Consider the following 53804-nt stretch of genomic DNA (forward strand, 5'->3'; position numbering starts at 1 on the left):
TTTGTTTGACCCTTTGGTTGTAAAGTTAAAATAAGAAAAACTGGTTGGCGAATAAATTTGATGTCTGAAGTCAAGATTTGACCCCTTTGCTTTCTTGGACCCCTTTGCTTTCTTGGACCCCTTTGGTTTCTTGACCCCTTTGGTTTCTTGACCCCTTTGGTTTCTTGACCCCTTTGGTTTCTTGACCCCTTTGGTTTCTTGACCCCTTTGGTTTCTTGACCCCTTTGGTTTCTGTAAACCCCCGTTACGGTTTGGTTAAAAATACCGCAAGGTAAAGTGGTTCTTTTGTTTCTTTTGGAGGAGAGTTTAGAAAGGGTATGTCTTTATATGAACAGCTGGCAGTAGTTACTCTGCAAATGATCCAAAAAAGCGGTTACTTTCACTAAAGGGTATTTTCGACCAGAATAAAGTGCATGCAAAACTAAATCCTCGGGCTCATCAGGCAAGTTAATTTTAACCAAATCGCCTTGCTCTAACTCCGTAAGGCAAGCGTTCAAGGGGAGTATTGCAAATCCTAATCCTTTTAGTGCTGCAGCTTTTGCCATTTGCCCGCTGTTTACCTTATAGCTGGATACGACACTAATAGCCCCTGCTTTTTTGAATCGCCAAGGCATTCCTTGTAATACAGATAAACTAGTAATACAGGGAGACTTACTCAGTTTATCTATTGATTCTGGAGTAGGGTACTTTTCAAGTAAACTGGGTGCAGCCACCACATAACTTGGCCAACGCAGCAACTCTTTAGCAACCCAGCCAGAATCTTCTAATGACCCACGACTAAAGCGCAGTACTAAATCAAACCCCTCAGGTAATCCTTCTGCAGGGTTGAGCTGAGTATCGCAACTCAGTTTGATTCTAGGGTGCTTGTGGCAAAAATCAGCTATAGCTTCAGCCATGAAAGGGAGATCAGGTGTAATTATTTTAAGATGCCCAGCTATCGAATCACCCACTTGGTGAACTTCTTTCAGCGCATCACCCATCGCCATAATAAGCGGAGATAAGCTATGATAAAGCTGCTCTCCTGCCGCTGTTGCTGTCATTTTACGAGTTGTGCGCTCTAATAATCGAATATTTAAGGCTTGCTCTAATAAAGCAACATGTCGGCTAATGTTAGAGGTTGGCAATTGGCGTTGCTCTGCTGCTCGCTTAAAACTTAGCTGCTCGTATACTTTTTGAAAGCTCAACAGCCATTGCATATCAATATTCTCTAGCACTATTACCTCACAATATGGGATTAACAAACCAACAGTAGCACATTTATCCCAATAAATGATTTTGAAATAATCATTGTGTCTTTCAACAATATGGAATAAGCAAATGAGTAAGGTTAATCATATAGCTATTTATTGGGGCCGGGGTTGCAGGTTTAGCATTCGCTATTTTTGCAAGAAAACAAGGCATAAAGGTGACCATATACGAAAGGAATAGTCATTTTTCCTCAATAGGCGCAGGGGTTACCCTGTGGCCAAACGCTATGTTTGTAATAAAGCAAATGGGTTTAATCAATAAGTTTAGCCAACTAGGTGGTCAGCCAAGCTTTATGCGCCAATTTAGCCGCGCTGATACACAACACGCTGAGTTTGATATTAAAGCACTTAATTCAACAAGCGGCTTTCCCACGATCACTATTTTGCGCCGAGATTTAATAAGTATTTTAGCTCGCGAGCTCAAAAGCCTGAGCGCGACAATTCATTTTAATCGCTCTATAAATACTGAGGATATTCATCAACTAAAAAAACAATTTGACCTAGTGATAGGCTGCGATGGGCGTATGCATTCAGCAGCTCGCGAACTTCTTTACCCCAATACTGTACTTCCCAAATATCAGGGCTTCATCAACATCATTGGCATTAGCAAAATGGACTTAGCTGCATTTAACCAAAGCATTCACGACTACCGCAACAAAACAGAACGATTTGGCATAGTGCCTGTGGCAAATAATTTTTGTTATTGGGCTGCTGCTTGGCCAAGTAAAATAGACAAAACCAAACAAATAGACGATTGGTATAATGAAATGCGTTTGCGCTTTAAAAACTGGCCTGAAAAAATCCAAACAGTATTTAATTACAGCGAACAAAACAGCATAAAGCAGCTATTTGTACATGATTTAGATCCACTTCCATATTGGCATAATGAAAATTTACTGATTATCGGTGACGCAGCCCACGCCCCATTACCTACATCTGGACAAGGCGCCAGCCAAGCACTTGAAGATGCATGGCATTTGTCTCAAATACTTAATAAAGGTGAGCAGCTCGAAACCGTTTTAAAGCGATTTTATGAAACGCGAATAAATAAAACCACAACCGCACAGCAAATTGGACGACAAGTGGCTAAGCAAATATTTACTCAGCAACCATCAAAAAACTCAGCAACGCCAGAAATCTCTGTTACTCAGCTTAGTCAGTTATATATGCAAGGGCTAAATGAGGTTTAGAAGTATAAAAAGTAAATATTAAAATAACATCAAGGAGGAACCTAAACTATTTGTAGGGTATAAACACCTAGCTGACAATAAAAGCTTATTATGGTCATCTTTTCAGCCTCAGCTTTTCATCTCAACACTGTAAACAGGCAGCGGTTTCGTTAAAAAATACCGCAAGGTAAATGCGGTATTTTTATATTATTGATTACTTAACTGCCCCCCTAGAACTGCTGCTTGGCTATAAGCATTATCGAGCGATAGTTGATGGCGTACATCGGCAAACTCTTGATATTCTGAGGCAATTTCATGAATGGTGCTCACGCCTAAATATTTACTCAACGTACGTAAGTGCGGCACTAAATGGCTCATATGCTCACGTATGCCACCTTGCTCAAAACCAAACTCACCGGTTGAGGTGATCACAACTAATATTTTACCGTCCAGCAAAGGCTGCAGTGGGAAATCCCCACGGGAAAGATCGAAATCAAAAGTTTGGTTTATACGTATCACTTGATCAAACCATGCTTTTAACTGTGCGGGCATACCGTAGTTATACATAGGCGAGGAAATCACAATAATATCGGCAGCGGCAATTTCAGCGATTAATGTGTCTGACAAGGCCAGTAACTGATGTTGCTCAGCGGTCTTTTTATCATCAGGTGTAAATACTGCGCCTATCCAGTCTTGGGTAATAAAAAACGGAGGATTCACACCAACATCACGATAAAAATACTCATCTATAGCTTGGCGCTTTGCAAAGCTATCAATAAAATGCTTAGCAATATTTTTAGAGATTGAATCGTGATCTGGGTTGTCGTTTTTAACAGCTCTTACGCTTGCATCAACGTGAAGTAGGGTAGTCATACTGTTTATCCTATTAGTAAATGTAGGTTAATCATCTTACTAACAGGCATATTTCACAAACGAGTAAACCTTAACTATAAATAAGTTATACTCATCTATAAGTTAATTCTATTTGGTGTGAATAATCCCCCATGCAAGTATCACTACAAGCACTCAAAGCCTTTGAAGCTGCGGCGCGTTTAGGCAGTTTTAAAGCCGCCGCGGATGAACTATCGCTCACGCCAACCGCGATTTCGCATCATATAAATAACCTTGAAAACCGTTTAAACGTCGATTTATTTTACCGCCAAGTTAGAAAAATCACTCTTACCCCCACAGGTGAATATTTAAGTGAAGCAACAAGCAACGGCTTTAACCTTATTAATCAAGCGCTAGCTACCGTACAAGCTAAAGGCACCGCCGTTAAAATAACCACTACGTCATCACTGGCCGCACTGCGTTTAATACCCGCATTACAGGAGCTATCAAAAAGTCAGCCCAACCTTGAAGTCGATATATCAACCAGTGAAGCCGTTGATAAGCAATTACACACCTTACCGATTCGCTTTGGCCAGCAGCGCAATATAAACGCAGATGATATTATTAAAACCGAACAATTTAACCTGTTTGGATCATACAAAGCCGCGAATATCCCATGGCAAAATGGCCCAGTTACGCTCTATACCACTAAATGGAAAAACAATGCGCTGAGTGAGCCTCCAATTAAACAATGGCTTACTCAAAACAACTTAGATCCTGCTTTATTTAGTATTAAAACATTTGACCAAGAGCTATTTGGTATTCAAGAAGCTATGGCAGACTCAGGACTGGTTTTTTGCTCAACCACGCTAGTACAACGATTATTAAATACCGAGTTACTTAAAAACTTTAATACCCACGTAGTTGAATCTGACTTTTGCTACTACATACCTAATAAGCAGCGCTTTCAAACCAGAGATACACGCATAGTTTTAGAGTGGGTAGAAGGGCTGTTGAGTTTATAAGTTCTGAGCAGCAATCAAAGTACGTAATAGCTAAAAGTAGGGTTTATTAGCCTACCTTTTCGGGATAGGCTTGTGAGCAGTCAAATTTGAGCAAAGACTGAACATTGAGATTGGATAAATATAATAGTTATATCAATTCGTCAAACAGCTCTTTGCGCGTATATACATGAAAATGAGCGCTGCGCGCATATACTTTACTTAAGATTTTAGAAAACTTAATAATAGTAATACTTTAGGTTATTTGCTAAAACTATATAAAGTAGGCAAATGAGCGTTAAATCGGCAGAAATATGCGCGATGAGCGCACTATTAAATTGTTATAGGAAAAGCCAGTTTCGGCGTTTTTCAAGGTACTACTGTCTAAAATATAAACATCGAAAAAATTGGAGAAAGCTGTGTTCATTTTAACGGAAGCGAAAATTAATAAATACAAGAGCTATACCAATGAACAAGTTGTGAAACTTGAGGATGAAGTAACTACTCTTGTTGGTAAGAACGAAAGCGGAAAGACTGCATTCCTTGAGGCGCTGGCAAAGTTCAATTACTTTACCGATGATGATGAGTTCAAGTTCGATGAAGTTAGAGACTATCCCAGAAATGAGCTGAAAAAGTATCAACGATCGGAAGAAGATGCGGTAGTAATAACTTGCACTTTCAAAATTGACGAAGAAACAATTGATGAAATCAATTCGGATTTAGGCAAAGACGTTCTCGCTACTGAACAATTCAAGGTTGAAGTCAAGTATAAATCTGGCCGAGTTTGGTATCATATAAAATCCAATGAAGAAAAATTTATTGAAAACTTACAAAGTAAACTAGGGTTTGAAAATGAGATTAAAGACTACTTGTTGAAACTAGGCACAGTGAAAGCGGTAGTAGACCATGATGCAGGAGAAGATGAAGAGCTAAAGAAAGTTATTTCTCATATTAACGAAAATATAGTCAAAGAAGCTTTTGATTGGGAAACGAACCTAATAGATGCCTATATAATAAAAAAATATTTGAATCCTCGTATTCCGAGGTTCTGGTACTTTGACGAGTACCATGAGCTTCCATCAAGAGTAAGCATAGAATCGATTCGAAAAAACGCACCAACTGGCGAGTTAACGAAACATCAACTGGAAACAGCAAAGGCGCTATTCGAGCTTGCTGTTATTGATATAGATGAGCTGGCAACTTCATCTAGCTTTGAGTCATTCATTGCTGAATTAGAAGCTACTTCTAACGAAATAACAGACACTATTTTTGAGTACTGGTCAACAAATAGTAATCTCGCAATAGAGTTCAAAATCGACTCTGTTACAAGACAAAATCAACAGCCAGAAAAAATCTTAGATATACGTGTCAGAAATAACAGGCACAGAATATCGTTGCCACTCAAGAACAGAAGTAAGGGTTTTAATTGGTTTTTTTCATTTATAGTCTGGTTCAGTAAAATTCAGGATGACAAAGATAATAACTTTATTCTTTTATTAGATGAGCCAGGTTTAAACCTGCATGCATCCGCTCAAGCTGACTTGTTACGTTTTATCAATGATCTTTCCGATGATTACCAGATAGTATACTCAACCCATTCGCCATTTATGGTTGAGTCAGATGCGTTACATAGAGTAAGAACTGTTTATGACTCTGATTCTGGCAGTATTATTTCAGATGCCATACAGGAAAAAGATCCTGATACGCTATTCCCGCTGCAAGCAGCACTTGGTTATGATATTGCGCAAAATCTATTTGTATCTAAAAACAATCTTCTTGTTGAAGGCCCATCCGATCTAAACTATTTGACGTTCATGTCTAGCTTATTGGAAAGTGATGGGCGCCAAGGATTACGGAATGATGTAACAATTGTTCCAGTAGGCGGTTTGGATAAAGTGGTTTCATTTATTTCTTTGCTTCGTGGTTCAAACCTGAAAATATCTTGCTTGTTGGATTCTTTCAATAATGCAAAAGGAGCCCAAAGGCTTGATGGCCTAATTCAATCGAAAATCATTAAAGATAAACATGTCAGGTTCTTTGATGAGTTCGCAGGTGATGACTACGAAAAAGCCGACATTGAAGACCTTTTTGAAAAGTCAGAGTATCTTCAGATATTTGGAAAGGCCTTGCCCGACTATGGAGTTATCTCTGTTGCCGATCTGGACGATAAGAAGCAAACTATTTTACTTCAGTTAAAAGCTGTTCTTGGTGGCAAGGATTTTAATCACTACAAGCCTTCGCAGACCTTGCTGGGCATGGGGTGTGCCGCAGACTTTTTCTCGAAAGAAACTTTAAGCCGTTTTGAGAAGATGTTCATTGAAGTCAATAAACTTTTTTAGGCTGATCTTGATACATGCAGAGAACAGAATCAGCCCTATAACAAAGCATTGCACCGGATTCGCTTCGCTCGCGCAGTGAATGCGGCGTTAGGGTACAAAAAAAGCCTGCGGTATATTGCAGGCTTTGTGTTTTATTCTTCTATCTCTTTCTTATCTTGTTTGGCTTTATTTAAACCAAACTCTAATTTTAGAAACCAAGCACTGAATGCTGCGGTAATACTAAAACTTATTTTCATAGTCAACGCCTCAAATGGAGTTAGTGACTATCAGGCTTCTAGGTGATTAAGTTTTGATATTTTTAATTTGATTAACTTTTTATATTTTAAGTTTTAGTATTTTTAATTTGATTAGCTTTTTATATTTTAAGTTTTAGTATTTTTAATTTGATTAGCTTTTTATATTTTAAGTTTTAGTATTTTTTAGTTTGGTTAGCTTTTTATATTTTAAGTTTTAGTATTTTTTAGTTTGATAGCTTTTTATATTTTAAGTTTTATGTACCTTTGCCTGACACCTCACGGTAAAACCGCTTAAAATTATTATAGGTTTATATTTTATTCGTTACAAGTGCAAAGTATCCTAACAATCGCTTCAACGTGGCAAATAGCGCTTGGCTTATCGCATTACGCCAAAGTATAGCCAAGCATTACTTGCTCGTTAAGCGGGCGTTGAGACTTTAGAGTTAATCTTTTTAAAGAAAAACAGCCCGTTTCATGGGTTCCAAATGTATTACCTGATGCCGTAAAAGTGCTTAGGGTCGATTACAGGAGCTAGTTTTTTTAACCGTTTTGGCTGTTGGACTTATTCTACAGCCTCGTTATGTTCTAGGAGGAACTTTGACAACAGTATCTAAAGAAAATGCAGAACATTATCAGTGGGGCGAGCAGTGCGATGGTTGGCATTTGGTAAAGTCTAAGAATCTCAGTGTAATCCAAGAACGAGTACCTCCAGGTTGTAGTGAGGCGCGTCATCTACATAAGGAATCAGAACAGTTTTTCTTTGTTTTATCTGGTTGTGCCACATTGGAAGTAAATGGTGAAACTTTTGAGCTAAAAGAGAATCATGGATTCCATGTGCCAAATAACACACCGCATCAGTTAAGTAATCGTTCTCAAACAGATCTGCATTTTGTCGTGACATCTGCTCCACCAAGTCACGGTGATCGCTTTGAAGTACGAGCATAACACTTAAGCGTGCGTTGCCATTCTCTGTAAATGGGGCACTTTCCACTTAATAGATGATACCTAGCGGTCAGTTAGGTTTGATTACTTTTGCTGGGTTTGTTGCACTCAACCCAACTAACTCAACGAACTTAAACCTTTCACCTAGCACCTTTTGCCTTTAACCTTGCTGTGTAAACCCCCGTTACATTTTGATTAAAAAAGCCACTCCTCAACATTTTTAAGACGTGGCTTTTTTCAGCAACTGTAACTAAAAATTAAGCGACATTCGCTGCTAATAACTCGTTACGTACTAGCTCTGCGCCTTTGCTTAGGGCGTTAAGTTTGCCGTTTGCGATGTCGCGGGGCAGGGGGGCCATGCCGCAGTTGGTGCAGGGGTAGAGTTTGTCGGCATCAACGTATTTAAGTGCTTCGCGTAGGGTGTTTGCCACCTCTTCGGGTGTTTCTATAGTATTGGTGGCTACATCGATTGCGCCCACCATTATTTTTTTACCGCGTACGAGTTCTAATAACTCTATAGGTACATGTGAGTTTTGGCATTCGAGCGAAATAATATCAATATTCGATTTTTGCAGCTTAGGGAATACCTCTTCGTATTGTCGCCACTCGGTGCCGAGGGTTTTCTTCCAATCGGTGTTGGCTTTAATGCCGTAGCCGTAGCAAATATGCACGGCGGTTTCGCATTTTAACCCTTCTATAGCTCGCTCTAGGCAGGCTATGCCCCAGTCGTTCACCTCGTCAAAAAACACGTTAAAAGCGGGTTCATCAAATTGAATTATATCAACCCCAGCGGCTTCTAGCTCTTTGGCTTCTTGGTTGAGTATTTTAGCAAATTCCCATGCTAGTTTTTCACGGCTTTTATAGTGATCGTCATACAGGGTGTCGATCATGGTCATTGGCCCAGGCAGTGCCCATTTAATTGGTTGGCTGGTTTGCTGGCGTAAAAACTTGGCGTCTTCAACAAATACCGATTTAGTACGAGACACAGGGCCAACCACTGTGGGTACGCTGGCGTCGTAACGGTCGCGAATTTTAACTGTTTTACGGTTTTCAAAATCAACGCCATATAAGTGTTCAATAAAGGTGGTTACAAAGTGCTGGCGAGTTTGTTCGCCATCGCTGACTATATCTACGCCTGCAGTTTGTTGCTCGTGCAGGGAAATACGCAGGGCGTCGTGTTTGCCATCAACCAGCTCACTGCCTTGTAATTTCCACGGTGACCATAAGGTTTCGGGCTCAGCAAGCCATGACGGTTTTGGCAAGCTGCCTGCTGATGATGTAGGTAATGGTTTTTTCATAATAAATGCTGCCTTTAATTTTGTTGTGTGATTAAGCGATACTTGCCGAGAACTGCTGCAGCACTGACTGATAAGGCTTAATAAAATGCTGCTCAGTAAATTTACCTTGCTCTACCGCTAATTGACCTCGCTCTGCGCGGTCATACACAATTTGCGTTAACGAATGGTCGTCATTTTTTAAATTCGGTTTATAACGGCTACCAGCGGCGGCGTTGGCGTTATAAATTTCTGGACGATAAATTTTTTGAAACGTTTCCATGGTGCTAATGGTGCTAATTAGTTCAAGGTTGCTGTAGTCGTTAAGTAGGTCACCAAAAAAGTAAAACGCTAACGGCGCAACGCTATTAGGTGGCATAAAGTAGCGCACTTGTAAGCCCATTTTTTTAAAGTATTGCTCTGTTAACGACGACTCATTAGGCTGATACTCTACGCCTAAAATAGGGTGTAAGTTTTCGGTTTGCTGATAGGTTTTGTTATCAGACACGCTTAAACAAATAACCGGTGGCTTTTTAAAGTGCTGTTTATAGGTATTTGAGTTTACAAAGCATTTAAACAACTTGCCGTGTAAGTCACCAAAGTTATCGGGAATGCTAAATTGCGGTTTGCTTTTGTTATGCTCAAGTAGTAACACGCTAAAGTCGTAGTCGCGCACATACGATGAAAAGTTATTACCCACCATGCCCTCAATTCGCTCGTTGGTTTGACGGTCAATAATATTGGTTTTTAATACCTCAATTGACGGAAATGCCTGGCCACTGCCTGCAATATCTAAATCAACCGAAATGATCTCGAGCTCAATCTCGTAACGATCCCCTTGTGGGTTATCCCAACTGGCCAGTGCATTAAAACGATTGTTGATCATTTTTAGGGTATTACGCAGGTTTTGTTGGCGGCTTTCACCCCTAGCTAAATTAGCGAAATTTGTCGTAATTCGTGTGTTATTTGACGGATGATAGTTTTCATCCAAGTTAGTGCTTTTAATAGTAAATGTAAGATCAGTGCTCATAGCCGTATCCTTTCAATTTGAGTTGTTACTGCTTTTATCAATGACACATTACTCGCTGTTAAAACCAAACTAACGGGATAACTGTAATGGTGCTTTGCAGAGTTAATAAATTTATACGCGCTATGTAGCATGAAGAAAAACGGTATTATTTCAGGTAAAACATGAGCCAGATTCACGCTTAAGTTAATTAACAGCACTGATTGATAAATGATAAGAGGCAAAATGCATTTTAGCCATCTGGATTTCTATTTTAAATAACAAGCCATGCGGTTTATTCATATAAAACCTGAATAATATTCAATACTTTTAGAACGTGCTTAGGGTTGGTGCTGGCAAGTCTGCTTAGTTATAAAACTTAATAAATTTAATGACTTAATCATCGCATGACCCGCGTTGAAAGTTTAATATAAAGCTAAACGACAAAGTTTTTACTTTGTTATAAATACCATTTTGTATTTAAAAATAGAGCTCTTAATTAAGCCAATTGATATGTACATGACGAATAGCGATAAGCTTACGTTGTTTGAGCGTGCTTTATAAATTCATCATAAATACTGTCTTTAATGAGCCTGTCGGGCGTAAAGGCATAATAATGCTGATAAACATTATTAATTGTACCAATGTAATTAACGTCGTAATGACGCTCTACTTCGGCTCTTACTAAAATTGGCGCGGGGAATATACCAAACCCTTGCTCGCCAAGCGATTTCATTAATGCGCTGTCATCAACATGGCCTGCTATTGTCATTTCAATCTGGTGTTCTTGTAGCCAATAATAAATAGCACGTGCGACGGGGCTTTCTTTTGCGGGGAGCACTAAAGGCTTGTTGTTTAAAGACTGCGGAAACTGCTTATGTAATTGCGAATGCCATGTTTCGTTACCAAAAAGAGCTATTTGGCTTTTACCTATTTCATGGCAAAACGCCTTAAAGGGCAAAGTGGTATCGAGTGGTTTATCGGCTAACACTAAATCGAGCTTATGAATCGCCATTTGTGCCAGCAGTTCATCTTGTTGGCCATCAATACAGTGTAAGTTGGTTATACGGTCGTTATTTATTAAAGGCGCTAGCCACTTCGACACCAGTGATTTGGGTAACACATCTGAAATACCCACCTTTAACGTTCGTGAATAGTGCGTGGTATCACCTTGCGTAGTTTCTAGCCATTCATGGGCAATAGCAAACATATCATTGGTGTATTGCTGGGTTACATGGCCAAACTCCGTTAACTGCAGGCCTCGCCCTTGGCGAACAAACAGTGGTTTTCCTAATCGTTGCTCTAAGTTAGTAATTTGCGAGCTGACCGTTTGCGGCGTTAAATTAAGTATTTTACTCGCCGCAGCAATACTGCCGTGCTTACTTACTTGCCAAAAATAATATAAGTGATTGTAGTTGATGTTGGTAATCATTCGAAAATACCTGTTTTAAAGTAAGAAATAATCAGCTTTTTCCTTTGGCACTAAGTTAGTAGATTACAGTCATGCCTGCAACATAGTTACTATTAAAAGGTGTCATTGCATGAAGCTAAAACTTACAGTTAAAAACAAGATAATTAACGCAAGTGAAAAGATGTCGCTTTTGAAGTTGATAAAAAGCCAATTGGCAAAACATGCTTTAAATATTCGTAAAGTAGAGATTCAGATAAATGATCTTTCGAGTGAGCGCCACGGCACTTTGCAGCAATGTAAAATTAATATTCTTTTGCCTGGGCTACCCAGTATTAATGTAAATACAAAGGGAAGAAGTATGCTGCAAGCAATAAAGCGGGCACTTAAAAATTTACAACACATTCTCGTTAATAAGTATCAACCTTCGCAACCAAGCTCTTAATATCGCACTTGTAGTAGCAAGGATGCTACTTTTTTAATGCCTCTCTAATTCCAAGCTATGTTTAGTTTTAAACGATTCAATTATTACCATTGAGCCTTTAGCGCATTGCTATTGAGCGAAGCCGCCTTTCCCTTGTTGGGTTTCGTTACACTCTACCTAACTTACCGGAACTAAAAATCTTTGACCTTGTTCCTTTGACCTCAGTTGTATACCCCCGCACCATTTTGATTAAAAATAGAGTGAAATTTCAGCCCCTAAATCCATAGAACTTAGATAAAAAAGTAACTCAAAGTCGTAACTAAGCACTAAATTTGGGTTTTGATTAATAAGCAAGTGTCTACCTAATGCCAAACAGATTTATTTACTTGAGAAAATTGAGGTGGATAGAAGATACTGTTAAGGTACTTTGAAATAAAAAAAAATGCCTAACTAACGGCTAAAACCTCCTCCACCTCATAGGACTTTATCTGCTTAATTAAAGTGTTGATGTTCAAGTTTAACTAATGAAGCGAAAATGGAAAATTTCACCAAACTATTAGCAGTTACACTTTATATATTTTCTTTGTCTGGCTGCACTTCAATTGGCAGTTACGTCATGTCAAACCCCGGTATCTATCTTTCTGAAGCACAGTTTATAAAAGCAAAACCTAGCGACATTGGCTTTAAAAAACAAAAATTTTGCTCTTTTAGTACCACTCAATGCATTACATATCTGACTGCTGAACCTTATCAGGCAGCCGAATTTTCGCAAGAGAGTTCTATTTATTACAACCTTCATGCAACTGGTAATAATGTAGAAAATACAATTTCACACAGAATGACACCAGATACATTTAATCGTTTTGAAGGCACTGCTTTATTACTTCATGGCTATGGGGGCAGTAAGGAAGCAATGATGGCTTCAGCTATCTATTTTAGAGCGCTTGGTATGAACGTTATTATTCCAGATCTTTTTGGCCATGGTGAGTCAACTGAAGCATTTGTATTTGCAACAAAAGAGCACGGCATTTTAAATGAACTGCTTGCTGAACCACTTTTAAATCAAACAAATAACCAGACTGTTGTAGTCGGCCATTCTATGGGAGCACTTACTGCAAGTAACTTATTATCATCAGAATATGTTGACGCTGCTATTTTACTTGCCCCAATGATGAGTTTTGAGGTTGCAGCTAAGGAGTACTTACCTTATAAATCGCCTTTGCTTAGTCATTTTTTTCATAGCGAGATTGATAATATTGTTAACCAAGCAATGTTTGAGGCAGGAGTAACCATTCAAGAAACAAATTTATTGCCTAAATTAACTGAGACTAAAAAGCCTGTATTGTTAATTAACTCAGATGTTGACTCTCTATCCCCCCCAGCTTACTTTTCATCTATACAAAATGAGTTAGTAAAAAAAATAACTTTTAATGCTCGCTCTCATTCAAGTTTAATGGTGTTTGATCGTGATGATGTTATCGAAATTGAAAACTGGCTAATAACATGGTGAGCCTTGGCTATTTTAGATGACATTGAGTGTATAAGTCATTTTTTATTATTGTCGGGTTTCGTTGCACTCTATCCAACCTACAGACTGTAAACCCCCGTTACACTTTGATTAAAAAAGCCACCCACTATTGTTAGTGCGTGGCTTTTTAGTCTCTAAACTAACTAATCAAGCTATTGATTTAGTAAGTGCTTTTCAAAAAAGTCAGCCATCATAGTATGGTAATGCAAGGTGGTGCCTTTGCCTTCACGTAGGCTGTGTGAGCGGTTAGGGTATGAGAAAAACTCAAACTGCTTGTTATGCTTTACAAGCTCGTCAATTAAGCGTTCTGAGCCTTGGTAATGCACGTTATCATCGCCTGTGCCGTGAATAAGCAATAGCTTACCGGTTAGGTTTTTAGCAAAGGTAATCGGCGAGGTGTTATCGTAACTCTCAGGATCGGTATTTGGGTTGCCCGCATAACGCTCTTGGTAAATGGTGTCGTATAAACGAATGTCTGGCACGGGTGCTGAAGCAATGCCTACTTTAAATTTATCACCATGGCGGAATAATAAGTTAAGGGTTGAACTACCGCCCCCAGAGTGTCCCCATACGCCAACGCGGTCTGTGTCTATTACATCCCAACGTTTTGCCATGGCATCTAGGGCGTCTACTTGGTCTTGTACGGTAATTGAGCCAATTTTTTTATAAATCGATTTGCGCCAATCGCGGCCTTTTGGTGCACGTGTGCCACGGTTATCAACCGATGCCACAATAAAACCTTTTTGCGTTAACAGTGATTTATATAAGTAGCTATTACCTTCCCAGCGGTCTTGCACGGTTGAGCCCCATGGTTCGCCGTATACGTAAAACACAATCGGATATTTTTTACTTTTATCCATGTTTTCTGGGAACATAATGTAGCCGTCAAGCTCAGTGCCATCTTGCGCGTTTACTTTAAAAAACGCATGCTTTGGTAAGCTTTGTTCAGCCAGTTTTTGTTTAAGCTTTGTATTTTCAACTAAGGTTTTTACATTACTGTGATCGCTCACTTTAATGATCTCTTTAGTCGGTGGCATACCAAACTTTGAGTAAGTATGCATTGCCCATGAGGCATCTTTTGACATGTAATAGCTGTTTGAACCTTCAAACTCAGCAGGTGTGACCCGTACCGGTTTGCTGCTGCCATCAAGCGGTGTGCTGTATAAATAACGTTGACCAGGATCGTTTGGCGAGGCAATAAAATACATTACGTTTTTGTCTTCATTGATGCTCAGCATATCAATAATGTCGTAATCGCCTGGGGTTAGGTCGATAATAGTTTTGCCATCGCGCGATACACGATAAAGATGACGCCAACCGTCGCGCTCACTGTGCCAAATAAAAAACTCACCGTCTTTTGACCAGTTTGCTTTATAAAACCATTCAATAAACGCATCGTCTTTGTCTTCTAAAATTTTGGTCAGTTGCTGCTTTTGCCAATCAAACAACCACACTTTGTTATGGCTTTGTGGACGGTTTAAATCTTGGATCATTAATTCATTACCGGTGCCCGCCCAACTAATACGCGGAATATAACGGTCGCGGTTATCGCCTTCAAGCTCAGCCCAGCGGGTTTGTTTATCACTAAGGCTTACCACACCAACACGCACGGCAGAGTTGGTTTCACCGGCCTTAGGATAAGGGAACTTTTTAAGGGTAGGGTACAGTTCGTCGGTGTTGTTGATCATAGTGAAAAATTTAACGTCACTGGTATCAAGCTGCCAATAGGCGATTGATTTGTTGTCGGGGCTCCAACGAAAACCATCGGCAATAGTGAATTCTTCTTCGTATACCCAATCAAAATTACCGTTAACAATAGTGGCGTTACCATCGGTTGTGAGCGCGGTTACATCGTTACTACCAACCGCTTGCATATAAATATTGTTATCACGTACGTAAGCCACTTTTGAGCTATCTGGCGAGAACTTAGCAAACATTAACTTAGTTGGCTCAACGTCTTTACCACCTAATTGCTGTAATTGGTTAGTCTCAAGGTTAAGTAACCAAAAATCCCCGCGGCTGCGCGAACGCCAAACTTGCTCGCTGTTGGTAAATACCATCAGCCATTTACCGTCTTTTGACCACTGGTAGCTTTCTATTGCAAATGGCTCGTCTGAGGCCTCTGGCAGTAGCTTTTCAAACTCAACCAGTACTTTACGGCCTGTGCCGTCAGCATTGTAAAATACAATGTCGTTACCTTTTACGCCGTGCTCTTTTTCGTCATCGGTGTTGCTGTCGTCTGCTTTTTCTTTTTCGCTTTCGCGCTCTTCAAGTACGGTGTAGCCGGTGCCATCATCTAGCCACTTAAAGTAAGTGCTACGCTGGGTTTTAAATTCTTTATCTTTATAAATTTGCGCGAGTGAAAGTGACGTGACTATTTCAGCAGAGGCCAAGGTAGATGGAGTATTTTGAGTCATAGAACAGCCAGATAAAGACAGCCCCGCTAATATAGAAAAAGCAAGTGCCGAGGTTTTAAGTAATGTCATGTGAATCCCTAAAGTGATATTTACTTACTGCTATTATTTTATGAGTTTTGCAATAAGTTGATTTAGCAATACATACTTGTATTAACCAACCTTAATTTAGCAAACTTTTTTGCTTTATATCAGTATGCTTATCGCATAATAGGTACATTTAAGCCGTATTATTTTTGCTAATCAGTAAACTTCTTTTTTTACAATAGGTTGTTAAAGGTGATTAAATACTTTTGTGCCAGGTGTACTGCATTTGTTTTGCTGTTAGCTCTGCAAGTTCAGGGCTTATATGCTCAGCCACTAAATGTAAGCTCATATCGATACCTGCCGAAATACCCGCGGAGGTTGTAAATTTATCATGCTTTACCCAGCGCTTATTACTCATTACATTGAGTAAAGGGAACAAAGCGGCTAGCTCGTTTATATCTTCCCAATGGGTTGTTACATTTTTACCATTTAATAGCTCTGCTTTTGCTAATAAAAATGCCCCGGTACAAACCGATGCTACTACCGGAGCTGACTGGGCTGTACGTTTTATCCAATCAATAACAGCGGCTTTAGTGAGCTCATTATTGTGAACACCGCCAACCACTAACAATAAATCAATGGCAGGATGATCAGCAAAACTGTAATGGGGGTTTACACTAAAGCCGCCTCGCGCATTGACCGGCTGAATATGTTGCGCGACTAAAAATATATTCCACTCGTTTTTAGCTAAACGTTGAGCAGTACTAAATACTTCAAATGGGCCTGAAAAGTCGAGTACTTCAGCATCATCATATATATAAATACCTATGTTCATTAACGTTCCTTCTATTTCAAACGTTTAAATTAGCATGTTTTACATAAAAAAAGCCCACTATTTAAGGGGAAAAAGCGGGCTTAGGGTAGTCATTTAAAGCTTTATGTATAGCTATTTTTTAGCGTTTAACTTAACAGCTTCAATTTTATAGCTGTATTTGTAGTCTAACCATGGGAGCTCATATTCGTACAAGGGTTTACTACCCCACGAATCCGTTCCACCTACACCACGCTGCTTGTAATCTATATTTACAAAAATGTACGGGGCTTTGGTTAAATCTGATGGGTGCATATTGCGCCGATTAACTTGTTCAGTACTCTTATCGTAGTCGTGCATATCGTAGAAAGATGCATTAAAGCCAATTAAAGGATCGCCAGAGAACTTAACACCAATTCCTTTATCATTATAAAACGTAACGTACCGTACATCCGTTTTGTGACCGTTTTCTTGCGGGCGAACATACGGTACACGTAAAGAGTCAACGTCAGACTGATATAAGCCAACAAAAGCCGATGACTTACGATCGTCGTAGTTTTCGTGAGGCCCTCGGCCATACCACTGTACGTTTTTAAAGTTCTCATTCACAACAAACTGCATACCTAATCTGGGTAAGGCTGAGTACGAATTATGAGGTGCAGCATAAAAGTAAACATCTACATCAACTACGCCATTGCCATTTATTGTGTAAGTTGTGAAGTACCGACTTTCAACGTTATTTAATGTGTGCTCTGTTTCGACTTTGTATTGTGTTGAGGATACTTTTTTACTACTAAAACTAGTCAGTGTTGTATTTGATCCCGCGTGTTGCCACACAGCAAACGAGTCACCATATCCCTTTTGTGGTAAATCATTATCGGTAGGCGCACGCCAAAAGTTAGGCTGCACAGGTTGGTCTACACTATTGGCTAGTAATGGCTTTCTAAAGACATTAATTTCATTCAATAAGCCTGTTTTTTTGTTAAACGTAAATTGAGCGTTTTTAGTAGAAAAAGCTAAAGAATTTTCAGAATCCTTTACTTTTAACGAGGCTGATTTTGTATTAATAGTCAGTGCAAAGCCTGTTAATGCTAGTTGTTCTGATGCAACTACATGACCCGTTGGCAATGTATTTTTAGCGTTTTTGAGAACGGCTTGTACATTTAAAAAATATTCAATGCCTGCTCCTAGTTTTGTTTTAATTGGCAAACTAACACGCTGAGATGTTTGTGGTTTGGCATTAATACCAAGGTTAGCACCTTGCTCGACTTCAACACCGTTGGCCATTAGCTGCCATGACAAAGTAAAGTCAGACAGGTCGGCAAAAAAATGTTTGTTAATTACGTTTATTTCGTAAGGAGCTTTGCTCGTTAACTCAAAGTCGATGTTTTGCTGTACCTGTTTAACTTCCAACAAATAAGGGTAAGGCGTTCTGTCGGCGTAAACTAACCCATTCGCAGCAAAGCTTTTTGCGCTTACCGCAAATGGTGGCTCTAAGTCGCCACCATATGCCCAAAAAAGCTCACCTTTACTGTTTTTCATGGTAAAAGTTTGATCGACCCAATCCCAAATAAAACCACCTTGTAACTGTGAGTATTTTTCAAAGGCCTGCCAATATTCTTCAAGGTTACCTAGCGAATTACCCATTGCGTGTTCGTATTCAATTAAGATCATGGGCCTTGATACGTCATGCTTCGTTTTCGCATAGCGAACAGCCGAATGAATTGGCGCATACATTTGGCCGTATACGTCGGTGTGGCGTCTTAACTGTGCTTGTTCAGATACGACTGGAAATCCTGGGGCTTGACGCTTTAGCCAGTCGTACGACGCCTCTAAATTAATACCATCGCCCGATTCATTACCCAGTGAGCGCATAACAACCGATGGGTTATTTTTAGAACGGTGATACATGTTTGAAATGCGATCTATGTATGCATTTTGCCAGCTAAGCTTATTTACCAAGTGTGCCGAGGGGTCGTACTTACCTTGGTTTGCAGCTCCCATTCCATGTGACTCAATGTTAGCTTCATCCATAACGTATAAGCCATATTTGTCTGCAAGATGATATATGTATGGATCTTGCGGGTAATGAGCCATACGTACTGCATTAATATTAAAGGCTTTCATTAATGCTACGTCTTTTTCCATAGACTCTTTAGAAACCACGTGCCCTGTTACAGGGTCGTGCTCGTGCCTATTTACACCTTTAAATAAAACCGGTTTGCCGTTAACTAAAATATTGCCATTTTTTAGCTCACTGCTTCTAAAACCTATTGATTTTCCGATCCACTCAACCACCTGTTCATTACTATTGCGTAAGCCTATTTTTAATTTATAAAGATTAGGAACTTCAGCACTCCAGGGCAGTACATCATTGACTTTAAACACTGCTTTAACTTGCGTACTTTGTTGCTCTTTTATTTTAGGAACTGACAACGTTTTAGTACTAATTATCCGATCGTTTGCGTCTAGCAGTGAAACGAGCAAGTCAAAGTTAGCGTGGGTTTGCTTAGTGTGGTTTTGTACTGTTGTGGTTAGCGTTAGCTCGCCGTTTGTGTAATTATCTATCAAAGTGGTATTGGCTTCAAAATCACTTATACGCACTTTTGGCGCAGCATATAAATATACATCGCGCTCAATGCCACTCATACGCCACATATCTTGGCATTCAAAGTAAGACCCTGTTGAATAACGGTAAACTTGTAGTGCTAGGGTATTTTCGCCTTTAGAAACGTATGGCGTAATATCAAATTCAGCGGCAGTTTTAGAGTCTTCTGAATAACCAACTTGCTGACCATTTACATAAATATAAAACGCCGACTTTACCGCCCCAAAATGAATAAGGATTTGTTTGTTATTCCAGCTTTCGTCAATGTTAATTATTTTTCGGTATGAGCCAACAGGATTATAGTAACGCGGTAGCTCAATTTGCTCAGTATTAGGTATTAAACAGTAGTGAGAGTGATAAAAAGGAGAACCGTAACCATTTAGCTCCCAATTGGCAGGGACAGCTATTTCATCCCAGCTTGCGTCATTGTAGGTTACTTTTTCAAATCCATCTGGTTTTCTACTAGGAGAGTCAACCCAGTTAAACTTCCACTGCCCATTTAGTAATTTATAGTTATCTAGCTGCCAAGGCTCCATTGTAAATGCGTTTTGCTCGGTTGCTGTAGGGTAATAGAACGCGCGGGGTGGGAGTTTATTGACTCTAAATATACTTGGATCTTGCCATGCCTGCGCTGCTTGCTGTTCTGTTGCAAGGCCTGGCAAGCTAATTATTAATAAATGAAGTCCCCAAAAGCATAGAAGCTTTTTTAGATAACCTTTAAGCCGCATTCTGTTTTCCTTTCATTAGTTATTATCATATAAATATGCTAATTAAACTTTAGCGTATTTTTAACAATTAATAAACTTAATTAATAGAGACAACAACGGCGGTTATAAGGACTATTTTTCAATAAAACGTTTTTTATAGCGCTTTGTTAATTTTATGGCTCTAATTTGGTCGCCAATTAAAGTAAATACCGCTGATGCATTTATTTTTGCAGGTTTGCCTTGACCCATGCGGCGAATTTGCCTTTTTACTAATACCATAGTGGCTAGGCCTGCTAGGGTTTTGTCTTTTAGAGTAACAACAGGTAGTGATGCAATAAAATTTGGCTTTGTTTGCCAAATTTTGGCCAGAGAAGGGTAATATGCACATGCAGTTGCCATCCCTACAAGCGCCACTCCTGAGCTAACAACCGCACTTGCTACACCTAAGCGGCTTATACCACCCGTAGTCATAATAGGAATGCTTGATTGCTCGCTAATTGCTTTGGCAAATTCTAAAAAATACGCCTCACGAGCGAGTGTGCGTTCATCGGCCGTTTTACCTTGCATGGCAGGTGCTTCGTAACTACCGCCCGAAAGCTCAACAAAATCTATATTTAAGTTACTTAACAGGGTTACCACAGCTTGGGCGTCGCTAGGTTCAAATCCACCGCGCTGAAAATCAGCAGAATTTAGTTTAACCGATACCGAAAAGTTACTTGCGCAACTAGCCTTAATTTTTTGAGTTATTTCGGTTAATAAACGCGCTCGATTTTCAAGGCTACCACCGTATTTATCATCACGCTTGTTGGTTAAAGGCGATAAAAACTGGGCTAATAAGTAACCATGAGCCGCATGTATTTGCACGCCGTCGAACCCTGCCTTTTGTACTTGTAATGCCGTATTTGTAAATCGCTCAACAACATCATTAATTTCGTTGTGTGTCATTGCTTTAGGTTGGCCAAATAGATGAGAGTGTTTTCCCATGTTTAGTGGCACGTTAGAGGCTGACAGCACTTTCCCACCCATTTTTTTAAATACTTGGCGGCCTGGGTGGTTAATTTGCATAATAACTTTACATTCATTTTGCTTTGATAATCGCGCAAGCTCAGCAAACGATGTAATATCAGTGTGCTGCTCAAGCGCCAGGCCACCTGGGCCTGTCATAGCTAAGTGATCAACCATAACGTTACCGGTGATCACTAAACCAACCCCGCCTTGTGCCCATGCGCTGTAACAATTTTTAAGTACTTGCGATGGTGTAAGATCGGCTTCAGCTAGGTTTTCTTCCATGGCCGCTTTTACTAGCCTATTTTTTAAAACTAAACCGCTAGGTAAAGTAATAGGTGAAAAGACGACACCTTGTTGATTTTCTGGCATGTTACAAACCAATTAAATTGACATTATCGCCACTATAACTTTAAAGTTAGCTTTAAGGTCAAGGCAGTATTTATAAATTAATTAACCTGAACTATGGTTAAGAGACTTACTAATATATTGCATAAAGGTGATATTAAAATTGATTTTTTCTAGCCAGAGATTTTCAATGAAAACAGGGCGAATTTACGCATCAATAGCTGGCCTATTGCAAGTAAATTCAACGCAGTTAGCGTTGAAAATAGCTGCTAGATATAGGTTTATTATCCAGAGTTCAGGTTAAATAGGACCACTATGAAAATAAGTGAACTTGCAAAACTCGTTGGCGTTGCCCCTAGTACAATTCGTTATTACGAAAGTAAAGGTTTGTTACCGAAAAGCAGCCGCAATAGTAATGGCTACAGGCAATACGAACATTCAAGCATTGAGCAAATAAAAATGATTAAGTTTGCACAAAGTTTAGGGTTTTCGTTAGAGGAAATACCGACGTTAAAAACACCAGAAAACGACCTAGATCACACGGTTGTTATTGAGCGCTTGCAACTAAAGCAAAACGAAGCGAATACACTGATAACTCAGCTGCAAAAAAAATCGCAGCGCATTGGTAGCTTAATTACGCAATTAAATTCAAGCTGGTCAAATGGACAATGTTTAACACAGAAACAAATGAGTGATTTATTGAATGAGGGCCAGTTTTAACGGTTAGCCGTTTTTATTATTAAGTAGAAATACCCAAGCAAAAAACATCATAAACACAAAGTCGTTTATACCGTAAATACTGTAAAAAATACCTGCGAATAAATCTTTATCATATACATTACTTAGCTTGTTGTTTGCTAACCATAATAACCAAGTCACAACATAAACCAGTTTTTCAATAACAAACGCGCCGGCAAGCCACTTTATATTTGAGGTAATAAAAGCGCTAGCTAAATATGCTAAGCCCCATATAACGATCATTAACAAGCCAAAGTTAGACATAACAACAGGGTCTAGTTCATTTATTACAGGATTTGTAAAAAATCGAGAGAAAAGTAAAACACCGCCTATATTCATGCCTGCAGCCATAATAAAACCAAATTTGATTAGTTTATTTTTTGTCATGTTTTCTGCCTATCCGGTTTGTTAATTAAAGTAGATAACTCAATCATGTACTTTGTTAGTTAAGTTCAAGTAGCATCGCCGTTTTTAAAATACCATGTGCCGGCAACCATTGTTTATATTCAGAAAAGCCATGTTTTTTATATAAATTAATTGCTGGCGTATTTGCGACAGCAGTTTCTACTACCGCTTTGTTATACGTATGCGATTTAAGCGCATGAGCAATTAACTTACCCGCTATTCCTTTTTTAAAGTAGCTTGGATGCACAGTTAAACTTTCGATACTTAAGCACTTATTTTTTACTTTAATTTCTATAACTCCAGCTAGGGTACTTTCACAATAAAAACCATAAAATAATGCGTTGCTGCGCACAATATCGTGCTGCATTCTGCTAAGAGGTGGAAAATGTGAAGCCTTTATTAAAAGGGCCTCTACTTTATAAGCACTCTGAAAAACGTTATAAATTTTCTCGGCTACAGAAGGAACTGCATTTTTTAGTTGTACGACCATTTTAATGTCACTTATATTTTTGGATATTGCAGCTATTTGAAAAAATGAATTATTAATTGGTATATTCAATTAGCTCTTCAACGTATAAATACCCTTTTTGGCGTTGAGTTAACTTAATGAATGTTTTTAATTTAGGTGCATATAAGTGAATATCTTGTGTGTCGGCTGAGTAGCCTCTTGAGTTAGTAATTTTACCTGTGTACTCAATGGTATAAGCTTTATATGTGCCAGCTTCTACTGTTTCATCTTTATATGAGATAACTTTAGCGTTTTGAATTGTTGAGCCCTTAGTGCCATCTTCGCTTTCCCAGTGCTCTTCAAACACCCATGTTTTACCCACATATAACGGCCAATAATAACGCGCCGTTGTGCTGTTATTAGGCTTTGTTAATACCTTTAAAGAGGTAATTCCTTTACCCGTTAACATACCTAGAGTGCCACTTTTGCTGACTATTTGCTTAGTGTCCGTGCCCTGTTCACGTATTTCATTGCTAGGTGTTACCCCTTTATATTTCCATACCCACTTTTCACCTTCACTATAGTCAGCTTGAATTGGTTGATACGTTTTTTCATTTGAGGCGTTTGTAAAAAAGCTTGATAAGCTTAAAGCAAAAATAATAAATTTAGCGTTCATTTACGTTATTCCTTTTTATTGCGTTTTACTTTTGTGTTTAAGCCTAGTAATTGAGGGTACTGCTCGATTAAAGCAAAGTTTGATAAATAGCGCTTACAGTTTATAAGCGCTATCACCAATCAAACCAGTAGGGCTAGTCTAACTCTAGCTGTGCTCGCTCTACGCTCTCGTTAGGCAACTCTTTTTGAACAGATACACCAAGCTCTTTAAATTCAGCGGCTTGTTTAATTAAGTTACCTTTGCCTCGGTAAAGCTGCGAAAAAGCCTTGTCGTAGCTTTCTTTTGCTCGGTCTAGCTGTTTACCAACCCCTTCCATACTCAGTAAAAAGCCGTTTAATTTGTTGTAAAAACGTTCGGCACGGTTTGCAAGCTCTTTTGAATATTTGGTTTGCTCTTCAAAACGCCAAAGCTGTTTTACAATATTTAAACTCGTTAACAGCGTTGTAGGTGTGGCAACCAGTATATTTTTTTCTATCGCTTGTTGGTAAATATCGCTTTGATATTTAAGCGCTTCTACAAACGCAGACTCTATTGGTACAAACATAATCACAACTTCTGGCGAGTTGAGCCCTGGCAAACGGTCGTATGATTTGCTTGCTAGCTCGTTAATACGCGCTGTAACTGCATTTACATGCTCTTTAATAGCTTGATTAGCATCCAGTTCATTTTCAGCATTTACATAACGGGTGTAGGCATTAAGGGATGTTTTTGCGTCAATCACTAAATGACGACCTTGTGGTAAGTACACAACAACATCGGGACGTAAGCGGCCGTCTTCGGTATTAAACGACACTTCACGCTTGTAATCAGTACCGGCGCGAAGGCCTGCGCTATCGAGTACGTTTTCAAGCATTAGCTCTCCCCAGTTACCTTGGGTTTTCTTTTGCCCTTGCAGCGCATTGCTTAGTTTATCAGCTTGCTCGGTGATGGATTGGCTTTTGGCTTGTAAGTGTAAAAGCTCTGTTTTTAACTGAGCTCGTTGTTTTAAATCTTCAACATGAATCGACTCCATTTTATCTCTAAAGCCTTTTAACTCGCCTTGAACAGGTTTTAACAGTTGTTCAATACTTTCTTGGTTGGTCACTTTAAAGCTTTGGGTTTTTTCATCGAGTATTTTATTGGCTAAGTTTTCAAACTCTTTTTTAAGCACGTTTTTACTTTGCTCTATTTGCGCTAGCTGCTCAGTAAAGTTTTGCTGCTTTTGCTCTAGCGTGGTTCGCATATTATTGAGCTCTATGTCTCGATTATTATATTGCGCACGTAGCTGAGTTAATTCGGTTTCGGCTTTTTGCCAAAACTGATTATATTGCATGCTTTGTTTTTCTTGCTCACTGCAACGCGTTTTAAAATGCTGCGCCTCGTCACGCTGTTCTTGATGGCTATGTTCAAGCAGCTCGTGTTCATCTTGTAAGGCGCTAAGCTGCTCTTCTTTGTTATCGAACTGACTTTGTAATAAAGAAAGTTGCTGTTGCTGCTCGTTAATTGTTTTTTTTAATTTTTTGCGAGGCAAAACGGCAATAACACTATAAAGCACAATACCTGCAGTAAACCCTGCTGCAGTGCTTACCCAATCAATTTGGGTGAGTATTTGAGTAATCATAAAATAAACTTATAAAATTTATAGACATGCCATCATAACGAATAAGTTTGGACAGAAGTAGGGGGTAGTAAATAACAGCCATAAAAAAAGCCAGTTCAAAGTGAACTGGCTCAACCATTACTAAATAAGTAACACAACAGGGGGAATCAACATGAAAACTTGTATTAACTGCAATTAATCAACAAGCATAATAGTAGACGCTCTGTTTTGAATTAAGTTCATAAAAAGATCAAATTATTCTAAATAAACTGATCTTTGGCTCATAAACCATTAAATGCTAAAAATTAGCCATAAAAAAAGCCAGTTCAACGTGAACTGGCTCAACCATTACTAAATAAGTAACACAACAGGGGGAATCAACATGAAAGCTTGTATTAACTGCAATTAATCAACAAGCATAATAGTAGACGCTCTGTTTTGAATTAAGTTCATAAAAAGATCGAATTAATTTAAATAATACCAATCCGCTTATTTAGTGATCTATTTTGAGGATAGGTAAACGTGTTGATAGCTTGGCAAAAAACTAGTTATTTAGTTGTTCTCGGCCATTACTCCTGCATTGCTCTACCTTCTGCACCCATGCAGTCGTAAATAAGAATTTTTTAACGCAGATAGCGACACTTTTGGCCCCACAAAATGATTAAGCATTATTGCGGATTGGTATAACTTCAGCCCCAGCTAATGGGCAACTAAAAAGAAGCATAAAAAAAGCCAGTTCAAAATGAACTGGCTTAATCATTACTAAAAGTTAGTAACTAAATAGGAAATCAACATGAAAACTTGTGTTAACTGCAATTAATCAACAAGCATAATAGTAGACGCCCTAGATTTGAATAAGTTCAAAAAAGATCGCACTAATTTTAAAATAAATTAACTTTTTATAAGTGACAACATTTGTTGCTCATCAAACTGTGTAAAACTCATTGATTTATCAGTAAATAGGGCATCAACAAGTGCTTGTTTGTCCTCTTGCATTTTAAAAACTTTTTGTTCAATTGAATGACTCATTATCAACTTATAAACAAAAACAGGATTTGTTTGCCCAATACGGTAGGCTCGATCGGTGGCTTGCTTTTCTACCGCAGGGTTCCACCATGGATCGAAATGAATAACGGTATCTGCTTGTGTTAAATTAAGCCCAGTACCACCTGCTTTTAAGCTAATTAAAAATACAGACGTTTTCCCACTGGTAAACTCATCAATGACTTTATCGCGATGGCGAGTTTGGCCTGTTAATAAACTAAAGTTAATGTTTAGCTCATTCAATTGTTTAGCAATTAAATCTAACGCGGACGTAAATTGGCTAAATATAATTACTTTACGCCCTAGGCTCAACATTAAAGGGAGGTGAGTAGACAACCATTCTAATTTTGCAGAGCCTGCTTGTGTATCGGGCTCAATAAGCTTTGGATGGCAACAAATTTGCCTAAGCTTTAGTAAAGCCTCTAAAAAGGCAAGTTTACTTTTTTGAACGCCTTGCTCAGCAAATAGATCAATTAGCTTTTCTTCAAGTGCACGTGTTATTCCTTGATACATTTCTTTTTGTTTAGGCTCAAACTCAAATTCTTTAGTAATTTCTGTTTTTTGCGGTAGTTCTTGCGCAACTTGTGCTTTAGTTCGACGCATAATAAACGGCATTATGAGTGCTTTTAATTGCTCGGCACGTTCCATATCGGCTTCGCGTTCAATAGGCGTTTGAAAATGTTGTTTAAAATGAGCTTGAGAGCCTAATAAAGAGGGCATAGCAAAGTCGAGTAAAGACTTAAGCTCAAGTAAGTTGTTTTCAATTGGGGTACCGCTTAAGCACAATTTAAAATCAGCATTAAGCCTTTTTACTAATCGTGATACCTGAGCAGAATCGTTTTTAATATATTGCGCTTCATCAAGAATTATATTTTCAAAATAAAGCGGCGAATAATAAGCTATGTCGCGCTTTAATAAAGGGTAAGTTGTAAGTATACATTGTGCTTGTGCTAGGTGCTTTAATGGCTCGTTGCGATTAGCGCCAAATATGGTTATTACCTTAAGACCTTTAGTAAATTTTATTATTTCGTTTTGCCAGTTACTCACTAAGCTAGTTGGACACACAATGAGTGTAGGGCCAGCTTGTGGGCGATTATACGTACTTGTTAAAAACGCAATGACTTGCAGTGTTTTACCCAACCCCATATCGTCAGCTAAAATGCCACCAAGTTTATGACGTTTTAAAAAACTTAGCCAATCAACACCTTGCTGTTGATACTCTCTAAGTTCAACCGACTCATTTAAGCCATGCAGCGATACACTCGGCATAGCTTTACCGGTATTGTTAAGCTCCTCAAGGTAGCGCTCGAGTGAATCGTCGTGAAGCTCAACGTTGATTGCAGTATGTTTTACAAGTTCTGGCAAGTACGAAAGCGGTATATTAAATTCATCACGCGTTTTTACAAATTCAAAACGTTGCTTAAAATCAGTCAGCAAATTTATAGCTGACTTATTAATAACACCAAACTGTCGGCCAACAGGGTAGTAATGAAACAACTGACTTTGTCGATTTAACGATTGATAAAGTGGATCTTCGTCACTAAAAAGGTGCGAAAGCTTACTATTGTTAATGAGCACTTTACAGTGCATTTGATGCCCTGCAGCTCTATTAGCAATAAGTGATACTTCACTTTGTGGATTGGCGATATCCATCTTACCAATAGTGACTTTCCAACCATGCTCTTTAAAGCTCGGAAATACCTCGTAAGTTAACCAATGCAGATGAATAGCCGATTGCTTGTTGAAAGTAAACTCACTTTGTAAACCCCCTTTACAAAACTCAAAACCTAAATTAACAAGCTCATTGGTTATTGTGTTTTCAAACGCGCTATTAATTAAATTATTTGGCGCTTTACCTGCAGGGTAATTTTTATTTTTATACCTAAAGGATAAGGACAGCCTTAAACCAGCATCTCCCATAGATACTTTAATTACTGCGTTACTCGCTGTTTGCGGTAAAACAGATTGCGTATTGGTAGGGTGAGGGATAACTCCCGCACCAAAGTTATCTGCAAGCTGCTTATAAATACGATCAAAATTAGCGCTGTGTATTGCAGGCATGGTTTGTAAATGCGCTATTTCATCGCCACTTAACGGTGTACGTATGCGGCCAACTTTTAGATGGTCAAGATCAATATATGTGGGCGGTGTGGTTTTGAGCACCGCCCAATTTTTACTTTGTTCTAAGTTAACAACTAATTTTGTAAGCTCTTTTTCTTGTTGCCAATTAAAACTAAGTGATTGACCACTTTGAGGTTTAATTGCAACACGAGAGCGATGTAAAAATAAGCGCTCGGTAGCAATTAACTGCTGTAACGCACTAAATCCCCATTGACCTTTTAGCTCGAGGCTACCGACTGCATTTTGTGAGCGAATCCAGCTGTAAAGCCTAAAGTCACTTTCAAGTAAATCATTTGGCGTTATAAAGCTATTTAATTGCTGGTCGGTTAGGTTACGCCCTAACGTATAATTTTGGTTTTTATCATAATTAGCAATTTTGGGAGATATAAATACTTTATTATTTTCAACACTTAATATAAAAAGTAACACTTGGGATGGGGTTGTTAATTCGGTACTTTTAAGTGTACTTAATTCGCTGAACCAATCATTTATAAAGTAGTCTTCGCCATACTCACCAGAGTGCTCTATTTTGAGCTTTAGTAAAATGGCTGCGAGGTGTAGGCATTTTGTTTTGATATTACAGGTGCAATGGGTATCAACAGAATAACCCGCTGGTAATTTACTGATCTCAACTCGCTGGTTATACGAAGCACCGGTATCACTTTGAACAGTTGAGTCTACCACCGAAAAATCACTGTTATGTTCTAACCAAGTAATTTTACCATTTTTATAATATTCTTTTCCTTTTGCCAACACGTTTGGCTTAAACAGTTTATTTATAAAGCGTTCGGAAAGAGGAAACTGGGTAGCCTGCTCATTTTTAATTTCTTCAAAAATAGCGAGTAAATCATTTTTTGATAGGTTAGCAGACATGTCACTCAAAGGATTAATTTTTAAAAATAATTTTCCCAGTATATGCCTTATAAGCGCTGAGCTAAAGCACTATTCACAGTAATGTAAACTGGTTGGAGCTGATAGCTTGGTAAAAATTCGGTTTGTGGTACTAAATAGCCCAATAATAAAAAAATAAACAATAACCCACAAATAACGTACAAAATATAAACACCTTTTTACACAGCATGGGGGCTTTACAGATCATAATTTTACTAAGGGATAAACGGATAACTCACAGAATGGTGCTGAAGTGGTAAATAGTTAGTAAAAAAATGATCTCAGCGACGCTATTTAGGTAAAGCAGCTAAATAAACGCTATTTTAGATCAAATTTTTACTAACTGAGCAGGCTGGTAGATCATGATTTTACTAACTTATAGGACCTAGCAGATCATTTTTTTACTAACTAATTAAATGCACTAAGTAACTTAGTTAACTGCTCTAAACGCTTGTCTGTCATAACTTTATTGTTAATTTTAATTGATACATCGCCACTTTTTAAGTTTCGCTGCAACATTACATACTCGTTTTCGAGTACAGCTTCTTTTTTTGAAGCCGCTTGAGGTTCTGTAGTCAATAACTTAGTGATAGCCATAGCACGCTTGTCGTCACTTGTAATGGCGTTTACTTCAGTATTGCCAGCTACATCAGCTATCAGTCGGTTAAAGCTCTCTGCGTTACGCTCCTTGGCAGTAATAAGCTTTTTAGCGACTTCTCGACCAACGTGATTAGCGGTTGGATACAAAGCAATAACAGAAGACGGTATTTGCTCATACGCTTTTATTGCGTCTGCAATTGCGGTGTGAGATACACCTTCAATTGCAGCAATTTCGCGGTACGATCCTTTTTTACCTTGTTCGAGCAGCTCGTTTTTGGTTTGTTGGTAAGCTTGGCCTAATTCCCACAGGCTTGGTGCTATGTATTGATCGGACGATACAGCTAAAATTTTAGCATCTTGCTCTGTGAAATCGCTTGAACTTAAAACAAGATAATCTGCATTACCTAAAATACACGCCATTCGACGGCGCGAACCAGCAAGTACCAAACTTGAATCATCTTGCTCCCAAAGCAGAGCAGGATGCTGGTTTCGTCCATCCTCACGAATAGCAGGAAGGATATCCGAGACCGATTTTTCATTTAATAACGACTGGACACGACGATTTTTACCATAAACATTAGTCGTTTTTTGAATATCAGCATGCGAAATTACTTTACAAACAAGGGTAATCTGGCGCGAAGAGTCACTCGGTGCAGGCATTTTAATAACATCGCCAGCATTCGCTTGCTCTAAAAGCGCATCAAGGCTGCTATTCCCTACAGCCGTTGCAAACGGGTCTAAGCGGGTGTCGTTTTTACGTTTTTTAGCCATTGTTATTTAACATCCTTACTTAGGGGTATTTAGTTTTGATTGGGTAGATTGCCAGTTAGATCGGATCAGCATTTCAAGTTCATCAACAACATCTTTAATATTTTCTTGAGCACGCATAAGTGATTCGCGGCTTGCTAGACTGTCTGACGCTTTTTGATCAAATATGGTGTTGAAAGAAGACGAACTAGCCGTAATTGCAGAGCTATGGTTAATTGGATAACTCATAACTTGACGACCAAAAGCGCTACGTACATCTTTAACAATGTCACGCTGTGAGTGGTTACCTTTAACGTAGTTCGTTACTAGAAATTGCATAAAGTCCCAACCTTCATGGCCAAGAGCTGCAACAGTATGATAAATCTCACCTAAACGTTTTAAATATTTATTATTAGCATCAAAATCGACCGCTTCTGGGTGAACGGGAATTAACATTGCTGTTGATGCCATTAATGCATTGTAAAACATAAAGTTAAGAGTGGGTGCTGTGTCTATTAGTAATATATCGAATTCGTCTTTTACAGGAGCAATGACCTTTTCGAGTAATTTATGATAATGACGAGTCTCTTCATAATTAGAGGTGTCTTTGAGTAAAGTTGCAGTTTCGTGTTCAAAGTAAAAATCATCCATACCAGAAGGTAAGACACGAATGTTTGGTATATGCGTTGGTAAAAATGAACTTGAAACGAATTCTGGCCAGGTTTCACCGTCATCTAAATCAATACAATCGCGCATTAAGTCGCCGACAGTAATGGGATCATGCTCACTCGATGGGAAAAAGCTAGACGAAGAGCCCTGAGGATCGAGATCTATAATACCAATGCGGTAACGCTTAATATTTGTAGTGGCTAATGCCGCTGCAATATTAACCATACTAGTTGTTTTGCCGCATCCTCCTTTGAGCGAATTAATAACAATAACCTGTAGTTTATCGCTATTAGCTCGGTGATCAGGCTTTATATCCATTATATCTGCCATTGCAAATATATTAACCAAGGTGTAAGCGTAATGCCCGTTAGCACCACGTTTGATGTTCAAATCGTCAAAGTCACCATTGTCATGACGACGTTTTAATGTACGATTGTTACATCCTAATAAATCAGCGGCTGCTTTTTGGGTGTATGTTCTTAATTCTTTTTCTTCTGATTTAAGATGAGCGCGATAATGTTGAATACGTCCTTCTAGTGACTTTTCAGCAACTTCAGCTGTTGCTTTTAAAAGTCGATAGGTATCTAGCGCATTATTATTAATTGACATACTTTCCTTCCTCAAAGTTAGGTAATTAGTATAATGTCCATTCAAATACCTGTAAACAACTATTTATGGCGACATGTGTTTTAAAAAGAAGACATCATATAATAATTTTACACCTTTAATATTGCTTAGTATAAATAAAGAAGTATAAAGGTGGTTAAATATATAAGGTAATAAAGGTTAAGGGCGGAAAATAAGCGTGTAAATACATGATAAATATAAATAAATGTTAAAAAAGTAGATCAGTATTATACGTGGTTAAGATCAGATCTTTAATAACTTACAGATCAGCATTTGATTAACTGCTAAATATATTTTGTAGTTATACACAGCTTACCCTTAAAGTTATAAACAAATACGGTACTTAAGATCATGCTTTTACTAAGTAAATTAGAAAGTTATACACCGTTCAGTTAAGTAAATGCAGTAATTAATTGGTATAGATCTGATCTGTAGTAAGTACAGATCAGATCTATGCTAACTGACAATGCTCTTATACACAGGCTGGTATATTAAATACAAAATTTGTCGTGCTTTGCCCGCTAAATTTAGCATACTAGTGGACAAATTTTTAACTGAGTTAGTAAAAATGAGATTTGAAACACCTTTGTTAGTATAATGATGATCTTAAATTAAAGAAAAACGCGACTACTTAGTATAAAACTGATCTGAGTTGATTAATTAAAGGCAGATCACTTTTATACTAACTTAAACATTTAACTTTTTTTGTTTTATGTGTTGTTATTAGATGTCGCAATAATAAATGGAAATAAGAACAATGAGCCGAAAGGTCAACATCTCGGTAGATAACTTGCCTGATACATTAAGAGGCCAAATTCACGGGGTGGAAAGTGCAATTGATAACGAAAGTTTAGCACTATTTACAGATAACAAAGACGTTCGCATTTCTATTGAAAATGCAGCACATGGTTTACGTGCTTATTCTAATACATTTAATCATTACGATTTATGGGGACGTTTTGTTCGATCGGGTCATAAAAAACTTCCATTAGAAGAAGCGCCTAAAAAAACAATTATTACGCGTAAGATATCAGAAAAAGTAGATGGTATCTTATATGACGGCGAAATAAAAATAACACCGGCAGTTGTTAGTACTCGTAAAGACGGTGAAGATATTGAATACCTAGTCTGGCCATCAGATAGAGAAGAAAAAGTAGAACGTGCTCTTATCCGTTTAGCCTCCAAAGGTAAAATAGTAAAAATAAATTTTAAGTCCGGTATTCAATATGCCGTTGTTTTTTCTATGAACGAGTTAGCACAAGAACTTAAAGCGGTTGGTCAGTCTATGCCATATCCTGCTATTAAAGAATCGCTTGAAGCACTTCAAGGCTCAAAACTCTCGTTTAAATATTCTGCAACAGATACTAAAAATTCAGACATTGATGATTCGTTCTACGAATCAAATATGAATTTTTTATCTTCTTTACATTTTAGCGGGAAAAAGGGGCAGGGAGGCAATGTTAAATGCGTTGCGTGTTTAAATGCTTTTGTTCATAACATGATCGATAACCTTGAATATAAAGGTTATTATTTTAATAGTGCCCAAGAATTAAAGCGGGGATTATCACGCTGGATGATGTTACGTTTATACCACCTTTGGCGCTATGCGGCACCTGGCAAAACGTATCATTTCAGATTGCTTTCTATTATGGAAAAATATGGTTCGATATACTCAACCGACAACATTACAGAAAACAAATTAAAAGCATTACGTCGTGATATGACAACGACTATGAAAGACCTTATTGAAAAGGGGGCTATCTCTGAATACAGTATTACCAATGTAAAAGACGATAAAACAGGCAATATTATAGATTACACCTATGAAATGCACCCGTCAGATCAATTTTGTGATGAAATACTTACATTGAACAAGCATAATAAACGTATTGAAATTCAAGGCGGTAAACGCATCGTTGAAAACGCCGTTTTAATTGATGAAGATAAAATAGAAGAAATAGTCGAAAAATAGTTAATAATTTATTTTTGCTATTACACATACTAAAAGGCCGCTTAATGTGGCCTTTTTAACATAATTAATTTGTTACCTGTTCAAGGTAAAGTCTATCTACTAGGAAATCATACTCTCGTTTTCGAGGGTGACTAGCTGGCTTTTCGTAATCTGGTAAGGTACCAATTTTAACATCGGGCTCGGGGTTTATTAATATAAATGGTAATGCAGCACTAACGTGGTAACGATTTTGTGCAGTGTATCTGATATTAACTTGCGGGCTTACTCGAGTAGGGCGTCTTATTCTTAGTTTTTCCTTTTCACCTAAACTTGCTATTCTCATTTGTTCTTGAGCGACCAGAGATTGCCATTTTTGTTGGTCGATCATTCTTGGGTTTGTATAACCTGCAGATTTACTTAACATCTCGAGAGCCATTTTTTTAGTGAGGGTTTTGGTTGCGTGTTTGTGCATCCATGTAAATCTAACAGAAAAAGGTGATTCACTTTCACTGTGTATTTTTCTGTATGCGGCTAGGGTAATTAAATTTGGTACAGCATTATGAACAGCTTCAAAACGAGCGTCGTTGTTATCAATACTCAGAATACATTCTTTAAATGCTGCTTTAGCTGTATTTACCTGAGCAATCCTATTAGCAAGCGCCTGTTTATCAGCGTTTTTTATAATTAATAAACCAGGGTGTCTTTTAAGTACTCGACTACTTAATCCTGACTTTGTATATATATCAGTAAATGAATTAAAAATAGCTCGTTGAGCATCATCTCCCGTTATCTTTGAAACGGATATACTTTGAGGCACATTATCTTCCTCGCTAGCACTCACATCAGGCAACTTATAATATTCAGCTTTTGAATATTCACACTGCTTGAGTTCACCAATCAATAATGAGGTTAACTCGCTCATTAAATCAAACTGACTTCTTATTTTAATTTTTGAGACCACAACACACCAAGAACACATCTTACATTTATGAATAAGAATACTAACCTTGTCCTTTGATTGCAATAGTGTATACATCCACTGATGCTGAGAATAAATTTTAATAGCTTATAGTATGATGTGTTCTTTAATGTTCTGTACATAGGTGACTCTTTTACATAAGATTATTAACCTTAGGGGGTCGTACCTAAACCTTGAGTATGCTTCGGTAGCACAATAATTTACAAACGCAATACTAGCGCCAACAATTACTTAACTTCCACTGTAAAGTTAAGAGTACAATGAGCGGTAATTAAGTATGATGTGTTCCTATGTATATTGCTAATAATATCCCTTACTATGCTAACACTTCTTGTACACTATAAATCTAATGTTTTTATTTGTAATTTATTGATATTAAGCGTTTATATTACAAACTTGATGAAGTTTATTTTTCATATAAATGCAAAAATAAAGTGATTAATGTTTGTTTATAACTACCCCATAACAAAATAATTAGTAAATAGTGAATTTAGTGCTTGAATAGAGGTACTTGCATACGTTAATTTCACTACATCAGGTAAAGCAGGAATGAGGATAGAATATGCAATCGTGGAACCCAAATAGCTGGAGAGAACTGCCAATACTGCAGCAACCACAGTACCCAGATCAAGAAGTATTAAAGTCTGTTGAAGGCCAATTAAAAACAGCACCACCGTTAGTTTTTGCAGAAGAAACGCGTAGCCTATTTAAACAGCTTGAAGATGTATGTGAAGGCCGCGCATTTTTACTTCAAGGTGGAGACTGCGCAGAGTCGTTTAGTGATTTTAACGCAGCCAATATTCGAGATACGTTTAAAACAATTTTACAAATGGCAGTGGTTTTAACTTATGGCGGAAAGTGCCCAGTAGTTAAAATAGCGCGTATGGCTGGACAATATGCCAAACCACGTTCTGCAGATTTAGAAACTATTGATGGTGTTTCACTACCATCATACCGTGGCGACATCATTAACAACATTGACTTCACAGCTGAAGCGCGCATACCAGATCCACAGCGTTTGATGACGGCATACCATCATAGTGCTGCTACGTTGAATTTATTGCGTGCATTTGCACAGGGTGGTCTAGCTGATTTACATCAGGTCAATCGCTGGAACATGGGGTTTGTAGCTGCCAATCCACAAAAACAAAAATACCAACAGTTAGCTGACAAGATTCAAGATGCACTAGAATTTATGGAAGTATGTGGTATTAATTCAACTATTGCTCCTAGCCTTAAAGAGACTGACCTTTATACATCACACGAAGCATTGTTACTGGGCTACGAAGAAGCACTAACACGACGTGATCACTTATCGGGCGATTGGTATGACTGTTCAGCGCACTTTGTTTGGATTGGTGAACGCACACGTCAATTAGATCACGCACACATTGAGTTTTTTAAAGGCATTAAAAACCCTATTGGTGTAAAAGTTGGCCCAGGTATGGACCCAGATGAATTAATACGTTTAATTGATGCATTAAATCCAGATAACATCCCAGGTCGGTTAACATTAATTACTCGCATGGGTGCAGATATACTGCCAGAAAAATTACCAGCACTAGTACGTAAAGTTCAACAGGAAGGGCGTAAGGTAATTTGGAGCTCAGATCCTATGCATGGCAATACTGAAAAAGCGACCTCTGGTTACAAAACTCGCAACTTTGACAATATAATGCGTGAGATTAGCCAGTTTTTCTCTGTTCACAAAGCAGAAGGTTCATACGCAGGTGGTGTTCACTTAGAAATGACAGGTCAACATGTTACTGAATGTACTGGCGGAGCATATGGTTTATCAGACGACGATTTAGCGCAGCGTTACAAAACACAATGTGACCCTCGTCTTAATGCAGACCAAGTACTAGAGTTAGGCTTTTTAGTTGCTGATTTATTAAAAGACGCACGTAAATAAAACGCACTCATATAAAAAGCCGCTTAATAGCGGCTTTTTTTATTATTTTAATTATAAATAAGTTAGTACTTACGACGCTCTAAGTCGGTATCCATTAGTATTTTTGCAGATATTTCTTCAACTGAATGATGGGTTGAATTAAAGTACGCAATTTTATGACGTTTATAGAGCATTTCAACTTCACGTACTTCAATACGGCACTGCCTGATAGAAGCATATTTAGAATTGGCCATTCGTCTGTGTCTAATTGCAGCGAGCCTTTCTGGGTCAATAGTTAAACCAAATAATTTATGTTTGTAAGGCACTAAGCATTTAGGTAAACCTTCGCTTTCTAAATCTTCTTCAGTGATAGGGTAGTTGGCTGCTTTAATGCCATATTGTAAAGCTAAGTACAAACTAGTTGGTGTTTTACCACTTCGGCTCACACCAATTAAAATAATATCAGCCTCAGAAAAGTTTTTAATATTGCCTCCATCGTCATTCATTAAAGCGTAGTTCACCGCGTCTATTCTAAAGTCATAACTTTTCTCGTGTATAGAATGTGTCCGGTGCATTTTTGGTACAGGTGCTACCTGTAGTTCTTTTTCAATTTTTTCGCTGTAAGTGGTCAAAAAATCATACGGAATAGCATCTGCTGATTTTATAATTTCGCTCAAACTGTGATTTACAAATGTAAAAAATACAAAGGGTTTTTCACCTGTTTTTGCAGCCGTTGCATTAATTAACGCTTTAATTTCGAGTGCTTTTTCTTCTGTTTCTACGAAAGGAATAGTTTTGTGATTAAAATCGATTGGAAACAAAGATAACGTTGCATGCCCAAACACTTCTGATGTAATTGCTGTTCCATCAGATATATAAAATGCAGTTCTCATAATTAACCTTTTTGTTACTTTTAATCCCTAAAATGGGTTACTCACGGTTTACGCGAGGACTGTTGCCAGTGTAGAATGAAGGTGGCCTTTATAAAAGGTTTTCTTTCTTAACTCTCACAGTTTCAACTACAATTTGTTTTTTGGAGAAAGACCCGTGCAAGAATACGTTCTCTGGTATCAAGAGCTTGGTATGCAAGATGTTCCTCGAGTAGGTGGTAAAAATGCCTCTCTTGGTGAAATGATCTCTAACCTAGCTAACGCTGGTGTACAAGTACCGGGTGGTTTCGCAACAACCGCCGATGCTTTTAATGAGTTTTTAGACCAATCTGGACTCAATGCCAAAATTCATGACATCTTAGATACACTCGATGTTGATGATGTAAATACACTCGCTAAAGTAGGTGCCGATATCCGCCAGTGGATAATCGATACACCATTCCAACCAAATTTAGACCAAGCCATTCGCGATGCATATAGCCAACTTCATGGCGACGCTTCAGCAGATGTATCATTTGCAGTTCGTTCATCTGCAACCGCTGAAGATATGCCCGATGCATCTTTCGCAGGCCAACAGGAAACATTTTTAAATGTAGTTGGTATCGATTCCGTTATGGTTGCAATTAAACACGTTTTTGCATCATTATTTAACGACCGCGCAATTTCGTATCGTGTTCACCAAGGTTACGATCATCGTGGTGTTGCTTTATCAGCTGGTATCCAGCGTATGGTACGCTCAGATAAATCAGCATCTGGCGTTATGTTTAGTATCGATACTGAATCTGGCTTTGAAGATGTTGTGTTTGTTACTTCAAGCTACGGTTTAGGTGAAATGGTTGTACAAGGTGCTGTTAACCCAGACGAATTTTATGTACATAAACCAACATTATTAAAAGAGAAGCCTTCTGTAGTTCGTCGTAATATTGGTTCTAAAGCCATTCAAATGATTTACTCAGACGACAAAGCACACGGCAAACAAGTAGAAATAGTGGATGTTAATCCAGAACTTTCTAATAAATTTTCAATTACAGACGAAGAAGTACAAGACCTTGCCAAGCAAGCTGTAATAATTGAAAAGCATTACGGCCGTCCGATGGACATCGAATGGGCAAAAGACGGTAACGACGGCAAACTATATATAGTGCAAGCTCGTCCAGAAACGGTTCGTTCAAACGAAGACACCAACGTAATGGAACGTTTTCAATTAAACGGTTCAAGCAACATTGTTGTAGAAGGGCGCGCAATCGGCCATAAAATTGGTAGCGGTGTTGTACGTGTACTCGACTCGATTGACGAAATGGATCAAGTACAGGTTGGTGATATTTTAGTTACCGACATGACCGACCCAGACTGGGAGCCGATCATGAAACGTGCAGCAGCGATTGTAACTAATCGTGGTGGCCGTACATGTCACGCAGCAATCATAGCCCGTGAGCTTGGTATTCCTGCCGTGGTAGGTTGTGGTAATGCAACCGACCTAATTAAAGCAGGGCAGGAAGTAACTGTATCATGCGCCGAAGGCGATACGGGTTTCATTTACGAAGGTATTTTAGACTTTGAAGTGCTCACTTCACGTGTTGACGAAATGCCAGACCTACCAATGAAAGTGATGATGAACGTAGGTAACCCAGACCGCGCATTCGACTTTGCACGTTTACCACATTCAGGTGTTGGTCTTGCCCGTGTTGAGTTTATTATTAACCGTATGATTGGTGTGCATCCAAAAGCGTTATTAAATTTTGATGCACAAACAGATGCCCTTAAAGCTGAAATAACCGACATGATTGCCGGTTACGATTCACCTGTCGAATTTTACATTTCAAAACTCGTTGAAGGTATTTCGACATTAGGTTGTGCGTTTGCACCAGAGCGTGTAATTGTTCGTATGTCCGATTTTAAATCAAACGAATATGCTAACTTAGTGGGTGGCCAACAATACGAGCCAGAAGAAGAAAACCCAATGATAGGTTTTCGTGGTGCAGCACGTTACATATCTGAAGACTTCCGCGACTGTTTTGCACTAGAGTGTGAAGCTATTAAGCGTGTACGTAATACCATGGACATGACTAACATTGAAATCATGATTCCATTCGTACGCACACTTGAAGAAGGTAAGCGCGTAATCGAATTACTAGAAGAGCATGGCCTTAAACGTGGCGAAAATGGTCTTAAAGTAATTATGATGTGTGAACTTCCGTCAAATGCATTGCTTGCTGAAGAGTTTTTAGAACACTTTGATGGCTTTTCAATCGGCTCTAACGATTTAACACAGTTAACTCTAGGTTTAGACCGAGATTCAGGTCTAATTGCTCATTTATTTGACGAGCGAGACCCTGCAATCAAAAAGCTGCTTTCTATGGCAATTCAAACAGCCAAAGCAAAAGGAAAGTATGTAGGTATTTGTGGTCAAGGCCCTTCAGATCATGAAGACTTTGCTGCATGGTTGGTAGACCAAGGCATAGACTCTGTATCATTAAACCCAGATACAGTAATCGAAACTTGGTTATATTTAGCTAAAAAATTAGCTAAATAACCGTGTAACTATGTAAAAGCCAGCATTTTTTGCTGGCTTTTTTGTTGCTTAATTTAACTTGTTTTAATAGCGTGCTAATTTCTTATCTAAATACTGACACGATTTACTCAGTGCTTTTTGGCAAAGCGACAAATAATACCGCGCTTTTGGATAGTAAAACGAATAACACAATAAACCAGCCATAAAAAATATAAGTGATGGACCAGGTACAACCGCAAATATTAATCCTAATAAAATAAATAACGCACCCATGATCTGTAATACAATTTTTTTCATATAAATGACCTCTCGTGTAGTTAACTTGATTATAATTACAGCAGCGCTCAAATCGACAAAAAGAGTGTTACAAACTGTAAATTCTTCAATTTCTATTAGCAATCAGCATGATATAATTAACCAAATGTCTAAAAGTATGCCGTTATGATCGCAACAATTACTCAGCAAGATGCCGCGTCAGACCTTGTCGCAAATTACCTAAATACATTACAAAAGCAAGGCTTTACGGGCGATACCGATGCAAGTTATGCAACACGTATTACTGCGTCAACCGACAATAGTATTTACCAACAATTGCCTCAAGGTGTTATTTTTCCCAAAAACGAAAAAGACATTCAACTTGCTTTGCAAACCGCATCACGAGACCCTTTTTTATCATTAACGTTTGGACCTCGCGGTGGTGGCACTGGCACTAATGGCCAGTCTTTAACACCTGGTATTGTTGTTGACTTATCCCGTTATATGCGTGAAATTCTCGAAATTAACGTAGAAGAAGGGTGGGTTCGGGTTCAAACCGGCGTAATAAAAGATCAGTTAAACGACTTTTTAAGACCTTATGGGTTTTTCTTTTCTCCCGATTTATCGACCAGTAATCGTGCAACCATAGGCGGTATGATAAGCACCGATGCATCAGGTCAAGGTTCACTTGTTTACGGTAAAACAAGCGATCATGTATTAGGCCTTACAACCTATTTAGTAGACGGTACACCAATGAGTACCGCTCCAATAAATGTCGAAAAAGCAAAAATTATTGCAGAGCAAGACACTTTAGTCGGCTCTATATACAAAACCGTACTTAATATTGCCATTGATGAACGTGATGCTATTTTAACTAAATTTCCACGTTTAAATCGTTTTTTAACCGGCTATGACCTAGAACATATACTAAGTGATGACTTACTTACTTTTGATATGAGCCGCTTAATAACCGGTGCTGAAGGTTCACTTGGGATTGTTACTGAGGCAAAATTAAACCTAACCCCCATAGTCGAATTTAAAACATTAATAAATATTAAATACGACAGCTTTGACTCAGCACTTCGTCACTCTCCCTTTTTGGTTGATGCTCGTGCTACATCGGTAGAAACCGTTGATAGCAAAGTATTAAACCTTGCACGTGAAGATATTGTTTGGAATTTAGTATCGGACTTAATTACCGACGTTCCACATAAAGACATGCAAGGACTCAATATGGTTGAGTTTAATGCTGTTGCCGCCGACGACATAAAAGATAAAGTAGACTCCCTTTGTAAATTACTTGACGACTGTGTAGCTAATCAAACAAATGGAGTCATTGGCTATCAGCTTACCAGTAACAAAAGCGACATTTTAAAAATTTATGCAATGCGTAAAAAGTCGGTTGGTTTGCTTGGTAATGTAAAAGGCAGTCAAAAACCATTAGCTTTTGCAGAAGACACTGCCGTACCACCAGAAAACTTAGCCGATTACATTGTTGAGTTTAGAGCTTTACTCGACAGTCATAATCTACAGTACGGTATGTTTGGTCATGTAGATGCTGGCGTTTTACACGTTAGACCCGCACTCGATATGTGCGATCCAGAACAAGAAAAACTACTACGTATAATTTCAGACGAAGTAGTTAAACTCACTGCAAAGTACGGCGGCTTAATGTGGGGCGAACATGGTAAAGGCTACCGTAGTGAATATGGACCGGCGTTTTTTGGCGAACATTTATTTACTCAACTACGAAAAATTAAAACAGCGTTCGACCCATATAATCGAATAAACCCAGGTAAAATATGCACCCCAATCGATAGTGAAGACTCACTAGTCAGCGTCGATGGGCAAAAAAGATCGTGGTTTGATAAACAAATTTCAATCGATGTAAAAACCAGTTTTAATAACGCGATGACGTGTAACGGTAATGGTATTTGTTTTAACTACGATGAAAATTCGCCAATGTGTCCGTCTTATAAAGTGACAGGCGATCGTCGGAATTCACCAAAAGGACGAGCGAGTTTAATGCGCGAATGGCTGCGTTTGCAAGAATCTAAAAACATAGATTTGCTTGGTGTAGAAAAAGAATTAAACAAAGGCGAAGTCATTACTTGGTGGGAACGATTTGTACATAGCCGCGAGAAAAAGAAAGGTCTTTACGATTTTTCTCACGAAGTAAAAGCGTCTATGGATGAATGTTTAGCCTGTAAAGCTTGCACAACAGCTTGCCCTATAAAAGTTGATGTTCCTACTTTTCGTGCTCGATTTTTAAATTACTACCACAGTTACTATGCACGTCCACTTAAGGATTACTTAGTGGGTAACATAGAAAGTAGCGCGCCACTGATGGCCAAGTTTGGGAAAATAATTAACCCAGTTGTAAATACAACGTTTGTTAGCAGCTTAATTAAAAAAACAGTTGGCTATGTTGATACACCCCAACTGAGCATTCCGGCACTTTCAAAACGAATTAACAAAGCACAGCAATTTAGCTTTGAGCTTTTAACTAACTTAAATGCCCAGCAACAAAGCGAATACGTTTTAATAGTACAAGATCCATTTACTAGTTTTTATGAAGCTGAATTAGTAGAAAGCTTTATTACTTTAATAACTCAACTTGGCAAAAAACCAATGTTGTTACCGTTTAAACCCAATGGTAAACCACAACATGTAAAAGGGTTTTTGCACGAATTTAAAATAACCGCCAAAAACGCAGCTGAATTTTTAAATAAATTAAATGATATAAATGCGCCATTAGTAGGATTAGATGCGTCGTTGGTTATGTGTTACCGTGATGAATATAATACAATTTTAGAAAATAACCGCGGTGATTTTAATGTGCAACTTGCCCACGAATGGTTAGAAAATCAATCGTTTAAAGGCTTAAGTGCAAACAAAAATAATGAAACCGAATTTACATTATTGACCCATTGTACTGAAACCACATCACTGCCAAAGGCAGCCAATGTTTGGCAAACTATATTCTCCGATATTGGGCTAACATTAAACACAACCAATACAGGTTGTTGCGGCATGGCGGGAACTTACGGGCACGAAGCCCAAAACCAAGATAACTCTCGTGCATTATACGAAATGAGTTGGAAGCCGATTGTAGATAAAACTAAATCAGAACAACTCTTGTCAACCGGGTTTTCATGTCGTAGCCAAGTAAAGCGCTATGAGAAATTTAAACCTAAACACCCAATTGAATTATTAGCACACGTGCTCAAATAATTTAATCAAATAAAAAGGCAGCAATAATTTTATCGCTGCCTTTTTATTTAAATTTTTTATATTTTTATTTTGATGTTTTTTTAAAACTCTCCGCGATTGGTTTTGTACTAATGCCGTGAATAAACACACTAAAAAATATTGTGGTCATAGCAATACTCGCAATTTGAAATTTATTTTCTATTTGCGTATCAATCACCATCAAAGTAAATACTATCGATGCAAGTCCCCGTGGCCCAAACCATGCAAAAGTAAATCGTTCTTTTAGATTTAAAGATGTAAATTGCAGCGATAACATAACCGGAATAATTCTGATTAGCGTAGTACTTAACAACGCATAAACTATAATTTCAAAATTCATTTTTGGAAAAACTAAATACGCACATGCATACCCAAATAAACACCAAATCATCAGCGACGTAAAATCAGCAATATGTTCTGAATCCTCAATTAACTCAGAACTAACTGCTTTAGTTGAAAACTTATCAAACAATAAACCCGCAACAAATACAGCTATAAATCCACTACCATGAAAATACTGTGTTATAGAAAATACAGCCATTGCAAAACCTAACAATAAAAATGGGCTAGTGTTTTGTGCAAAGTAATGTCGTTTCATTGCAAAGTTTAAAGCGGGAATAAAAATACTAATACTAACTGCAGCAACAAACAGTGCTAATCCAAGTTCTCGAGAAAATACACTAACAACATCAGAAGCGGTAATAGCTGACTCAGGGTTTTTAGCTAACAAAATAAATATTAAAAATACTGGAACACATAACCCATCATTTAATCCACTTTCGGTATTAATACCCTCGCGAATTTTTTCAGGAACTTCTGTGCTTGCTAATAATCCTTTGCTTAATGCCGCATCGGTTGGTGTTAATATAATTGCGATTAATGCAGATTGAATTAATGAAAGTTCGGAAAAAATAAACAAGCTAACACTTATCCCCAACAATAATGTTAAGGGGAGGGCAATAAATAACAATAAGCCTGGATATTGAAAACTATGCCTTAGTACGCTCAACTTAGATTTTGCCGCATCCGAAAATAAAAATATACTTAAGGTTAACTCTATAAACGGAAGTAATAAATCTACACCAGCTTTTAATTCACCGTCGTTATTAGGCAATACGTTAGCTAAAACAATGCCGCCCATTACAAAAAACATTGGGCCGGTGACTTCTGTTTTTTCTAACTGTCTAAATGTTAATGAATAAATTAAAAATAATGCACCTATAAAGGCGATAATTAAATAGGTCATTAAATTTTCCTTTTAACGCCAGACTTTGCTCGTTCTTTAATATTAGTTTGAATATAAATTTGATCTGTTGTCGCAATTTTTGCGTGGCCCAAATCTTCAGATAAATGCTTTAGCGGCCGCGTTTGCGCATCATGTGTTGCACCAGTATGGCGAAGCCAATGTGCAGTAGCAGCTTCAAGTTGTTCAGCATCATCTTTAAAACCATCATCTAATAATGATTGTTGAGCCAATTCAAAACTTTGTTGTACTAAACGCCTAATTTGCCTAACAGTCATGCCACCTTGGCCTCTAATTTTATGGACTAAAGGTTCGGATTCGTCAACGCGGGGAAGGGCGGGTAACCCTCTGTATAATCTATAACGTTTTAAATATTCAACAAAATCATCGCTTAACGTAACATCTCGTAATTTATTGCCCTTACCCATAATACGTAAAAACCAAAAGCCGTCATTGTCTTGCCAAAAATGCGACATAACTGGCGACCACTGCGGGCGCTCCGACAATTCAGAAATTCGTAAATATAAACCTTTTAAACAAGCTAAGGTAAATAAATTACGTTCTAAATCTGGTTTTTTCTCGCATAAATCGCGAGTAACCCCAAACACATATTCCCACTGTATATCGCTTAAGGTGTCTGGGATCTGAATTTGAGATTGCACAACTAAATACGGGCTATTTTTTTTCACAACAGGAACAAAATTGGCAAAGGTTTTTTCTTCTAATAATGAAAATTTATAAAAAACATTGAGTGCAGTAAACATAGCCGATAATGTTTGCTGACTTGCCGTTGATTCTTTTAACATAAAAGGGCGCCAATTTTGGTTTAATCGGCGGATACCTTGCTCATCTTTATAGCGCCATTGCACTGATGTTGATGCCCATTTTTTATCAGGCTCAACCATAAAATCTACATAAGCTTCTATGTCTTCACGTTTTAAATCGAACACTGATTTTTCGGCAATTAACCATGACCATAAATAAAAACGTTCAAGTTCGTTTCTAAAACGACTGTATGTTGCCTCTGATTTTCGGCCATACACATATAAAAATTGGTATAAAAATTTAAGATCAGATTCTGATTCAGTTACAGTCAAGCTAACTTGCTGTATAAAGGTAGCTAGTTCTGGGTATTCTGAATTAAGAGTGCCATCATCAAGATGAGCAATTTGATACCTTAATTGTTTTAACGTATCGACTAACGCAACAAGCATAGTATATAAATATTCAATTAAATAAGTTAGTTACAGAATAACCTTTAAGTCCGATACTGTCTAGTATTGGACATAGTAATTAAATACTTATTTTAGACTATGCTTAAATTGCCATGCCAAATCTTATTAAGGAAAAATTATGAAACAACTTAGTATATTATTTTTACTTACACTCTCGTTGGCACTTACAGGTTGTGCGACTACCGGTAGTGCATCACCAAGCGAAAAACGGTCTTTAGTACAAAGTATGAAAAGCAACACGCTTAGTAAACTTTATACTAAAAAGCCTGATGTTAAAACGCAAATAGCAAATTCAGCAGGCTATGCAGTTTTTGATAACGCGAATGTTAACGTTATTCTTGCTAGTTTTGGTGGTGGTTATGGCGTAGTAAAAAATAACTTAACCGGTAAATCTACTTACATGAACATGGGTGAAGCTGGTTTAGGGTTAGGTTTAGGTGTTAAAGATTTTAACGTAGTTATGGTTTTTCATACCCAAGCAGCAGTAAATAGATTCATTGAACACGGTTGGGCTTTTGGCGGAAACGCAGATGCAGCAGCAAAATACGAAGATAAAGGTGGAGCATTGGTAGCCGAAGCCATTGCAGACCAAGTTACTGTATATTCTGTAACCGAAAATGGCCTTGCACTACAAGCTGTACTAAAAGGCACTAAATTTTGGGTAGATTCTGAGCTAAATTAACTATTAATAACTCTCCTAAAAGCGGGCTGGTTTGAATAATCACGCTCGCTTTATTACTTACCATTTAATTTAACATAACGTAATTTATGGGTTGTCAGTTGTCAGTTGTCAGTTGTCAGTTGTCAGTTGTCAGTTGTCAGTTGTCAGTTGTCAGTTGTCAGTTGTCAGTTGTCAGTTGTCAGTTGTCAGTTGTCAGTTGTCAAAAAACAAGATTATCAGATTTGTTTGAAATCAAACTTAGTAGTCGCTAAATTTTTATCAAACGCTTCAGCCAACTTTTCAGTTTTACTAAACACGGTGTTCCAATATTTAATACGCGTGTCGGCATCGAGGTCGGTAAAGTCGTTTCTGTCTGGGATTTTTCCGTAAGGTAAACCGGCTATAAATTTTTTTGATGGGGTGATCATCACCACGTTGTCGTAATTAAGTGGCGACACTTTACGTTTTAAATTTTTATCAAACCACCCTGCTTTTGGCTCGCTATTAAAATGCGGATATAAAATTAAGCCTGGGTTATTAATTTTTAAATCAAAATGGTAGTCAATTATTCCGCCATCGCGATACATACCTTGTGGCGAGCCTGCAATATTTTTTATGCCTTGCATTACAAGTGGTATAGAGCCCGATGCAAGTAAGGCGTCTCTTAAATTAGTTTGGCTAAGTGCTATGTTTTGCGTTTTAAAATTATAACTGTCGGTTATTGATAAGTTACTGTTTGGCGCGCCAAAAATAAATCGCTCGTACTGCGAGCCTAATAATTTTCGGTTAAAACGGTTGAGCATATAACTTTTTGATAAACCCAGTAGCTGTATTAATTTATTTTCGCTGGCAATAAAGCCATTCGATTTAGCCACTATAAAATGCGCTTTAAAAACGGGGTTATTTATTATTTCGGTTACGCCATTATCGCCAAAAACATCTTCAAGTAATGCGCGGGCTTTTATTGTGATCTCGCTAGGCGTTGGTTTATTACTAGAATAGCGCGTTTGCGAATACGATTTTGCTAAACGCTCAATGGCAGCAACCGGATCGTTTTGGGCAAAACACGCTGAACGAAAAGCCCCTGCCGATGAGCCAATTAAGTTAAGGGGTTGAGTGCGGTGTTTAAAAAATTCACCAAAAATATATTTGTCTAATCCAAATAAGGTAAACCATTTAGGCCCGCCACTCGCTCCTAAAAAAGAGGTAAATAGCTCAGGTTTAAAACCTTGTTCGTTTATTATTTTTGCTGCGTTCTTCCCTGCGACAATGTCGATCATGTCTGTATCTTCACCTTTTATCTATCTATTTTAAACTTTAACACGCTCTAAATATGAATAATTATGCAAAATTAAAAAGCGACTTTATGCTGCCATAAAACCGCTTTTTATCGTTAAAGTTACTTAAAATACGCGAATCAATCCCAAATGCCGTCTTCGCATTTTCCCTGTACTTTTACGTCTTTTACTTTAAATTCGGGTTCAATGCCTTTGTCTCTTTGTGCGTGGTAGTCGTGTGTTACCGACAAAATAGTTGGCGTTAACAGTATGATAGCGATTACGTTAACCACTGTCATTAATCCTAATGCTATATCGGCTAAATCCCATACTTCTTTTAATGTGGCCGATGCGCCCCAAAGCATCATTGATAAATAAAGCAAAGTGTAAATACCGCGCCCTACTTTGTTATCAAGCTTAAATAAATGTAAGTTACTTTCAGCGTAGGCATAGTTAGCTACCACTGAGGTAAATGCAAATAGCGTGATAGCTGCTGCTACAAAGTACACACCACCTTGTGCTAAATGCGCGTTCATGGCGCTTTGCGTTAAACGTATACCTTCCATTTCGCCGCTTATGTCTACATCGGCTAATAAAATAACGACGGCGGTACAGCTACACAGTACTATTGTATCGAAAAATACACCAAGCATTTGTATGTAACCCTGTGTTACAGGGTGATTAGGAATGGGGCTTGCGCTTGCAGCGGCATGCGGCACACTACCCGCACCCGCTTCGTTAGAATATAGACCGCGTTGAATACCATTTTTAATGGCTGCGCCCATTGCACCTGCGCCCGCTTCTTGCAATCCAAAGGCCGATAAAAACACATCTTTTAGCATGGCAGGTACTTGTGGTAAGTTCATAATTGTAATGATAACGGCAGCTGCTACAAACAATATGCCCATTAATGGCACTACACGCTCCGCAAAACGGGCAATGGCTTTAAAGCCGCCTAAAATAATTGACCCTGCTAATACCGTAATAACTAAACCTGAATAAAAAGTGGGTACTTCGAATGCATAGTTTAGTGCATCGGTAATTGTATTTGTTTGCATTGCGCTAAAGGTAAAGCCATAGCCTAAAAATAAACACGCGGCAAATACTATAGCAAAGGCACGGCTGCCCAACCCTTGTTGAATGTAATACGCAGGGCCACCTCTAAATTCACCGTTACTATCGCGAATTTTGTATACTTGCCCTAATATACTTTCGGCAAACCCGGTTGCCATGCCAAGTATAGCAATAACCCACATCCAAAATATGGCACCACTGCCGCCAAGCGAGATAGCCACGGCAACACCGGCTAAATTACCCGTTCCTACCCGAGCACAAAGCCCGGTACACAATGCCTGAAATGACGAAATATCGTTTTTATTACATTTACTACTGCCTTTTAACAGGCTAAACATATGTTTAAATTTAACTATTTGAATTGCTTTTAAACGCACAGAAAACCATACGCCGGTGAAAAGTAAAATATAAATGAGTACCTGACCTTCTCCCCACAACAGGTTATTTACACTTTTTACTACCGTATCGAACATTGCGAATTCCTTATTATATTTTTATAGTTATGCGCTTTAACATAGTCATTTTAAAATGTACTGGCAACGCTTGCTCTTTCATATGCAATAAAGGCAACCATGTTGCCTTTAAATTTCGCCTTATTTGCTTTGTAAATGTACCCCTGCAATCATACACCTTACAGAGCCACCAGCAGATTCAATGGTAGGTATAGGCAAAGCCACTAGTTTAGCCGTTTTTTGTATCGCAATTATTTGCTCGCCCGTTAGCGCATTGTAAGCGGTTTGCGACAGCGCTAAAATTCGGCCGTTTTTACCTTTTAATTCAATGGCATTTCCGCAAAATTTATTTATTTGCTCAACTGACAGGTCGATTACTTCGTGATGGCTTTGTAAAAAATGCCCTACCAGCGCACTGCGCTGCGCTTCGGGCACCATACTTAAGCCAATCATTACAAACTTGCTGGCTACGCACATTAGTACATTAGTGTGATACACCGCTGTACCTTGCTCATCAGCGGCGTTAAACACAACTGGCTTAAACGAAAGTAAATTACACACAGTATTTACTACCGATCTTGTTGTGCGTTTAGATTCTACCGCATAAGCAAGTTTATAGTGGTGATCGAGTACCAATGATCCGGTGCCTTCTAAAAATGCATTTTCTTTCGCTAAATATGCATAATCAGTCACTACCGGCACTTTATAGTGATCCGTTAAAAAATCAATTATATCTTTACGATATTCTAATCTTCTGTTTTCTACAAACATTGGGTAAATAATTAATTGCCCATTTTGATGCGTAGAAAACCAGTTATTTGGAAAGACAGAATCGGGCGTATGTGTTTGCTCGTCTTCAAATAAATGAACGGTTACACCTTCATTTTGTAATAACTCAACCGCATTGGTAACTTCTTTAAAGGCTTGTTCGCTTTCATTTTGTGCTGCACATTCACTTTGAAACGCATTGTCGAGCATAGTTTGTGGATTAGACGTAAAGTGATGCGGACGCACCATCACAACTGCGCTCGGTGCTTGTTGTGTTAGGCTCATGCTGCGCTCTCTTTATCTATACGCGGTACTTCAAGAACTGAAAATAAGTTACGCGGGTCGCCCTGCTGGGTGATCAGGTCGAGTATTTCGTATTCTCCTGATTTAATAAGTTGCTCGCGAATATACACTAACGCGGTAAAATCTTCGCTTGCAAAGCCGACACCATCAAAAATAGTAAGCTCTTTTTCGTTTGTACGACCAAGGTGCTGTTTATTAATGACTTTATGAAACTCGGTTACAGCAAAGCACCTGCTCATTTGTTGAATTTCGCCCTCGATTCTGGTTTGTGGTTCGTACTCTACAAATACATTAGCGCGTTCGAGTAAAGCAGAATCAAGCTCGGTTTTGCCAGGGCAGTCGCCACCAATCGCATTAATATGAACGCCTTCTGGGATCATATCGTTTGTTAAAATGGTTGCGTTTGTTTTATCGGCCGTGCAAGTGGTAATTATGTGTGCGCCCTTTATTGCCTCTTCAACACTTTCACATATAGTCACGTTTAAACCTTTAGTGCTTAAGTTATTAAACGCTTTTAGAGAGGCTGCTTCGTCTATATCGTATAAACGAATGTGTGTAATACCCAATACCGCTTTAAACGCTAAAGCCTGAAACTCAGACTGAGCTCCATTACCTATAAGGGTTAAGGTGGTTGAGTTTTTTGGTGCTAAATAAGTAGCCACCAGCGCTGATGTTGCAGCAGTGCGTAGTGCGGTTAATAGGCACATTTCGCTGATCATCACCGGGTAACCGCTATCCACATCCGACAAAATACCAAATGCTGCCACCGTTTGAAGTTCTTTAAAGGTATTTTTTGGGTGACCATTTACGTATTTGCAGCTAAACATTTTGCCATCGCTTACCGGCATAAGCTCTATTACACCGTCGGTAGAATATGCTGCATAACGCGGCGATTTATCAAATTCGTGCCAACGAGCAAAGTCGTGTTTTAGTTTGTTAGTTAGGCTAACTAATACATTTTCTATTCCTAATGTGTTTATTAGCTTGGCCATAGCTTGAACACTTACAAATGGAACACCGTGTTTTGGCTGTGCTATAAAATGACTCATGACTACCTCTGTAATAACAATATGAACTAATTAAAATAAGTTTATCGACTACAGATGCCACTTAAAATGCTAATACTTTATACAAATAATGGTATTTTTTAGCAATTTGCTAGGCATAAATATAAATTTTTAGTATTTTGTATAAAAAATAGTTAGAGGTAAGCGTATGCTCCCTTATATTTATGACTCATTAGATAACGCCCTAATAGCCGAATTAAGAAAAGACGGCCGTGCATCTATTTCTGCTTTAGCTGATATATTAAACGTGTCACGCGGGACAGTACAAAACCGCTTGGATCGGTTAGTTTCATCGGGCGCTATATTAGGTTTTACTGTGCGGGTGCACGAACACATAGAAACCGAAGCCGTAAGAGCAATAATGATGGTGGAAGTAGTGGGAAAATCGACCTCACAGGTAATTAAAACCATGCGCGGAATCCCCGAGCTTACTAAGTTACATACCACCAACGGCGCTTGGGATTTAGTAGCAGAAATACAAGCAGGAAACTTAAGTGATTTTGATGGCGTACTTAGGCAAGTACGCGAGATAGATGGCATTTTAAATAGCGAAACCAGTATATTATTGTCATCTACTTAAGCATTAATGTTAACATGCAGAGGTTAGTACCGCCTTGTTCATGTCTGATCTTACAGTTTAAGTAATTAGATTTAGACCTCATTTAACAGACAGCTATTAGCAAGAAGTAGTTAGTCAAAAATCTTAATGTCTGAAGTCAAGATTTGACCCTAGGCTCTTCTGTAGACCTCATTTAACAGACAGCTATTAGCAAGAAGTAGTTAGTCAAAAATCTTAATGTCTGAAGTCAAGATTTGACCCTAGGCTCTTCTGAAGTCAAGATTTGACCCTAGGCTCTTCTCTTTCTAGGTTAAATGCGGTCTACTTCGAAGGTTATGACGACACAAATGTGTTTTATTTAAAAGATCTAAGTGTTAGACCCATCATCGAGTCATGTGCTGAGAAAGTAGGTCTACATTGTCTGGAGCATTGGTAACCTAACAAACGCTTTAACCAAGGGACGCAAAACAGGAGAATTATGCGCTATATCTTATTTTTGTTGATACTTATATCGACACAATCGAATGCTCAATTAGTTGAAACTAAGTCGTTTAGTATTACTCTTCCTGATGAATTAACTGTTCAGACTGATAAAGTTAGCCGTATTTTAGCTTTTGACAAAGAACGAAATCCTTTTGTTAATATTGAGTTCGGGAACGGCGTTTACGAACAATATTCAGAGATTGTATCAAGGGTAAATGAAACTTTAGCAACAATGGGGTCTGTACTATCCCCAAAAGAGTGTGGTGATGGTTGTGAAAGTATGTATGCTCAAGCTAAAGTTGAAAAAGAACATTTAACTTTTTACTTCTATTTTTATGTTGTAAAAAGCACCAAGCATAGCTTTATTATTTCAATTGCATCACAAAGCGCTATTAATTCGGGCGATATTGAAATCACGAGTATTGCAAAGCAAATTTTACAATCGGGTAAATAACAAATGAATTATGTCGTTCGTAAAGTCACTAGGAATTTTATCCGCTGGCTTTCTCCCAAAGCACTCCTAAAATCCGCATGTCAAAAGCGTTATACAACTATCAAATAGAGTGGCAAAATGCTAAAAGGTTTTTTTATTCTAATTCTGTGGATAGTGTTCGGATTTTCGATTGATTATTCAATAGCAAAGTTGAAGTATATTCCAAACACTAGCATGAGTATTGGAGTAACATTTTTAACTTTGGGAGTTTATACATCATTATTACATTGTGCATTCCTAAAAGTTAAACGAAAAAAATTAAGCTATAGCCTTTTCATCTTACCAAGCTTTGTGGCTTTTTTAGTAAGTTGGGAGCTGATAGCTTTTTATCATACTGAGTATACTTGTTCTATTTCTGAATCAAGGTCTTTGGAATTAGCGGTATCTTTTATAGATGAAATTGGATATGACCCACAATTTATGAGCAAAAAGCCCTACAAGCTTGATTGGTGCGAACTAGGTTTTGAATATGAAAGCTCAGACCATTTTAGACTTATAACTGTAAGTGCTGATGGCACGGTTAGGTTAAATGAGTAAAGTCATATAACAAGCCAATTAAAATCAAAGCGAATGGGGTCACAAAGCGAAT

Annotated in this window: 40 protein-coding genes; 15 read left to right on the forward strand and 25 right to left on the reverse strand. The window is 38.2% G+C overall.

Going from position 1 to position 53804, the window contains the following annotated elements; all coding sequences use genetic code 11:
* Positions 1-323 precede the first annotated feature (323 nt).
* Positions 324-1214: a LysR family transcriptional regulator gene (locus AC27I2_RS19060; protein WP_487205180.1), complete on the reverse strand. Its 891-nt coding sequence runs from the start codon at positions 1212-1214 to the stop codon at positions 324-326.
* Between the two features lie 164 nt (positions 1215-1378).
* On the opposite strand from AC27I2_RS19060, the gene AC27I2_RS19065 reads away from it, so the two are divergent.
* Positions 1379-2437, forward strand: a complete 1059-nt coding sequence (locus AC27I2_RS19065; protein WP_487205208.1) for an FAD-dependent monooxygenase — start codon at positions 1379-1381, stop codon at positions 2435-2437.
* Positions 2438-2623: 186 nt separating this feature from the next.
* On the opposite strand, the gene AC27I2_RS19070 is transcribed toward AC27I2_RS19065, so the two are convergent.
* Complete coding sequence (locus AC27I2_RS19070; RefSeq protein ID WP_487205181.1) at positions 2624-3289, reverse strand: FMN-dependent NADH-azoreductase; 666 nt, start codon at positions 3287-3289, stop codon at positions 2624-2626.
* Between the two features lie 131 nt (positions 3290-3420).
* Between AC27I2_RS19070 and AC27I2_RS19075 the strand changes: the two genes are divergently transcribed.
* From AC27I2_RS19075 to AC27I2_RS19085, 3 genes are all read left to right on the forward strand, one after another.
* Positions 3421-4272, forward strand: a complete 852-nt coding sequence (locus AC27I2_RS19075) for a LysR family transcriptional regulator (RefSeq protein ID WP_487205182.1) — start codon at positions 3421-3423, stop codon at positions 4270-4272.
* A 395-nt stretch (positions 4273-4667) separates the two neighbouring features.
* A complete protein-coding gene (locus tag AC27I2_RS19080; RefSeq protein ID WP_487205183.1) occupies positions 4668-6587 on the forward strand; it encodes an ATP-dependent nuclease in 1920 nt (639 codons plus the stop codon).
* Between the two features lie 833 nt (positions 6588-7420).
* A complete protein-coding gene (locus AC27I2_RS19085) occupies positions 7421-7768 on the forward strand; it encodes a cupin domain-containing protein (protein WP_487205184.1) in 348 nt (115 codons plus the stop codon).
* A gap of 254 nt (positions 7769-8022) precedes the next feature.
* Here AC27I2_RS19085 and AC27I2_RS19090 read toward each other — a convergent pair whose 3' ends face one another.
* The 3 genes from AC27I2_RS19090 to nhaR all read right to left on the reverse strand — a co-directional run bounded on the left by AC27I2_RS19090 (position 8023) and on the right by nhaR (position 11477).
* Positions 8023-9063: a methionine synthase gene (locus AC27I2_RS19090; protein WP_487205185.1), complete on the reverse strand. Its 1041-nt coding sequence runs from the start codon at positions 9061-9063 to the stop codon at positions 8023-8025.
* 31 nt (positions 9064-9094) lie between these two features.
* Positions 9095-10069, reverse strand: coding sequence for a DUF1852 domain-containing protein (locus AC27I2_RS19095; protein WP_055012671.1), 975 nt, complete (start codon positions 10067-10069; stop codon positions 9095-9097).
* Positions 10070-10583: 514 nt separating this feature from the next.
* On the reverse strand, positions 10584-11477 hold the full coding sequence (gene nhaR, locus AC27I2_RS19100; RefSeq protein ID WP_487205186.1) for a transcriptional activator NhaR: 894 nt from the start codon (positions 11475-11477) through the stop codon (positions 10584-10586).
* Between the two features lie 109 nt (positions 11478-11586).
* Here nhaR and AC27I2_RS19105 point away from each other — a divergent pair, with 109 nt between their 5' ends.
* Positions 11587-11898 (forward strand): hypothetical protein, encoded by a 312-nt coding sequence (locus AC27I2_RS19105; protein WP_198522557.1) that lies wholly within the window; start codon positions 11587-11589, stop codon positions 11896-11898.
* Positions 11899-12412: 514 nt separating this feature from the next.
* Complete coding sequence (locus AC27I2_RS19110; RefSeq protein WP_487205187.1) at positions 12413-13387, forward strand: alpha/beta hydrolase; 975 nt, start codon at positions 12413-12415, stop codon at positions 13385-13387.
* Positions 13388-13557: 170 nt separating this feature from the next.
* Here the strand turns inward: AC27I2_RS19110 and AC27I2_RS19115 are convergent, their stop codons facing one another.
* From AC27I2_RS19115 to AC27I2_RS19130, 4 genes are all read right to left on the reverse strand, one after another.
* Positions 13558-15891 (reverse strand): S9 family peptidase, encoded by a 2334-nt coding sequence (locus tag AC27I2_RS19115; protein WP_487205188.1) that lies wholly within the window; start codon positions 15889-15891, stop codon positions 13558-13560.
* A 211-nt stretch (positions 15892-16102) separates the two neighbouring features.
* Positions 16103-16681 (reverse strand): DJ-1/PfpI family protein, encoded by a 579-nt coding sequence (locus AC27I2_RS19120; RefSeq protein ID WP_487205189.1) that lies wholly within the window; start codon positions 16679-16681, stop codon positions 16103-16105.
* A 111-nt stretch (positions 16682-16792) separates the two neighbouring features.
* Positions 16793-19993: a glycoside hydrolase family 2 TIM barrel-domain containing protein gene (locus tag AC27I2_RS19125; protein ID WP_487205190.1), complete on the reverse strand. Its 3201-nt coding sequence runs from the start codon at positions 19991-19993 to the stop codon at positions 16793-16795.
* Positions 19994-20104: 111 nt separating this feature from the next.
* A complete protein-coding gene (locus AC27I2_RS19130) occupies positions 20105-21349 on the reverse strand; it encodes an NADH:flavin oxidoreductase/NADH oxidase family protein (protein WP_487205191.1) in 1245 nt (414 codons plus the stop codon).
* 291 nt (positions 21350-21640) lie between these two features.
* On the opposite strand from AC27I2_RS19130, the gene AC27I2_RS19135 reads away from it, so the two are divergent.
* Positions 21641-22045: a MerR family transcriptional regulator gene (locus tag AC27I2_RS19135; RefSeq protein WP_219423536.1), complete on the forward strand. Its 405-nt coding sequence runs from the start codon at positions 21641-21643 to the stop codon at positions 22043-22045.
* Positions 22046-22048: 3 nt separating this feature from the next.
* Here AC27I2_RS19135 and AC27I2_RS19140 read toward each other — a convergent pair whose 3' ends face one another.
* From AC27I2_RS19140 to AC27I2_RS19170, 7 genes are all read right to left on the reverse strand, one after another.
* Positions 22049-22450, reverse strand: coding sequence for a hypothetical protein (locus AC27I2_RS19140; RefSeq protein WP_219423535.1), 402 nt, complete (start codon positions 22448-22450; stop codon positions 22049-22051).
* 55 nt (positions 22451-22505) lie between these two features.
* The gene (locus AC27I2_RS19145; protein ID WP_487205192.1) at positions 22506-22958 is read right to left on the reverse strand and encodes a GNAT family N-acetyltransferase; all 453 of its coding nucleotides are present in this window, start codon (positions 22956-22958) and stop codon (positions 22506-22508) included.
* A 52-nt stretch (positions 22959-23010) separates the two neighbouring features.
* Positions 23011-23592, reverse strand: coding sequence for a hypothetical protein (locus tag AC27I2_RS19150; RefSeq protein ID WP_487205193.1), 582 nt, complete (start codon positions 23590-23592; stop codon positions 23011-23013).
* 133 nt (positions 23593-23725) lie between these two features.
* Positions 23726-25192: a DNA recombination protein RmuC gene (locus tag AC27I2_RS19155; RefSeq protein ID WP_487205194.1), complete on the reverse strand. Its 1467-nt coding sequence runs from the start codon at positions 25190-25192 to the stop codon at positions 23726-23728.
* Between the two features lie 870 nt (positions 25193-26062).
* Positions 26063-29209, reverse strand: a complete 3147-nt coding sequence (locus AC27I2_RS19160) for a DEAD/DEAH box helicase (protein ID WP_487205195.1) — start codon at positions 29207-29209, stop codon at positions 26063-26065.
* A 426-nt stretch (positions 29210-29635) separates the two neighbouring features.
* Entirely contained in the window at positions 29636-30598 is a 963-nt protein-coding gene (locus AC27I2_RS19165) for a transcriptional regulator (protein ID WP_219422258.1), read from the reverse strand.
* A 15-nt stretch (positions 30599-30613) separates the two neighbouring features.
* Positions 30614-31852, reverse strand: a complete 1239-nt coding sequence (locus tag AC27I2_RS19170) for an AAA family ATPase (protein ID WP_487205196.1) — start codon at positions 31850-31852, stop codon at positions 30614-30616.
* Between the two features lie 775 nt (positions 31853-32627).
* Here AC27I2_RS19170 and AC27I2_RS19175 point away from each other — a divergent pair.
* Entirely contained in the window at positions 32628-33842 is a 1215-nt protein-coding gene (locus AC27I2_RS19175; RefSeq protein WP_006793243.1) for a hypothetical protein, read from the forward strand.
* Between the two features lie 64 nt (positions 33843-33906).
* On the opposite strand, the gene AC27I2_RS19180 is transcribed toward AC27I2_RS19175, so the two are convergent.
* Positions 33907-34782, reverse strand: a complete 876-nt coding sequence (locus AC27I2_RS19180) for a DNA replication terminus site-binding protein (RefSeq protein WP_487205197.1) — start codon at positions 34780-34782, stop codon at positions 33907-33909.
* A gap of 580 nt (positions 34783-35362) precedes the next feature.
* Here AC27I2_RS19180 and AC27I2_RS19185 point away from each other — a divergent pair.
* A complete protein-coding gene (locus AC27I2_RS19185; protein ID WP_058405349.1) occupies positions 35363-36712 on the forward strand; it encodes a class II 3-deoxy-7-phosphoheptulonate synthase in 1350 nt (449 codons plus the stop codon).
* Positions 36713-36774: 62 nt separating this feature from the next.
* Here the strand turns inward: AC27I2_RS19185 and ppsR are convergent, their stop codons facing one another.
* Entirely contained in the window at positions 36775-37584 is an 810-nt protein-coding gene (gene ppsR, locus AC27I2_RS19190) for a posphoenolpyruvate synthetase regulatory kinase/phosphorylase PpsR (protein ID WP_487205198.1), read from the reverse strand.
* A 154-nt stretch (positions 37585-37738) separates the two neighbouring features.
* Here ppsR and ppsA point away from each other — a divergent pair, with 154 nt between their 5' ends.
* Positions 37739-40114 (forward strand): phosphoenolpyruvate synthase, encoded by a 2376-nt coding sequence (ppsA, locus tag AC27I2_RS19195; RefSeq protein ID WP_138528249.1) that lies wholly within the window; start codon positions 37739-37741, stop codon positions 40112-40114.
* Positions 40115-40177: 63 nt separating this feature from the next.
* Here the strand turns inward: ppsA and AC27I2_RS19200 are convergent, their stop codons facing one another.
* Positions 40178-40390, reverse strand: coding sequence for a PGPGW domain-containing protein (locus AC27I2_RS19200; protein ID WP_219422255.1), 213 nt, complete (start codon positions 40388-40390; stop codon positions 40178-40180).
* Between the two features lie 144 nt (positions 40391-40534).
* On the opposite strand from AC27I2_RS19200, the gene ydiJ reads away from it, so the two are divergent.
* Positions 40535-43582, forward strand: coding sequence for a D-2-hydroxyglutarate dehydrogenase YdiJ (gene ydiJ, locus AC27I2_RS19205; RefSeq protein ID WP_487205199.1), 3048 nt, complete (start codon positions 40535-40537; stop codon positions 43580-43582).
* A gap of 64 nt (positions 43583-43646) precedes the next feature.
* Here ydiJ and AC27I2_RS19210 read toward each other — a convergent pair whose 3' ends face one another.
* Together AC27I2_RS19210 and AC27I2_RS19215 are read right to left on the reverse strand one after the other, a co-directional pair.
* The gene (locus tag AC27I2_RS19210) at positions 43647-44846 is read right to left on the reverse strand and encodes a cation:proton antiporter (RefSeq protein WP_487205200.1); all 1200 of its coding nucleotides are present in this window, start codon (positions 44844-44846) and stop codon (positions 43647-43649) included.
* On the reverse strand, positions 44846-46057 hold the full coding sequence (locus AC27I2_RS19215) for a tyrosine-type recombinase/integrase (protein ID WP_487205201.1): 1212 nt from the start codon (positions 46055-46057) through the stop codon (positions 44846-44848). Before AC27I2_RS19215 ends, AC27I2_RS19210 begins: the two co-directional genes overlap by 1 nt.
* A 139-nt stretch (positions 46058-46196) precedes the next feature.
* Here AC27I2_RS19215 and AC27I2_RS19220 point away from each other — a divergent pair, with 139 nt between their 5' ends.
* Positions 46197-46760, forward strand: coding sequence for a lipid-binding SYLF domain-containing protein (locus AC27I2_RS19220; protein ID WP_058405342.1), 564 nt, complete (start codon positions 46197-46199; stop codon positions 46758-46760).
* A 215-nt stretch (positions 46761-46975) separates the two neighbouring features.
* Here the strand turns inward: AC27I2_RS19220 and AC27I2_RS19225 are convergent, their stop codons facing one another.
* From AC27I2_RS19225 to AC27I2_RS19240, 4 genes are all read right to left on the reverse strand, one after another.
* Complete coding sequence (locus AC27I2_RS19225; protein WP_487205202.1) at positions 46976-48019, reverse strand: patatin-like phospholipase family protein; 1044 nt, start codon at positions 48017-48019, stop codon at positions 46976-46978.
* A gap of 137 nt (positions 48020-48156) precedes the next feature.
* Complete coding sequence (locus tag AC27I2_RS19230) at positions 48157-49563, reverse strand: alanine/glycine:cation symporter family protein (protein ID WP_487205203.1); 1407 nt, start codon at positions 49561-49563, stop codon at positions 48157-48159.
* 120 nt (positions 49564-49683) lie between these two features.
* Positions 49684-50595: a citrulline utilization hydrolase CtlX gene (ctlX, locus tag AC27I2_RS19235; protein WP_487205204.1), complete on the reverse strand. Its 912-nt coding sequence runs from the start codon at positions 50593-50595 to the stop codon at positions 49684-49686.
* Positions 50592-51662 (reverse strand): ornithine cyclodeaminase, encoded by a 1071-nt coding sequence (locus AC27I2_RS19240; protein ID WP_487205205.1) that lies wholly within the window; start codon positions 51660-51662, stop codon positions 50592-50594. The genes ctlX and AC27I2_RS19240 overlap by 4 nt, the downstream gene beginning before the upstream one ends.
* Before the next feature lie 166 nt (positions 51663-51828).
* Between AC27I2_RS19240 and AC27I2_RS19245 the strand changes: the two genes are divergently transcribed.
* The 3 genes from AC27I2_RS19245 to AC27I2_RS19255 all read left to right on the forward strand — a co-directional run bounded on the left by AC27I2_RS19245 (position 51829) and on the right by AC27I2_RS19255 (position 53752).
* Positions 51829-52260: an Lrp/AsnC family transcriptional regulator gene (locus AC27I2_RS19245; protein ID WP_058405337.1), complete on the forward strand. Its 432-nt coding sequence runs from the start codon at positions 51829-51831 to the stop codon at positions 52258-52260.
* A gap of 457 nt (positions 52261-52717) precedes the next feature.
* Positions 52718-53176 (forward strand): hypothetical protein, encoded by a 459-nt coding sequence (locus AC27I2_RS19250; RefSeq protein ID WP_487205206.1) that lies wholly within the window; start codon positions 52718-52720, stop codon positions 53174-53176.
* A 117-nt stretch (positions 53177-53293) separates the two neighbouring features.
* Positions 53294-53752 carry a hypothetical protein gene (locus tag AC27I2_RS19255; protein ID WP_487205207.1) on the forward strand — a complete coding sequence of 153 codons (459 nt, stop codon included), beginning with the start codon at positions 53294-53296 and terminating at the stop codon, positions 53750-53752.
* Positions 53753-53804 lie beyond the last annotated feature (52 nt).

The organism is Pseudoalteromonas sp. NH0006-46, assembly GCF_057547735.1.

Coding starts and splice junctions, on each gene's coding strand:
- AC27I2_RS19070 (WP_487205181.1), bottom strand. CDS start 3,289: ATGACTACCCTACTTCACGTTGATGCAAGCGTAAGAGCTGTTAAAAAC.
- AC27I2_RS19075 (WP_487205182.1), top strand. CDS start 3,421: ATGCAAGTATCACTACAAGCACTCAAAGCCTTTGAAGCTGCGGCGCGT.
- AC27I2_RS19090 (WP_487205185.1), bottom strand. CDS start 9,063: ATGAAAAAACCATTACCTACATCATCAGCAGGCAGCTTGCCAAAACCG.
- AC27I2_RS19095 (WP_055012671.1), bottom strand. CDS start 10,069: ATGAGCACTGATCTTACATTTACTATTAAAAGCACTAACTTGGATGAA.
- nhaR (WP_487205186.1), bottom strand. CDS start 11,477: ATGATTACCAACATCAACTACAATCACTTATATTATTTTTGGCAAGTA.
- AC27I2_RS19105 (WP_198522557.1), top strand. CDS start 11,587: ATGAAGCTAAAACTTACAGTTAAAAACAAGATAATTAACGCAAGTGAA.
- AC27I2_RS19110 (WP_487205187.1), top strand. CDS start 12,413: ATGGAAAATTTCACCAAACTATTAGCAGTTACACTTTATATATTTTCT.
- AC27I2_RS19115 (WP_487205188.1), bottom strand. CDS start 15,891: ATGACATTACTTAAAACCTCGGCACTTGCTTTTTCTATATTAGCGGGG.
- AC27I2_RS19120 (WP_487205189.1), bottom strand. CDS start 16,681: ATGAACATAGGTATTTATATATATGATGATGCTGAAGTACTCGACTTT.
- AC27I2_RS19125 (WP_487205190.1), bottom strand. CDS start 19,993: ATGCGGCTTAAAGGTTATCTAAAAAAGCTTCTATGCTTTTGGGGACTT.
- AC27I2_RS19130 (WP_487205191.1), bottom strand. CDS start 21,349: ATGCCAGAAAATCAACAAGGTGTCGTCTTTTCACCTATTACTTTACCT.
- AC27I2_RS19135 (WP_219423536.1), top strand. CDS start 21,641: ATGAAAATAAGTGAACTTGCAAAACTCGTTGGCGTTGCCCCTAGTACA.
- AC27I2_RS19140 (WP_219423535.1), bottom strand. CDS start 22,450: ATGACAAAAAATAAACTAATCAAATTTGGTTTTATTATGGCTGCAGGC.
- AC27I2_RS19145 (WP_487205192.1), bottom strand. CDS start 22,958: ATGGTCGTACAACTAAAAAATGCAGTTCCTTCTGTAGCCGAGAAAATT.
- AC27I2_RS19150 (WP_487205193.1), bottom strand. CDS start 23,592: ATGAACGCTAAATTTATTATTTTTGCTTTAAGCTTATCAAGCTTTTTT.
- AC27I2_RS19155 (WP_487205194.1), bottom strand. CDS start 25,192: ATGATTACTCAAATACTCACCCAAATTGATTGGGTAAGCACTGCAGCA.
- AC27I2_RS19160 (WP_487205195.1), bottom strand. CDS start 29,209: ATGTCTGCTAACCTATCAAAAAATGATTTACTCGCTATTTTTGAAGAA.
- AC27I2_RS19165 (WP_219422258.1), bottom strand. CDS start 30,598: ATGGCTAAAAAACGTAAAAACGACACCCGCTTAGACCCGTTTGCAACG.
- AC27I2_RS19170 (WP_487205196.1), bottom strand. CDS start 31,852: ATGTCAATTAATAATAATGCGCTAGATACCTATCGACTTTTAAAAGCA.
- AC27I2_RS19175 (WP_006793243.1), top strand. CDS start 32,628: ATGAGCCGAAAGGTCAACATCTCGGTAGATAACTTGCCTGATACATTA.
- AC27I2_RS19185 (WP_058405349.1), top strand. CDS start 35,363: ATGCAATCGTGGAACCCAAATAGCTGGAGAGAACTGCCAATACTGCAG.
- ppsR (WP_487205198.1), bottom strand. CDS start 37,584: ATGAGAACTGCATTTTATATATCTGATGGAACAGCAATTACATCAGAA.
- AC27I2_RS19200 (WP_219422255.1), bottom strand. CDS start 40,390: ATGAAAAAAATTGTATTACAGATCATGGGTGCGTTATTTATTTTATTA.
- ydiJ (WP_487205199.1), top strand. CDS start 40,535: ATGATCGCAACAATTACTCAGCAAGATGCCGCGTCAGACCTTGTCGCA.
- AC27I2_RS19210 (WP_487205200.1), bottom strand. CDS start 44,846: ATGACCTATTTAATTATCGCCTTTATAGGTGCATTATTTTTAATTTAT.
- AC27I2_RS19215 (WP_487205201.1), bottom strand. CDS start 46,057: ATGCTTGTTGCGTTAGTCGATACGTTAAAACAATTAAGGTATCAAATT.
- AC27I2_RS19220 (WP_058405342.1), top strand. CDS start 46,197: ATGAAACAACTTAGTATATTATTTTTACTTACACTCTCGTTGGCACTT.
- AC27I2_RS19225 (WP_487205202.1), bottom strand. CDS start 48,019: ATGATCGACATTGTCGCAGGGAAGAACGCAGCAAAAATAATAAACGAA.
- AC27I2_RS19230 (WP_487205203.1), bottom strand. CDS start 49,563: ATGTTCGATACGGTAGTAAAAAGTGTAAATAACCTGTTGTGGGGAGAA.
- ctlX (WP_487205204.1), bottom strand. CDS start 50,595: ATGAGCCTAACACAACAAGCACCGAGCGCAGTTGTGATGGTGCGTCCG.
- AC27I2_RS19240 (WP_487205205.1), bottom strand. CDS start 51,662: ATGAGTCATTTTATAGCACAGCCAAAACACGGTGTTCCATTTGTAAGT.
- AC27I2_RS19245 (WP_058405337.1), top strand. CDS start 51,829: ATGCTCCCTTATATTTATGACTCATTAGATAACGCCCTAATAGCCGAA.
- AC27I2_RS19250 (WP_487205206.1), top strand. CDS start 52,718: ATGCGCTATATCTTATTTTTGTTGATACTTATATCGACACAATCGAAT.
- AC27I2_RS19255 (WP_487205207.1), top strand. CDS start 53,294: ATGCTAAAAGGTTTTTTTATTCTAATTCTGTGGATAGTGTTCGGATTT.